General features: G+C 72.9%; 48 protein-coding genes (1 of these 48 cut by a window edge). 22 read left to right on the top strand and 26 right to left on the bottom strand.

The annotated features are described in order from the left end of the window. From ACIRFL_RS33040 to ACIRFL_RS33030, 3 genes are all read right to left on the bottom strand, one after another. On the bottom strand, positions 1-1,503 hold the 5' portion of the coding sequence (locus ACIRFL_RS33040; protein ID WP_404035802.1) for a DUF5719 family protein. The gene continues 6 nt to the left of window position 1, outside the view; only the first 1,503 of its 1,509 coding nucleotides appear in the window; it begins with the start codon at positions 1,501-1,503; the stop codon falls past the left edge of the window. Next, positions 1,500-5,282, bottom strand: a complete 3,783-nt coding sequence (locus ACIRFL_RS33035; protein ID WP_404035799.1) for a glycosyltransferase — start codon at positions 5,280-5,282, stop codon at positions 1,500-1,502. Before ACIRFL_RS33035 ends, ACIRFL_RS33040 begins: the two co-directional genes overlap by 4 nt. 192 nt (positions 5,283-5,474) lie before the next feature. Next, on the bottom strand, positions 5,475-5,738 hold the full coding sequence (locus ACIRFL_RS33030; protein WP_003975777.1) for a WhiB family transcriptional regulator: 264 nt from the start codon (positions 5,736-5,738) through the stop codon (positions 5,475-5,477). A 674-nt stretch (positions 5,739-6,412) separates the two neighbouring features. Between ACIRFL_RS33030 and ACIRFL_RS33025 the strand changes: the two genes are divergently transcribed. From ACIRFL_RS33025 to ACIRFL_RS33010, 4 genes are all read left to right on the top strand, one after another. Beyond that, positions 6,413-6,919 (top strand): cysteine dioxygenase, encoded by a 507-nt coding sequence (locus ACIRFL_RS33025; protein ID WP_404035794.1) that lies wholly within the window; start codon positions 6,413-6,415, stop codon positions 6,917-6,919. Between the two features lie 33 nt (positions 6,920-6,952). Continuing rightward, complete coding sequence (gene cofD, locus ACIRFL_RS33020; RefSeq protein WP_404035792.1) at positions 6,953-7,912, top strand: 2-phospho-L-lactate transferase; 960 nt, start codon at positions 6,953-6,955, stop codon at positions 7,910-7,912. Positions 7,913-7,989: 77 nt separating this feature from the next. Next, positions 7,990-9,312 carry a coenzyme F420-0:L-glutamate ligase gene (locus ACIRFL_RS33015; protein WP_404035849.1) on the top strand — a complete coding sequence of 441 codons (1,323 nt, stop codon included), beginning with the start codon at positions 7,990-7,992 and terminating at the stop codon, positions 9,310-9,312. Positions 9,313-9,379: 67 nt separating this feature from the next. Beyond that, positions 9,380-10,384, top strand: coding sequence for a DNA-3-methyladenine glycosylase family protein (locus tag ACIRFL_RS33010; protein ID WP_404035789.1), 1,005 nt, complete (start codon positions 9,380-9,382; stop codon positions 10,382-10,384). Positions 10,385-10,444: 60 nt separating this feature from the next. Here ACIRFL_RS33010 and ACIRFL_RS33005 read toward each other — a convergent pair whose 3' ends face one another. Together ACIRFL_RS33005 and ACIRFL_RS33000 are read right to left on the bottom strand one after the other, a co-directional pair. After that, positions 10,445-11,527 carry a sugar phosphate nucleotidyltransferase gene (locus ACIRFL_RS33005; RefSeq protein ID WP_404035786.1) on the bottom strand — a complete coding sequence of 361 codons (1,083 nt, stop codon included), beginning with the start codon at positions 11,525-11,527 and terminating at the stop codon, positions 10,445-10,447. A 162-nt stretch (positions 11,528-11,689) separates the two neighbouring features. Further along, positions 11,690-13,105 (bottom strand): peptidoglycan recognition protein, encoded by a 1,416-nt coding sequence (locus ACIRFL_RS33000; RefSeq protein WP_404035783.1) that lies wholly within the window; start codon positions 13,103-13,105, stop codon positions 11,690-11,692. Positions 13,106-13,234: 129 nt separating this feature from the next. Between ACIRFL_RS33000 and ACIRFL_RS32995 the strand changes: the two genes are divergently transcribed. From ACIRFL_RS32995 to ACIRFL_RS32980, 4 genes are all read left to right on the top strand, one after another. Further along, the gene (locus ACIRFL_RS32995) at positions 13,235-13,990 is read left to right on the top strand and encodes a TIGR03089 family protein (RefSeq protein ID WP_404035780.1); all 756 of its coding nucleotides are present in this window, start codon (positions 13,235-13,237) and stop codon (positions 13,988-13,990) included. Positions 13,991-15,096: 1,106 nt separating this feature from the next. After that, the gene (locus ACIRFL_RS32990) at positions 15,097-16,290 is read left to right on the top strand and encodes an LCP family protein (protein ID WP_404035778.1); all 1,194 of its coding nucleotides are present in this window, start codon (positions 15,097-15,099) and stop codon (positions 16,288-16,290) included. A gap of 231 nt (positions 16,291-16,521) precedes the next feature. After that, positions 16,522-18,282: an LCP family protein gene (locus ACIRFL_RS32985; protein WP_404035775.1), complete on the top strand. Its 1,761-nt coding sequence runs from the start codon at positions 16,522-16,524 to the stop codon at positions 18,280-18,282. A 128-nt stretch (positions 18,283-18,410) separates the two neighbouring features. After that, entirely contained in the window at positions 18,411-20,006 is a 1,596-nt protein-coding gene (locus ACIRFL_RS32980) for an LCP family protein (RefSeq protein WP_404035847.1), read from the top strand. A 91-nt stretch (positions 20,007-20,097) separates the two neighbouring features. Here the strand turns inward: ACIRFL_RS32980 and ACIRFL_RS32975 are convergent, their stop codons facing one another. Next, a complete protein-coding gene (locus tag ACIRFL_RS32975) occupies positions 20,098-21,126 on the bottom strand; it encodes a glycosyltransferase family 2 protein (protein WP_404035772.1) in 1,029 nt (342 codons plus the stop codon). 251 nt (positions 21,127-21,377) lie between these two features. Here ACIRFL_RS32975 and ACIRFL_RS32970 point away from each other — a divergent pair, with 251 nt between their 5' ends. After that, entirely contained in the window at positions 21,378-22,766 is a 1,389-nt protein-coding gene (locus ACIRFL_RS32970; RefSeq protein WP_404035844.1) for an LCP family protein, read from the top strand. 240 nt (positions 22,767-23,006) lie between these two features. Then, positions 23,007-23,369, top strand: a complete 363-nt coding sequence (locus ACIRFL_RS32965; RefSeq protein WP_404035770.1) for a four-helix bundle copper-binding protein — start codon at positions 23,007-23,009, stop codon at positions 23,367-23,369. 284 nt (positions 23,370-23,653) lie between these two features. Here the strand turns inward: ACIRFL_RS32965 and ACIRFL_RS32960 are convergent, their stop codons facing one another. Next, a complete protein-coding gene (locus tag ACIRFL_RS32960) occupies positions 23,654-24,970 on the bottom strand; it encodes an LCP family protein (protein WP_404035767.1) in 1,317 nt (438 codons plus the stop codon). A 119-nt stretch (positions 24,971-25,089) separates the two neighbouring features. Here ACIRFL_RS32960 and ACIRFL_RS32955 point away from each other — a divergent pair, with 119 nt between their 5' ends. Further along, entirely contained in the window at positions 25,090-25,638 is a 549-nt protein-coding gene (locus ACIRFL_RS32955) for an acyl-CoA thioesterase (RefSeq protein ID WP_404035765.1), read from the top strand. 121 nt (positions 25,639-25,759) lie between these two features. Continuing rightward, entirely contained in the window at positions 25,760-27,103 is a 1,344-nt protein-coding gene (locus tag ACIRFL_RS32950; RefSeq protein WP_404035762.1) for a UDP-glucose dehydrogenase family protein, read from the top strand. A 246-nt stretch (positions 27,104-27,349) separates the two neighbouring features. Here the strand turns inward: ACIRFL_RS32950 and ACIRFL_RS32945 are convergent, their stop codons facing one another. Continuing rightward, a complete protein-coding gene (locus ACIRFL_RS32945; RefSeq protein ID WP_404035759.1) occupies positions 27,350-27,862 on the bottom strand; it encodes a CGNR zinc finger domain-containing protein in 513 nt (170 codons plus the stop codon). Between the two features lie 90 nt (positions 27,863-27,952). Between ACIRFL_RS32945 and ACIRFL_RS32940 the strand changes: the two genes are divergently transcribed. Further along, a complete protein-coding gene (locus tag ACIRFL_RS32940) occupies positions 27,953-28,321 on the top strand; it encodes a VOC family protein (protein WP_404035756.1) in 369 nt (122 codons plus the stop codon). An 88-nt stretch (positions 28,322-28,409) separates the two neighbouring features. Here the strand turns inward: ACIRFL_RS32940 and ACIRFL_RS32935 are convergent, their stop codons facing one another. Genes ACIRFL_RS32935 through ACIRFL_RS32925 form a run of 3 tightly spaced genes read right to left on the bottom strand, consistent with a single transcriptional unit; the run spans position 28,410 to position 31,251 of the window. Next, entirely contained in the window at positions 28,410-29,588 is a 1,179-nt protein-coding gene (locus tag ACIRFL_RS32935) for a dipeptidase (protein ID WP_404035753.1), read from the bottom strand. Positions 29,589-29,593: 5 nt separating this feature from the next. Further along, complete coding sequence (purE, locus tag ACIRFL_RS32930) at positions 29,594-30,115, bottom strand: 5-(carboxyamino)imidazole ribonucleotide mutase (protein WP_404035750.1); 522 nt, start codon at positions 30,113-30,115, stop codon at positions 29,594-29,596. Further along, entirely contained in the window at positions 30,112-31,251 is a 1,140-nt protein-coding gene (locus ACIRFL_RS32925; RefSeq protein WP_404035747.1) for a 5-(carboxyamino)imidazole ribonucleotide synthase, read from the bottom strand. The genes purE and ACIRFL_RS32925 overlap by 4 nt, the downstream gene beginning before the upstream one ends. Before the next feature lie 187 nt (positions 31,252-31,438). Here ACIRFL_RS32925 and ACIRFL_RS32920 point away from each other — a divergent pair, with 187 nt between their 5' ends. Next, a complete protein-coding gene (locus ACIRFL_RS32920) occupies positions 31,439-31,942 on the top strand; it encodes a GtrA family protein (RefSeq protein ID WP_404035744.1) in 504 nt (167 codons plus the stop codon). A 93-nt stretch (positions 31,943-32,035) separates the two neighbouring features. Here ACIRFL_RS32920 and ACIRFL_RS32915 read toward each other — a convergent pair whose 3' ends face one another. Then, positions 32,036-33,307 (bottom strand): ATP-binding protein, encoded by a 1,272-nt coding sequence (locus ACIRFL_RS32915; RefSeq protein WP_404035741.1) that lies wholly within the window; start codon positions 33,305-33,307, stop codon positions 32,036-32,038. A 31-nt stretch (positions 33,308-33,338) separates the two neighbouring features. Further along, a complete protein-coding gene (locus ACIRFL_RS32910; protein WP_404035739.1) occupies positions 33,339-34,016 on the bottom strand; it encodes a response regulator transcription factor in 678 nt (225 codons plus the stop codon). Positions 34,017-34,508: 492 nt separating this feature from the next. Between ACIRFL_RS32910 and ACIRFL_RS32905 the strand changes: the two genes are divergently transcribed. After that, a complete protein-coding gene (locus tag ACIRFL_RS32905; RefSeq protein WP_404035736.1) occupies positions 34,509-36,005 on the top strand; it encodes an oligopeptide:H+ symporter in 1,497 nt (498 codons plus the stop codon). A gap of 83 nt (positions 36,006-36,088) precedes the next feature. On the opposite strand, the gene ACIRFL_RS32900 is transcribed toward ACIRFL_RS32905, so the two are convergent. The 7 genes from ACIRFL_RS32900 to ACIRFL_RS32870 form a co-directional block, all read right to left on the bottom strand. Beyond that, positions 36,089-37,387, bottom strand: coding sequence for a hypothetical protein (locus ACIRFL_RS32900; protein WP_404035733.1), 1,299 nt, complete (start codon positions 37,385-37,387; stop codon positions 36,089-36,091). Between the two features lie 2 nt (positions 37,388-37,389). Next, positions 37,390-38,490, bottom strand: a complete 1,101-nt coding sequence (locus tag ACIRFL_RS32895; RefSeq protein WP_404035730.1) for a hypothetical protein — start codon at positions 38,488-38,490, stop codon at positions 37,390-37,392. Continuing rightward, entirely contained in the window at positions 38,487-39,386 is a 900-nt protein-coding gene (locus ACIRFL_RS32890; RefSeq protein WP_404035727.1) for a hypothetical protein, read from the bottom strand. The genes ACIRFL_RS32895 and ACIRFL_RS32890 overlap by 4 nt, the downstream gene beginning before the upstream one ends. A 29-nt stretch (positions 39,387-39,415) precedes the next feature. Continuing rightward, complete coding sequence (locus ACIRFL_RS32885; protein WP_404035724.1) at positions 39,416-40,120, bottom strand: LPXTG cell wall anchor domain-containing protein; 705 nt, start codon at positions 40,118-40,120, stop codon at positions 39,416-39,418. Positions 40,121-41,564: 1,444 nt separating this feature from the next. Beyond that, positions 41,565-42,101 carry an ATP-binding protein gene (locus tag ACIRFL_RS32880; RefSeq protein ID WP_404035721.1) on the bottom strand — a complete coding sequence of 179 codons (537 nt, stop codon included), beginning with the start codon at positions 42,099-42,101 and terminating at the stop codon, positions 41,565-41,567. Between the two features lie 20 nt (positions 42,102-42,121). Continuing rightward, positions 42,122-42,265, bottom strand: a complete 144-nt coding sequence (locus tag ACIRFL_RS32875) for a hypothetical protein (RefSeq protein WP_404035719.1) — start codon at positions 42,263-42,265, stop codon at positions 42,122-42,124. 50 nt (positions 42,266-42,315) lie between these two features. Beyond that, positions 42,316-42,693, bottom strand: coding sequence for an STAS domain-containing protein (locus tag ACIRFL_RS32870; protein WP_404035717.1), 378 nt, complete (start codon positions 42,691-42,693; stop codon positions 42,316-42,318). Between the two features lie 317 nt (positions 42,694-43,010). Between ACIRFL_RS32870 and ACIRFL_RS32865 the strand changes: the two genes are divergently transcribed. Next, complete coding sequence (locus tag ACIRFL_RS32865; protein WP_404035714.1) at positions 43,011-43,886, top strand: RNA polymerase sigma factor SigF; 876 nt, start codon at positions 43,011-43,013, stop codon at positions 43,884-43,886. 172 nt (positions 43,887-44,058) lie between these two features. Here the strand turns inward: ACIRFL_RS32865 and hutI are convergent, their stop codons facing one another. The 4 genes from hutI to hutU all read right to left on the bottom strand — a co-directional run bounded on the left by hutI (position 44,059) and on the right by hutU (position 49,743). Beyond that, on the bottom strand, positions 44,059-45,231 hold the full coding sequence (gene hutI / locus ACIRFL_RS32860; protein ID WP_404035711.1) for an imidazolonepropionase: 1,173 nt from the start codon (positions 45,229-45,231) through the stop codon (positions 44,059-44,061). A 95-nt stretch (positions 45,232-45,326) separates the two neighbouring features. Beyond that, positions 45,327-46,643, bottom strand: coding sequence for a formimidoylglutamate deiminase (locus ACIRFL_RS32855; protein WP_404035841.1), 1,317 nt, complete (start codon positions 46,641-46,643; stop codon positions 45,327-45,329). Positions 46,644-46,660: 17 nt separating this feature from the next. Continuing rightward, the gene (locus tag ACIRFL_RS32850; RefSeq protein ID WP_404035838.1) at positions 46,661-47,857 is read right to left on the bottom strand and encodes an allantoate amidohydrolase; all 1,197 of its coding nucleotides are present in this window, start codon (positions 47,855-47,857) and stop codon (positions 46,661-46,663) included. A 221-nt stretch (positions 47,858-48,078) separates the two neighbouring features. Beyond that, positions 48,079-49,743, bottom strand: a complete 1,665-nt coding sequence (hutU, locus tag ACIRFL_RS32845; RefSeq protein WP_404035708.1) for a urocanate hydratase — start codon at positions 49,741-49,743, stop codon at positions 48,079-48,081. Positions 49,744-49,883: 140 nt separating this feature from the next. Here hutU and ACIRFL_RS32840 point away from each other — a divergent pair, with 140 nt between their 5' ends. The 5 genes from ACIRFL_RS32840 to ACIRFL_RS32820 all read left to right on the top strand — a co-directional run bounded on the left by ACIRFL_RS32840 (position 49,884) and on the right by ACIRFL_RS32820 (position 53,627). After that, the gene (locus ACIRFL_RS32840) at positions 49,884-51,344 is read left to right on the top strand and encodes a diaminopimelate decarboxylase (protein WP_404035705.1); all 1,461 of its coding nucleotides are present in this window, start codon (positions 49,884-49,886) and stop codon (positions 51,342-51,344) included. A 169-nt stretch (positions 51,345-51,513) separates the two neighbouring features. Then, positions 51,514-51,909: a hypothetical protein gene (locus ACIRFL_RS32835; protein WP_404035702.1), complete on the top strand. Its 396-nt coding sequence runs from the start codon at positions 51,514-51,516 to the stop codon at positions 51,907-51,909. Beyond that, complete coding sequence (locus ACIRFL_RS32830) at positions 51,906-52,712, top strand: transcriptional regulator (RefSeq protein ID WP_404035699.1); 807 nt, start codon at positions 51,906-51,908, stop codon at positions 52,710-52,712. The genes ACIRFL_RS32835 and ACIRFL_RS32830 overlap by 4 nt, the downstream gene beginning before the upstream one ends. 31 nt (positions 52,713-52,743) lie before the next feature. Further along, complete coding sequence (locus tag ACIRFL_RS32825) at positions 52,744-53,235, top strand: roadblock/LC7 domain-containing protein (RefSeq protein WP_404035696.1); 492 nt, start codon at positions 52,744-52,746, stop codon at positions 53,233-53,235. A 17-nt stretch (positions 53,236-53,252) separates the two neighbouring features. After that, positions 53,253-53,627 carry a hypothetical protein gene (locus ACIRFL_RS32820; RefSeq protein WP_404035693.1) on the top strand — a complete coding sequence of 125 codons (375 nt, stop codon included), beginning with the start codon at positions 53,253-53,255 and terminating at the stop codon, positions 53,625-53,627. 13 nt (positions 53,628-53,640) lie between these two features. Here the strand turns inward: ACIRFL_RS32820 and ACIRFL_RS32815 are convergent, their stop codons facing one another. Together ACIRFL_RS32815 and ACIRFL_RS32810 are read right to left on the bottom strand one after the other, a co-directional pair. Then, entirely contained in the window at positions 53,641-54,234 is a 594-nt protein-coding gene (locus ACIRFL_RS32815) for a hypothetical protein (protein WP_404035690.1), read from the bottom strand. Between the two features lie 87 nt (positions 54,235-54,321). Then, positions 54,322-55,164, bottom strand: coding sequence for a MurR/RpiR family transcriptional regulator (locus tag ACIRFL_RS32810; protein ID WP_404035688.1), 843 nt, complete (start codon positions 55,162-55,164; stop codon positions 54,322-54,324). 363 nt (positions 55,165-55,527) lie between these two features. Between ACIRFL_RS32810 and ACIRFL_RS32805 the strand changes: the two genes are divergently transcribed. Next, the gene (locus ACIRFL_RS32805; protein ID WP_404035685.1) at positions 55,528-56,202 is read left to right on the top strand and encodes a carbonic anhydrase; all 675 of its coding nucleotides are present in this window, start codon (positions 55,528-55,530) and stop codon (positions 56,200-56,202) included. Positions 56,203-56,353 lie beyond the last annotated feature (151 nt).

Raw genomic sequence — 56,353 nt, 5'->3', positions numbered from 1 at the left:
CTGCAGCACCGACAGATCCTGGTCCGCCTCCGGCACCGCGACCGTCCCCCGGTCGTCCGGGAGCGTCTGGACCGTGAAGCCGGCGACGCCCGACTCCGTGGCGGTCAGGGTGCGAGAGGCGTACACCGGGCCGCCGGAGACGGACTCCACGGTCAGGGCGTACGTCCCCTTCAGCCCGGCCGGGGCCGGGATGTCGAGGTCCTGGGTCGTGCCCGCCTTGATCGGATAGGTCTTCGTCACCGCGCTGCCGCCCTCGCTGCCCGCCGAGGCCGTCACCTTGACCTGGGCGGCGGCGGTGGGGGCGGTGACGGACAGGGTGGTGTCCTTGGCGCCGTTGCCGACGGCCGTCGCGCGCGGGCCGACGGGCGCGGTGGCGGGGATGAAGGCCGTCTCCTGCCTCTCGCCCTTGCCGCGTATCACACGCAGCGCGGCGACCACCGGCACCGACCGGTCCGTCGCCGACAGGACCAGGGAGCCCGCCTCGCCCCGGGTGACCTCACCCAGGTCGACGGCCGTGGTCATGCCCGACTTCACATGCAGCGTCTCGTTCCCCGCCAGGGTGATCAGACCGGCCGGGGAGGCCAGGCGGATCTTCAGGTCGGCGTCGGAGTCCGCGGGGGTGAAGGCGATCAGGCGGACGGAGGTGGCGTCCTTCGGGATGCCGGGCAGCACCAGCGTGCCGGCCGGGTCGGCGGACGCGGCCAGCCAGTCGCCGCCGTTCTTGGCGTGCAGGGCCTGGACGGCCGCGCCGACCCGCCCGCTGCGCACGTTGACGTGCAGGGTCAGATCGGCCTGCTGCTGGTCGGCCAGCGTGGACAGCAGGACGGGCTTGCTGGAGTGCGGCGGGACCGTGATGCCCTCCCCCGCCGTGGACTTGACCGCGCCGTCCTTGCCGTACAGCTCCAGGTCGACGACGGCCGCGCCGTCGTCGGGGTTGGTGAGGTGTACGTAGTCGGTGCGGTCGGCGTCCGTGCCGACGCCCGGGAACCAGAACTCGGTGTCCGGGGCGGTGCAGGTGACGCCCTGCAGGCCGCGGCCGGTGCCGGCGGCGACCGCGGTGGTCTCCTGGACGGTCCAGCCGGGCGCGAACTTCCCCTCGGCGGTGCCGACGAGCGCCGTACCGTCGGCACCGGAGGTGTCGCCGGTGGCCGGGGTGCCGGGCTTTTTGGGGGTGAGCACCGGCTCGGCGGTCTTCTTCTTGGTGTCCTTGCCCTTCTTGGTGTCGCCCGTGCCGTCCGCCGACTCCTCGGTCGCCGCCTGAAGCCGGGCCTTGCCGTCGCTCGCCGCGCCCTTGGTGACCGGCGTGAAGGACGTGTACGACGTCTCGGCGATGTCGGAGAGGCTGGGCGCGGGGCACAGCAGGCTGGTGCGCTCCACGGGCAGCTCGACGGCCGCCTCGGCGGTGGTCGTGCCGGCCGCGTCCGGGGTCTCCAGCGCGGCGAATCCGGTGACGGCGGCGAGCGCGGCCGTGCCGGCGATCAGAGACAGGGTCGTGCGCTTCACTGCTGGCTCCCGTCGGGGCGCTCACTGCCGGTGCCGTGGGGGTGCGACTGCTGGGGCGGGTGGGGCTGGGCCGCCGGGTCGTATCCGGGGTGGTATCCGGGGTCGTAGCCCTGCTGGTACGTCGGGTCGTACGCGCCCTGCTGGGACTGCCCGCCGTACCCGTACGGGTCGTACTGGCCGCTCTGGTACGGGTCGGCCTGGTACGCCTGCTGGTCGTAACCGCCCTGGTACGCCTCGGCGCCCTGGTACTGGCCGCCGTAGTACTCGGCGCCCGCGTAGGCCGCCGGGTCGCCTTCCCAGGCGGGCGTGTCCTCGGCCGGGGGCATCCCCGAGTCGTAGGACTGCTGGTGCGGTACGGCCGCGGGGGCCTGGGGTGCGGGCGGCGGTGTGCCGTCCGGGTCGGTCCCCTCCGGTGCGCCGGACGCCTCGGCCTCCGCCTGGGCCCGCAGACGGCGGGCGCGGCGGCCCTCACCGGTGGCGGCCTCGGCGACGGCGGCCTCCTCCTCGGGCAGGTCGTCGTCGACGTCGCGGCGGCGGCCGGGCAGGGCGAGCACGACCAGGACGACGGCGAGCGCGCCCTGGGCCCACAGCCAGGCGGTGTGGCCGAACGGGTCGTCGTAGGTGACGTCCAGTGTGCCGCCGCCGGCGGGGAGTTCGAAGCCCTGGGCCCAGCCGTCGACCGTGGTGCGGGTGAGCGGCTTGCCGTCCAGGGTGGCGCTCCAGCCGTCGGCGGCGGTGTCGGCCAGCCGCAGGACGCGGCCGTCGGAGCCGGACGGGATCGTGGTGTGGATCTCCACGGGCCCGGCGGCGACGGACTGCGGGCTGCCCGCGCCGTCGGCGGAGACGATGGCGGCGCGCGAGACCGGCCGGTCGACGCGCCACAGCGCGCTGCCGTGCTGCTGGCTGAGCCTGCTCAGGCCGGGTGTGGCGTCGAGGACGCGGCTGACCTCGCGGGGCGCGCCCCTGTGGACCAGGACGTAGCGCACGGCGAAGCCGCCGAGCTGGTCCACCTGGTCGGCGCCGGAACCGGCGACGAGGTTGGCGACGACCTTGTCGAGGGTCGCGTTCTCCCCGTCGGCGACGGCGAGTTCGGCGTCGCCCATGCGGACGCCGGACCCGCGGACGAGGGTGTAGCGCACGTGCGCCCCGGAGTCGCTGTCCAGGACCAGGGTGCGGGCCTGGTCACGGGTGCCGCTCTCCTCGGCGACGAAGGCGGGCACCTGCACCGGGTCGCGCCGCTGCACCGGCCCGTCGGCGCCGCGGATCATCCAGCCGGCCGCGACCAGCAGCGGTCCGGCCGCTGCGGCGAAGGCGATCAGCGCGGCGACCGGCTGGCGCCAGCCGAAGCTCTGCTCGGCCACGCGTGCGCGTGCCCCGTCGGCGCCGAGCGCGGCGGCGGCCAGGAGCGCGATGCCGTAGACGAGGGTGGCGGGCCCGGCCCAGGCGGAGCCGTTGGACAGGGCAGCGAAGAAGAGCGCGACCAGGGCCGCCACCCAGGCGGTGCGGATGCCCAGTTGGCGCTCGGAGCGCAGCAGCGCGGCCAGCGCGGCCAGGACCAGACCGATGAGCATCAGCCCGTGCACCGTGCCGGGGCCGCCCGGGCTGGCGCCGAGCAGGTCGAGCGCGGAGGCGGCCGAGGGGCCGTACTCCAGTCCGGCCTCCTGGAAGAAGCCGGACGGGAGCAGCGTCAGCGACCAGGGCGCGAGGATCAGCAGCGGGGTGCCCAACTGGGCGAGGAAGCGCAGGCCGCCTGCGACGAGGTCGGAGCGGCGCACGGCCAGCACGCCGACGCCGAGGATCAGGGCGATGGGCCACACGATCGGCGTGAAGGCGGTGGCCACGGTCAGGAGCAGGGCGTACGCCCAGGTGGCGCGCCAGCTGCCGCGCGCGTCCGGGCCGTGTGCCAGGCCGCTCGCGGCGATGCCCGCGCGGGCGATCAGCGGCAGCAGCACGGCCAGCACCGCGGTGCCGATCCGGCCGCCCGCGAGGGCGCCGGTGGCGGCGGGCAGGAACGCGTAGGCGACGGCCGCCCAGGCGCGCAGAAGGCGGGAGGTGACGAGCGGCCGGGAGGCGAAGTACGCGGTGAAGCCGGCCAGCGGCACCGAGCAGACGAGCAGGACGGTGACCGCGAGGCCCGTCGAGCCGAAGAGCAGGGAGGCGAGCAGCGCCACGATCGCGAGGTAGGGCGGCGCGGACGGGGTGCCGCCGGCGCCGACCGGGTGCCAGGCGTCCAGGTAGCGCGACCACAGCTCGCCGGCATCGGCCGGTGCGGGCAGCAGGGCGCCGCCGGACAGGGCGCCGCCGCCGAGCAGGGAGCGGCAGGCGGCCAGCGAGACGAGCAGCAGCACCAGGAAGAGCACCGGGCCGGGTTTGCGGGCGATGCGCTTGAGGCGGGCGAACTGCTCGATCTCCAGGAAGTCCGCGTCGTCGCCGCCGGGCCCGGACTCCACCGCGCCGCCGTGCCGTCCGGCCGAGGAGACCTCGGAGTCGGAGGCGCCGAAGAGGTTGCCCGCGACCTGCTCCACGGTGGCCCGCACGGTCGCGCCGGGCGGCGGGAACAGCGGGCGCAGTTCGGCCTTGTCGATCTGGGGACGGCCGCGGCTGCGCCGGCCCGCGGCGATCCGCTCGGGCCGCAGCAGCACGCCCAGCAGACCGCGGACCTCGTCCACGGCCTGCCCGGGGACCTTGCCGACGAGATAGGCCACGGTCCGCAGGAGGGTGCCGAGCAGCAGGCGCAGCAGGATCCAGGGCAGCACCGCCGTACGGGCGTTGACCAGGAGGGTGTAGACGGCGCCCGCCTTGTCGACCTTGTGCGGTGAGGCGGCGGTGCGGCCGACGCAGTCGACGGTGCGGCGCTCGCGGGAGGCGGCCTCGGCGTGCCGCACGACGGCCTCGGGGGCGATCAGGACGCGGTGGCCGGCGGCGTGGGCGCGCCAGCACAGGTCGACGTCGTCGCGCATGAGGGGCAGCCGGCGGTCGAAGCCGCCCAGCTCCTCGAAGACGTCGCGCCGGATCAGCATGCCGGCGCTGGAGACCGACAGGACGCGCTGCACGTGGTCGTGCTGGCCCTGGTCCTGTTCGCGGCGGTCGAGGCCGGTCCAGCGGCGGCCGGAGTTGGCGATGCTGACGCCGACCTCCAGGAGCTGCCGGCGGTCGTACCAGCCGCGGAGCTTGGGGCCGACGACGGCGACGTCGTCGCGGCCCAGCTCCATCTCGTTGTCGACCACGCGCAGCAGCTGGGCGAGGGCGTCGGGCTCGGGGGCGCAGTCGTCGTGCAGCAGCCACAGCCACTGGACCGGTTCCCCGTGCGGCAGTTCCGGCATGTCGTAGGCGTCGTCGCGCCAGGTGCGGGTGGCGGGGTCCCAGCCGCTGGGGCGCTTCAGGTACGGCAGGTCGTCCGGGGTGAGCGACGGTGCGGTGCGGTGGGCCTCCTCGACGGCCTGGCCGAAGCCGGTGCGGCGGGCGAGGTGCAGGACGCGGTCGGCGCCGAGCGCGTCGGTGACGAGCTGGGCGGAGTCGTCCGCGCTGCCCGTGTCGGCCGCCACCGCGTACTGGACGGGCCGCTCCTGGCCGAACAGCCCGGCAAGCGCGTCGGGCAGCCAGCGGGCGCCGTCATGGGAGACGAGCACCGCGGTCACCACGTGACGCGGAAACTCAGGAGGACGGGCGGGGTCGAACGCCGCCGAGGGGTCTGGTTCGAACGCTGCCGGACCGGCAGGGTCGAACGCTGCTGCGGCAGCGGCGTCTTGACGGGCTGCCGTATGGCTGTGCACGGACATCGAGGTACGGGCCCCGGTTCGGTGGACTGTGGTGGACGCCTGTGCCCCGAGGGGGCACGGGGGCGTCTCGGACGAGCGACCACACTATCGGCTGGGCATGCCGACGGCCCGCCGCCTGTGGATAACCCACCTGCTACGGGCCGTTCGTGACCTCAGTACGTGAAGGTTCCGCGCCGCTCGAAGCTGTTCGAATCAGACGGCCGCCTTCTTCAGACGGCGGCGTTCACGCTCGGACAGGCCGCCCCAGATGCCGAAGCGCTCGTCGTTGGCAAGGGCGTATTCCAGGCACTCGGAGCGGACCTCGCAGGCGAGGCAGACCTTCTTGGCCTCTCTGGTCGAGCCGCCCTTCTCGGGGAAGAAGGACTCGGGGTCGGTCTGGGCGCACAGCGCGCGCTCCTGCCAGCCGAGTTCCTCGTCCGCGTCGTCGACCAGCAGTTGCTGCACCAGCTCGGTCATGTGCGCCCCTCGTCTGTCTTTCACGTCCCCGTGTGGTGGCCGTTACCGATTTCGGCTGAACGACACGAGTGAAATTACAAGTGTGCTGCTCCGGGCGAGTCAAGCCGAGATCTGCTATTGGGCCCGTTATTCACTCTGCGGAACCAAGGCCGTGCGGAAAGTGTTCAAATCGCCATAAACCTTGACACGCCGAGGGGGCCCGGGCGGGCCGCCGACCTCGTACAGGCATCCGTACGGAGAAGGACGCCCAGGAGTTCGATCGCGTTCCGACGAGACTCGTGCTCCCGGATGTGCGCCATGTCTCCCGGACAACCGGCGAGCAAACCTTTCCCCTACAGATGAACCGGATGAGGTGAAGCATGTGCCACATTTCGGGCGTCGAGTTGACAGTGCGGGTGTGAACCGCTGTTCTTGGGGGCATGCTCGCGCATTCGGCACTCGTCCCGACCCGCTCCGCCGGGTCGCACGGGGCTGCCCGCGCTCGCTGTAGCTGTTGTCTGCACTGTCTGTGTTCCGGCTGTTGAGCCACCCGCGCTCCGGCCAGCCCCGCGCCTCCGCTTCGTAGGCACCGCTTTCTCGTACCGCCCTTCCTCCGCTTCACCGTTCCAGAAGCCGCCCCTTCCTTTTCCCGCAGATTTCCTGCCGCTTCTCTGCCGAGGACCCACAGCACCCCCATGAACAGCGAGAACGACCTCCAGATCGCCGGCGACCTCCTCGAAGTCCCGCACCTGCTGCAGCCACCGCGCGAGCACCCGGCCACCGTCGCCGAGTTCGCCGGCCTGGCCCGGGCGGTCGCGGCCGACCGCGCCCAGTGGGAACACCTCGTCCGGTACGACGCGACGACCCGCTGGTACCACCGGCTGCGCACCGGCCCCGGCTATGAGGTGTGGCTGCTGTCGTGGGTGCCGGGCCAGGGCAGCGGGCGGCACGACCACGGCCGCTCCTCCGGAGTGCTGACGGTCCTGGAGGGCGCGCTGACCGAGCGGACACGGCGGGGCACCCGCGTCCTGACGCCGGGCGTGCAACGGGTGTTCGCGCCGGGCTACGTGCACGAGGTGCTCAACGACGCGCTGGAGCCCGCGGTCAGCCTGCACGTCTACCACCCGGGCCTCACGGAGATGCCCATGCACACCGCGCCGCACTGCGAGGCGCGCGTCGAGCCGTGTCCGGTGACTGCCTGACGCGTTGTCGTACCCGGCTGACACACTGTTTCCATGCGCATTGTGGTTCTGGCAGGCGGCATCGGCGGTGCCCGGTTCCTGCGCGGCCTGAGGCAGGCCGCGCCGGACGCGGACGTCACGGTCATCGGCAACACCGGCGACGACATCCACCTCTTCGGGCTGAAGGTCTGCCCGGACCTCGACACGGTGATGTACACGCTCGGCGGCGGCATCAACGAGGAGCAGGGCTGGGGTCGGGCCGACGAGACCTTCCACCTCAAGGACGAACTCGCGGCGTACGGGGCCGGCCCCGGATGGTTCGGGCTCGGCGACCGGGACTTCGCCACGCACATAGTGCGGACGCAGATGCTGGGCGCCGGCTATCCGCTGAGCGCGGTGACCGAGGCGCTGTGCGACCGCTGGAAGCCGGGCGTACGGCTGATCCCGATGACCGACGACCGCGTCGAGACGCATGTGGCGGTGGAGATCGACGGCGAGCGCAAGGCCGTCCACTTCCAGGAGTACTGGGTGCGGCTGCGCGCCTCCGTTCCCGCCGAGGCCGTCGTGCCGGTCGGCGCCGAGCAGTCCAAGCCGGCGCCGGGTGTCCTGGAGGCGATCGCCGAGGCGGACGTGATCCTCTTCCCGCCGTCCAACCCGGTCGTCTCCGTCGGCACCATCCTGGCCGTGCCCGGCATCCGGGAGGCGATCGCCGACGCCGGGGTGCCGGTGGTGGGCCTGTCCCCCATCGTCGGGAACGCGCCGGTGCGCGGGATGGCCGACAAGGTGCTCGCGGCGGTGGGCGTGGAGTCCACGGCCGCGGCGGTCGCCGAGCACTACGGCTCGGGGCTGCTCGATGGCTGGCTGGTGGACACGGTCGACGCGGACGCGGTCGAGCGGGTGGAGACCGCCGGCATCCGCTGCCGGGCCGTGCCGCTGATGATGACCGATGTGGACGCGGCCGCGCAGATGGCGCGTGAGGCGCTGGCACTCGCGGAGGAGGTGCGGGGAGCGTGAGCGACGAGACGATCCCGCGGCGGGCCGGAACCGACGGCACCGCCGACACCGGCGCGGCTGACGGGACCGCCGCCGGCCTGGCTCACGGGACCGCGGACAGCGAGGTGGCTGGTTTCCGGGTCTGGGCGCCTGACGGGATTCCCGAGGTGCAGCGCGGTGACGACATCGGCAAGCTGATCGCCGCCGCCGAACCGGGGCTGCGCGACGGGGATGTGCTGCTCGTCACCTCCAAGATCGTGTCCAAGGCGGAGGGACGCGCCGTCGAGGCGGCCGACCGGGAGGCGGCGATCGACGCGGAGACGGTACGGGTCGTGGCCCGGCGCGGCCCGCTGCGGATCGTCGAGAACCGGCAGGGCCTGGTCATGGCCGCCGCCGGGGTCGACGCCTCCAACACCCCGGCGGGCACGGTGCTGTTGCTGCCCGAGGACCCGGACGCGTCCGCGCGCGCGATCCGCGACGGGCTGCGCGACGCCCTCGGCGTGGACGTCGGGGTCGTGGTCACCGACACGTTCGGACGGCCCTGGCGCGCGGGGCTCACGGACGTGGCGATCGGCGCCGCGGGCGTGCGGGTCCTGGACGATCTGCGCGGCGGCACGGACGCGTACGGCAACCCGCTCAGCGCCACCGTCGTCGCCACGGCGGACGAACTGGCCGCAGCGGGCGACCTGGTGAAGGGCAAGGCGGACGGGCGGCCCGTCGCCGTGCTGCGCGGGCTGCCCCACCTGGTGGCCGGGGAGCACGGGACGGGCGCGCGGGCCCTGGTGCGCGACGCCCGCGACGACATGTTCCGGCTCGGCACCTCCGAGGCGGTACGGGAGGCGGTGACCCTGCGGCGTACCGTGCGGGCCTTCACCGACGAGCCCGTCGATCCCGGGGCGGTACGGCGGGCGGTGGCCGCCGCGGTGACCGCGCCCGCCCCGCACCATACGACGCCGTGGCGGTTCGTGCTGCTGGAGTCGGCCGGTGCGCGCACCCGGCTGCTCGACGCCATGCGGGACGCCTGGATCGCGGACCTGCGGCGCGACGGCAAGAGCGAGGAGTCGATCGCGAAGCGGGTGCGCCGCGGGGAGGTGCTGCGCGGCGCGCCCCATCTCGTCGTGCCGTGCCTCGTCATGGACGGCTCGCACACCTACGGGGACGCGCGGCGCGACGGTGCCGAGCGGGAGATGTTCGTCGTCGCCATGGGCGCGGGCGTGCAGAACTTCCTCGTCGCGCTGGCCGGGGAGCGGCTGGGGTCGGCGTGGGTGTCGTCGACGATGTTCTGCCGGGACGTGGTGCGCGAGGTCCTGGGGCTGCCCGGCAACTGGGATCCGATGGGCGCGGTGGCGGTCGGGCATCCGGCGGAGCCGCCCCGGCCGCGCCCGGAGCGTGAGGCGTCGGCGTTCATGGAAGTACGCTGACGGTGCCGTACGAGCGCCTGGTCTCGTACGTGTCGTAGGACCACTCCGGCAACTCTGGGACCCCACCGTGGCAGGACGCTTCGCTCCGCGGCCCACGCGTACGACCGTGCGCGGCGGGCAGGTCGCCCTGCCTGCGGGCATACCGCGGCAGACCGGGCCGGCTCCGGGACGGGCACGGACCTGGGCGCCGGACGGGCCGCTGGATCTCGGGCTGGTGCTCGGGCCGCTCAGGCGCGGGCCGGCGGACCCCACGTTCCTGGCCACGCCGGACGGGTCCGTGTGGCGGGCCAGCAGGACGCCCGACGGGCCCGGGACGCTCCGGGTGTCCGCGTACGGCGGCGAGGTGCGCGGGGAGGCGTGGGGGCCCGGGGCGGACTGGCTGCTGGAGCGGTTGCCCGTGCTGTGCGGCGCGGCGGACGACCCCGACGCGTTCGCGCCGCGGCACCGGCTGGTGGCCGTGGCCCGGCGCCGGCGGCCGGGGCTCAGGCTCACCCGGACCGGGCTGGTGCTGGAGTCGCTGATCCCGTCGGTCCTTGAGCAGAAGGTCACGACCGGTGAGGCGTACCGGGCGTGGCGGCTGCTGGTGCGCACGCACGGGGAACCGGCGCCGGGACCCATGGCCGGGCGCCTGTGGGTGATGCCCGCGCCGCGGACATGGGCGCTGATCCCGTCCTGGGAGTGGCATCGGGCCGGGGTCGACGACAAGCGGGCGTCGACGATCCTGCGGGCGGTGCGGGTCGCCGCCCGCCTGGAGGAGGCGGCCGGCATGGAACCGGCGGACGCGCAGGCCCGGTTGGAACTCGTGCCGGGGATCGGGCCCTGGACGTCGGCGGAGACGGTGCAGCGCAGTCATGGGGCGCCGGACGCGGTGACCGTGGGGGATCTGCATCTGCCGGGGATCGTGGGCTGGGCTCTCGCCGGGGACCGGCACGCGGACGACGCGGTGATGCTGTCGCTGCTGGAACCGTACGCGGGCCAGCGGCACCGGGCCGCCCGCCTCATCCTCCTCAGCGGAAGGACACCGGCCCGCCGCGCCCCCCGCATGCCCCGCACGGACATCGGCCGACTGTAGCCCCGGCGCCCGTTGGTGCCAGACCGGTCCAGGGGCCGATGCGCCGCGGGGCTCGGGGCGTTACTGGTCCGGGGAGAAGCGGAGCGCGCCCGCTGGGATGCGGGCGTCGCACCATACGCGGGCGCCCTCGCGTAGTTCGTTGTCGGCGCCGATCACCGCGCCGTCGCCGATGACCGTGCCGGTCAGGACGGAGCGTTCGCCGACCCGGGCGCGGGTGCCGATCAGGGAGTCGGTGATGACGGCGCCGGGTTCGACGACCGCGCCGGGCAGGATCGTGCTGCCGAACACCCGGGCGCCGCCGGCCACGAGGGCGCCCTCGCCCACCACCGTGCCCCCCGTCAGCTTCGCGTCCGGCGCGACCCGCGCCGTCGGCAGCACCAGCCGGTCCCCGCAGCGGCCGGGGACGGCCGGCGAGGGGACCCGGCCCAGCACCAGGTCGGCCGAGCCGCGTACGAAGGCCGCCGGGGTGCCCAGGTCGAGCCAGTACGTCGAGTCCACCATCCCCTGCAGATGGGCCCCTGCCGACAGCAGGTCCGGGAAGGTCTCGCGCTCCACCGACACCGGGCGGCCCGCCGGGATCGTGTCGATCACCGAGCGCCGGAAGACATACGCCCCGGCGTTGATCTGGTCGGTGACGATCTCCTCGGGGGTCTGCGGCTTCTCCAGGAACGCGAGGACGCGGCCCGTGTCGTCGGTGGGCACCAGACCGTAGGCGCGCGGGTCGGTCACCTGGGTGAGGTGCAGGGAGACATCGGCGCCCGTCGACTCGTGCGTGTCCACCAGCGCCCCGATGTCGAGGCCGGTGAGGATGTCCCCGTTGAAGACCAGCACCGGGTCGTCGGGCCCCGAATGGAGACGCGCGGCCACGTTGCGGATCGCGCCGCCCGTGCCCAGCGGCTCCTCCTCGGTGACGTACTCGATGTGCAGACCGAGCGCCGCGCCGTCGCCGAAGTACGGCTCGAAGACCTCGGCCAGATAGCTCGTGGCGAGGACGATGTGGTCGACGCCGGCCGCCCGCGCCCGGGCCAGTTGGTGGCTGAGGAACGGAACCCCGGCGGCCGGGACCATGGGCTTGGGCGTGTGCACCGTGAGCGGACGCAGCCGGGTGCCCCTGCCGCCGACCAGGAGGATGGCTTCTGTCACCTGTCGTCTCCGCTTCCTGCCGGGACCGGCCGAACTGTCTTCCGGCCGGCCAGTGTATGCAGTCCGTCCGATGACGCCCTCGATGGCCGCGCGGTGTCACGCGACATCCGGGTGCGGATGTTCCCCCGGCCGTCCCCGACGGCGTACACGCGTTCTGTGACCTCAGCGCCCCTGGTAGCGGGCCGCGGCGGTACGGGCCGAGCCGAGCTTGGAGTACAGGTGCTTGCCCGGGCAGTCCGTGGCGTATCCGTCCCGATGGCCGGAGATCACGTTCAGTCGTACGTTCTTCCCTTTCGGGTACAGATTCCCACCACCGGACTTCAGGTATGTCTTGCCCTTCGGATTGGCGCCGAAGAGCCCGAGCTTCCACGCCGTCAGCTTGGCGACGGCGGTCACCGCGGAGGCGGTCGGCTTGCTGGAGCTGAACGTGCCGATGGCCGCGATTCCCATGCTGTCGCTGTTGAACCCGAGGGTGTGGGCGCCCAGGACGGCCTTGGTCACGCCCCCGGCGCGACCCTCGTAGATGGTGCCGCACTTGTCGACGAGGAAGTTGTAGCCGATGTCCCGCCAGCCCATGCTCTTGACGTGGTAGCGGTAGATACCGCGGATGACGGACGGGGCCTGCGCGCACTTGTAGTTGTTGCCCGAGGCGGTGTGGTGCACGAACGCCGCCTTGACCGACTTGGTGTAGCCGAAGCCCCGTTCGCGCAGCTTCTCGTCCGCGCCCCAGCCGTTCCGTGTGACGATGCGCGGGCGCGGACCGACGTACGGCTGGACGCGCGGTGTCCCGGCCCGTGGGGTACCGCGCAGCGCGAGCGCTTCCCGCTCGGTGTCCTTCTTGCTCAGCGACGGGATCTCGGCGGCGCCGAGCGGGACGAGGTCGGTGTTGGCGGCTGAGGCGCCGGCCGCGGCGTCGTCCAGGCCGAGACCGGTGCGGGAGGCGTCGGCCGGTGAGCCCTGACGCCTGGGTTCGGTGCCGGGGTCGACCAGGTCCAGACGCAGCCCCGAGGGCAGGGGTGCCGAGGAGCCGGTGCGGCCGTCGCCGGTGGCCGGTGCGGCGTCGGCCCTGACCCGTAGCTCCACGGCGTCCGAGTCGCCCACCCACAGCGGGGCCGTGGCACCCCGCACCCGGCCCGAGGTGCTTTCCGCGGTGTCCGGGTCGGCCCCGTGGTCGGCGTTGTGCGTCTCGATGTCCTGCCAGCCTGACCACTTGCCGGTGGCGACCGAGCGGGTGCGGACCTGGACCTTGCCGTGGAGTTCGGTGCCGGGGTTGTCCCAGACCACGCCGACGAGCGAGAAGCGGCGTACGTCCCGGCGGTGCACGACCTGCTCGGAAGCGGAGCCGAGGTCGCGGGCACGGGTGAGGGGAACGAGGGGCAGCGACTGGGTCCTGCCGGGCAGGGCGGCGTCGGCCGGCCGGGCGACGGTCGTGGCCCCGTCCGCGGTCGGCGCCGGTCTCTCGGGCGCGGCGGTCGCGGCGGTCGCGGGCGCGGGCAGGGTCAGCGGGAGGGCGAGTACGGCCGCGCAGGTGAGACCGACCGAGGGGGCGCCGATGGAAGAGGAGAAATATCCACGCATGCCCCTGATCTTGAACATAGTCATACATATCTGTCCATCGGTGAACTGACGGTCCGTCGGCTGTCGCTCGTCCGAACCGGTGGCGCCGCCGGCCGGTGCGCGCTCGCGCCGCCGCGTACCCTTGCGCGGGTGAACGCCACCGATCGCACCCCCGCCGACCTGCTGCGTTCCGCGCTCGCCGCGGATCCCGCACGCCCCCTGGTGACCTTCTACGACGACGCCACGGGCGAACGCGTCGAACTGTCCGTGGCCACCTTCGCCAATTGGGTGGCCAAGACCGCGAATCTGCTCCAGGGCGACCTGGCCGCCGGACCCGGGGACCGGGTCGCGCTCCTGCTGCCCGCGCACTGGCAGACCGCGGTGTGGCTGCTGGCGTGTTCGTCGGTGGGCGCGGTGGCGGACGTGGCCGGGAATCCCGCCGCGGCCGACGTCGTGGTGAGCGGGCCGGACTCGCTGGAGGCGGCGCGGGCCTGCTCCGGCGAGCGGGTCGCGCTGGCGCTGCGCCCGCTGGGCGGGCGGTTCCCGCAGCCGCCGGACGGGTTCGTCGACTACGCCGTGGAGGTGCCGGGTCAGGGGGACCGGTTCGCGCCCTTCGCGCCGGTGGATCCGGAGGAGCCGGCGCTGATCGTGGCCGGCGCGGAGATGACGGGGGCCGAGGTCGTGGAGCGGGCCCGCGCCGACGCGCCCGCGCTGGATCTGATCGGGCCCGGCTCCCGGCTGCTGTCGGGACTGCCGTACGACACCTGGGAAGGGCTCAGCGCGGGCCTGTACGCTCCGCTGGCCGTCGGCGGGTCCGTCGTGCTGTGCCGGCACCTGGCGCGGCTGGACGAGGCCGCCCTGGCCAAGCGAATGGAAACCGAACGGGTGACCGCGGCACGCCACTGAGCGGACGGCTCCGCCCGGGGCTCCGCCCGGGACCAACGACCCCACCGACCGAACCGAACGCCGCCCCCGGCGGCAACGAGCAGCGGATGCGCCCCGGGCCGGCAACAACTGCGGCCACACGAACGGGGCGGACGGCAGCCCCACCGACCGACAGCCTTCCGCCCCGACGCAACGGAAGGCGCCGGACAGCGGCAGCGGCCCGCCCCGGAACAAGCACCGCCCCACCCGGAAACCCGGGGACCGAGCACGGTGCCGCCAGGGGGCGAGCAAGGACCCATCCGGGAGCGAGCGCGGCCATGCCGACCGGAGCGGGTGGCGGTTCCGGCGGCATGCCCGACCGGGCGGGCTTATCGGAACAGGTGGCGGCTCCGGCGGGGAATGTGAGTGGTTCCGTGGGGAGCCGGGACGGTCCCAGGCGGCGCAGCCGCCCACGCCGACCCGAGCGGGAAGCGGCGAGCAGCGGCGGCGGCCCCGCCAGGGGCGAGCGCGGGCCCATCCCCGTCCGGGAACGAATGCGACTCCTCCTCGGGGCGAGCGCGGCGGGGGCCGGGGCCAGCGCGGTGATGGCGGCCGGAGCTGACGGTGGGCCCGGCGGTGCGCTGCGGCCGGTCGCGGGCAGCGGCCCGGGCGGAAACGAATGCGGCCCGCCCGGGGAACGAGCGCGAGTGCGGCCCCGCGCGCGGCGATGGTGGTCGGAGCAGGCCGTGGGCCCGGCGGTGTGCTGCGGCCGGTCGCGGGCGGCGGTTCAGGCCGGGAACGAATGCGGCCCCGCCCCCCGGAGGGGCGAGCGCGGCGATGGCGGCCGGAGCTGGCAGGGGGTCCGGCGGTGTGCTGCGGTCGGTTGTGGGCGGTGGGCCGGGCGGGAACGGATGCGGGCCGCCCGGGGAACGAGCGCGAGTCGGCGACCGGAGCGTGGCGGCCCCGGTGTTACCGGTGGTTGCGTGCATGTTTTGGGGTGGCTGTCGCGCTGGGGTGCCCCGGTGCCTCGGACGGCTCGTTGGATTTCACTCGACTGGAGTAACAGGGGGCCGCCTCTCGGACCGTCGCGGGCCATCGTCGTAGGAGCAGGGCGACACGCTCGTACGCCACGAGGGGGTGGTCCGGACGTGACCGACACCGCAGGTACGCCCCGCGGGAGCGAATCCGGTCCGGACGCGGGCGCCTCCGCCACCGCGTACGGGTTGATACGCCGGCGCCGGCGGCGCTGGACGCAGGGGGCGGTCCTGGGGCTGGCGGCGCTGGTCCTGCTGGGCGCGGGCGGCGGATGGGTCGCGTACACGAGGCTCGACGGCAACATCACGGCGGACGAGGCGGCCGCCGCCGAACTGGCCCGCTATGAGCGTGAGCGGCCCACGGCGCTGGTGCGCGGCGCGCAGAACATCCTGCTCATCGGCTCCGACACGCGTTCGGGGGACGGCAACGGGGCGTACGGGCGGGACACGGGGGCCGGGCGGTCCGACACCGCGATCCTGCTGCACCTGGGCGCCGACCGGCACCGCGCCACCGCGGTGTCCCTCCCCCGGGACCTGATGGTCGCCGTGCCGAGCTGTCTGCGGCCGGACGGCGGGCGCAGCGCGCCGGTGTTCGCGATGCTCAACAGCGCCTTCGAGACGGGCGGTTCGGCCTGTGCGGTGCGCACCGTCGAGAAGCTGACCGGCATCCGGATCGATCACTACGCCGTCGTCGACTTCAGCGGGTTCAAGGAGATGGTGGACGCCGTCGACGGGGTCGAGGTGTGTCTGCGGGAGCCCGTCGACGACAGGGCCGCCGGGCTGCGGCTGCCCGCGGGCCGGGTCACGCTCGACGGCGAGCAGGCGCTCGGCTATGTGCGGGCCCGCGAGTCGCTGGGCGACGGGAGCGACACCGCCCGCGTGGAGCGGCAGCAGCAGTTCCTGGGCGCGCTGGTCGCCAAGACACGGACCGATGACATCCTGCTGAGCCCGGTGAAGCTGTATCCGCTGCTGGAGGCGGCCACTTCGGCGCTCACCACCGACCCAGGACTGGCGAGTTTGCGCGGTTTGTACCAACTCGTGCGCGGACTGCGGAACATCCCCACCGAACATATGCAGTTCCTGACCGTTCCCCGGGAGTCGTACCTCTCCGACGCCAACCGCGACCAACTCGTCGAACCCGCGGCGGAAAAGCTGTTCGAGCAGTTGCGGTCCGATGCCCCGGTGACGATCACCCGGCGGAATCCAGCGGAATCGGCGACAAAAAGTGGCAATTCAGGTGGGCGGAACGGCCTCTCCCCGGCCCCGGCCTTCGAGGGGAACACCGCCACCGAGGACCCCTGCGGGTAAAGCGCGCGCCAAGGGAACAGACTTCCGCCCATGAATATGGGGCGGATTGCCCGGTTGTAGGGACGTGGAATTTGTCACCGCCGTCGCTTGACGCTGAACTGGGCGGATAGTGTGAGCGATCCGGTGCACCATGCCACGAGGTCCGTCCTGGGGCCGTGCACTGTTTGAACCGAGACCCGAGCGCCTGAGGGGGAAGGCGCCGCGTGGCCCCGACGGAGGATTCGGACAACCGTGGACGCGCAAGGCCGTGGGCGGGCGGACAACATCGATCCCGCAGACCAGTGGGTACTCAATCCGAACACCGGCGAATACGAACTGCGACTGACTCCTTCCGCACCGCAGTCGTCGGTGCCCGGGCCGCGCAGATCCGATTCCCGGGAATCCGACCGTGCCCCGCGGGAGAGAACGGCGACGCCGGGCCGGCAGCAGAGCAGGGCGCCGGGCCGGGAGACGGGCCGGGCGCCCGGCCGGGAGGTTCCGCCGCAGCGCAGACGGCGGGCGGAGCCCGAACCGCCGGCCGGCCGGCGCGGGCGCCGCCCGGTCAAGAAGAAGTCGAAGGCGAAGAAGGCCGTGATGTGGACCGGCGGCACCATGGCGTTCGTCCTGATCGCCACCGGCGCCGCCGCGTACGCCTACCTCAAGCACCTTGAGGGCAACGTCACCACCACGGACGTGGGCAGCGCGGGCAAGCAGGGCTTCAGCAAGAACGAGGCCTTCAACATCCTGATCATCGGCACCGACAAGCGCACCGGCAAGGGCAACGAGGGCTACGGCGACAACGGCAGCGTCGGGCACGCCGACACCAACGTCCTGCTGCATGTCTCCAAGGACCGGACGAACGCCACCGCGCTCAGCATCCCGCGCGACCTGATCGTGGACATCCCGGACTGCCCGACGAAGCAGGAGGACGGCAGCGAGAAGGTCGTCCCGGGCACGGACGGCGTCCGCTTCAACACCAGCCTGGGCCAGGACGGCCGTGACCCGGGCTGCACCATGCGCACGGTGGAGACGCTCACCGGCGTCCCCGTCGACCACTTCATGATGGCCGACTTCAACGCGGTGAAGACGCTGACGTCGGCCGTCGGCGGGGTCGACGTGTGTCTCGACCACGCGGTGAACGACTCGAAGTCGCATCTGAACCTGCCCGCGGGCGAGTCCAAGATCGAGGGCGAGCAGGCGCTGGCGTTCGTCCGCACCCGGCACGCCTGGGGCAACCAGGGCGACCTGGACCGCATCAAGGTGCAGCAGCAGTTCCTGGCGTCGCTGATGCGCAAGATGGCCTCCAGCGACACCCTGACCAGCCCGACCAAGCTGGTGTCGCTGGCCGAGGCCGCCACCAAGGCGCTGACCGTGGACACCGGCATCGGCAAGGTCAGCACGCTGAAGGACGTGGCGCTTGAGCTGAAGAAGGTGCCGACGAAGAACATCAGCTTCATGACGGTGCCGGTGCTGGACAACCCGGCGGAGACGGTCAAGGCGACCGTCGTCGTCAACAAGAGCACGGCGCCCGCGATCTTCGACGCGATCAAGAACGACGTCTCCTTCACCGAGGTGAAGAAGAAGCAGAAGGCGCAGAAGGACGCGCAGGCCGCCCGGCTCAAGGGCACCAAGTCCGACGCGTCCGAGGTCCGGGTGCGCATCCTCAACGGCGGCGCCGTGTCCGGCAGCGCGCAGGAGACCCTGCAGTGGCTGCAGACCGACGAGGGCGTGCTCAAGTCGGAGAACGCGGGCAACGCCCCGGCGGAGTTGGCCAAGACCACTCTGGAGTACGCGCCGGACCAGGCGCCGCAGGCCCGTAGGCTGGCCGCCATCATGGGGTTGTCCGGTTCCGCGATGAAACCGGGCGAGAGCGTGACCAACTCCCAGGGGCTGCCGACGATGACGCTGACCCTGGGGAAGGACTTCAAGGGTGCGGGCGTGTCCCTCACCGCTCCGACAAAGGCGCCGGAAGTGGACAAGTCCACGGCAGACAAGGTCAAGTGCGCCTCGTAGGTAACCCAGCGGGCCCGTCGCGCGTCTAACCCGACGCGGGACGGGCCCGTTGCAAGGCGCAGGGTGGGGAGGGCAGGGATTTGGCGCAGAGCGGTGTGCGGGGGGAGGCTCCCGCGGTCGACGACACGATGTCGCTCGCACCGCGGGGACCAGGCGCGTCCGACGGACGCGGCCGGCACGGCGGCGGGCGGCGCGGGGGCGGTCCGAGCGGTGACAGACGGGGCCGCGGACGGCGTGCGCTGCGCTGGTCGGCGACGGTGCTCGCGGTGCTGATACTCGGCACGGCGGGCGCCGGCTACCTCTACTACCAGCACCTCAACGGAAACATCCAGAAGGGCCAGCGCAGCAGCGGCGACTCCAAGGCGCACAGGACTCAGCCGAACGCGGCCGGACAGACGCCGATGAACATCCTGCTGCTCGGCTCCGACAGCCGTAACTCGGACGAGAACGTGAAGCTCGGCGGCAGCAGGGACAACCGGGGCAACCCGCCGCTCGCCGATGTGCAGATGCTCATCCACCTGTCCGCGGACCGCAAGAGCGCGGCCGTGGTGAGCATTCCGCGGGACACCCGGGTCGACATCCCGGCGTGCAAGGACCCCAAGACCGGCGAGACGTTCCAGGCGACCAACACGATCATCAACGCGTCGCTGGCCCGCGGCGGGGCCGGCTGCACGCTGGCCACCTGGGAGAACCTCACCGGGGTCTACATCGACCACTGGATGACGATCGACTTCGCCGGCGTGGTGAAGATGGCGGACGCCATCGGCGGGGTCGACGTGTGTGTGAACCAGAACGTGTGGGACCGCCCGCTGCCCGGTGTGCCCGGCGGCTCCGGCCTGAAGCTGACGGCCGGCACCAAGAAGGTGAAGGGCAAGCAGGCGCTGCAGTGGCTGCGCACCCGGCACGCCTGGGGCAGCGACATCCTGCGGGCGAGAGCCCAGCACATGTACATGAACTCGATGATCCGCACGCTGAAGCAGCAGAACGTCTTCACGGACACCGGCCGGCTGATGGGCCTCGCCGAGGCGGCCACCAAGTCCCTGAAGGTCTCGGAGGAGATCGGCACGGTCAGGAAGCTGTACGACCTGGGCATGCAGCTCAAGACGGTGCCGACGAACCGCATCACCATGACGACGATGCCGTGGGTCGAGGACTCGCAGGACGCCAACCACGTCGTACCGGACCCGGTCGACGCGGAGAAGATGTGGCGGATGCTCCGCGACGACGTGCCGTTCGACGACAAGGGCGCGGCGGACAAGGAGAAGAAGCCGACCGCCACGGCCGAGGCGACCAAGGCGCCATCGGTCGCCGCCGACCGGCTCGGGGTGCTGGTGCAGAACGCCACCCGGACCAGTACCGAGGCCCCGGTTTCCGGTCGGGCGCGCACGATCGGCCAGGTGCTGGTCCAGCACGGCTACAGCAGGGCGGTGGCGGACACATCGGCGCCGCTGTCCGAGGACGCGACGGTGGTGCGCTATCCGAGCGCGGACCTGGAGGGCGACGCCCAGGCGGTCGCCAAGTCGCTGGGGATCCCGATGAGTTCGGTGAAGCAGTCGACCGATGTGTCGGGGGTCACCGTCGTCGTGGGCGCCGACTGGCGCGACGGCACCGCCTATCCGAAGCAGTCCAAGCCGAAGGCCGGGGACCTGCCCGGCGGTTCCGACGCCATCAACGGCTCGGACAAGGACCAGTGCATGGACGTGTACCGGCCCTACCGGTGGTAGCGCGCCGAAGCGGGTTTCCGCCGCGGATGTGAAACGGGCCCCTCCCTGTCTCGGGAGGGGCCCGCCGGCGTTCGGGCGAAGTCCGGTCGGTTCAGCGGGAGTTCAGCACCGCCGGGCGGCGGGAGGCGATGACCCGCCGGGCCAGGGAGCGCGGGCTGGTCAAGAAGCCCCAGCCCCAGGACATGTGCATGGTGGCGAGGGCCACGGGGATGCGCAGCCGGGCCGCAGGCGGCAGGCCCTTGCCCGCGGGCACCGAGCCGGCGACGATCGCCGCCAGATAGCCGACGGGGATCACAAAGGCCCAGGGGGTGAGGACCGCGCCGACCACCAGGCCCGCCGCTATCGCGCACACCGCCGTCGGCGGGGCCAGATAGCGCACGTTGATGGAGCCCTCGTGGTAGCGGGCCACGACATGCCGCCAACGGCCGTAGTCCTTGTACTGCTTGGCCAGGGCGCGCACCGAAGGGCGGGGGCGGTAGGACACCTTCAGCTCGGGCGAGAACCAGATCTGCCCGCCGGCCTCGCGGATGCGGAAGTTCAGCTCCCAGTCCTGGGCGCGGATGAACTCCTCGTTGTAGCCGCCCTGTTGCTCCAGTGCCTCGCGGCGGAAGACACCCAGGTAGACGGTCTCCGCCGGGCCGGCCTCGCCGCCGGTGTGGAAGGCGGCGTTGCCGACGCCGATCTTCGAGGTCATCGCGGCGGCGACGGCCCGCTCCCAGTCGTTCTCGCCCTCGGCGTGCATGATGCCACCGACGTTCTGGGCGCCGGTCTCCTCCAGGAGCCGTACGGCGGTCGCGATGTAGTTCGGCGAGAGTATGCCGTGCCCGTCGACACGTACCACGATCGGATGGCGGGATGCCTTGATCGCGGCGTTGAGGGCGGCCGGCGTGCGACCGGTCGGGTTCGGGACGGTGTGCACGCGCGGGTCGTCGCGGACCAGCTCGGCGGCGATCTCGTCCGTGCGGTCCGTGGACGGACCGAGGGCGATCACGACCTCCATCTCGCCGGCGTACTCCTGCGCGAGGATCGCTTGGACGGCGCCGCGCAGATGCCGCTCCTCGTCGAGGACGGGCATGATCACAGAAACTGCGGGGAGCCGCACGTCGGGCTTGGCGTTCATAGGGGGCTCACGTTACCGCGAATGGGGGACACGGGTGCGCGCCGCCGGGGCGCTGACGCGGGCTGGAGATCGTATGGGCCTACGGTGCTCCCGGATCCCACGTACGGCCGTCGTCCGGAGGTGTCCCCTTGTCCCCCAGCCCGTCCCGGCCCGCTGCCCGGCCGCAGCGCCGACCGCAGCCGCCCCGTCGTGCGCAGCGGCCGCCCGCGCGGCCGGTGCGGCCCGTGCGCCAGAAGCGGCCCCGCTGGGCCATGCGGGCGGTGACGACGCTGTCCGTGGTGGTGCTCGCCTCGGCCGGGATCGGGCACGCGGTGGTCAGCAGCCTGGACGCGGACATCGCCCGGGTCGATCCGTTCCGGGACATGAAGAACCGGCCGAGCGGCGGGCACGGCACGAACGTCCTGCTGGTCGGCACCGACGGCCGGGACAAGATCAGTGAGGAGCAGCGGCGGCGGTTCCGGCTGGGCGGCGCGCCGTGCCACTGCACCGACACGATCATGATCGTGCACATCTCGGAGGACCGGGAGCGGGCCACCGTGGTGAGCCTGCCGCGCGACTCGTACGCCGAGGTGCCCGAGCACGTCGACGAGACCACCGGGGCACGCCACGGCCCGCATCCGCTGAAACTCAACGCGGCCTACGCGGAGGGCGGGCCGCAGCTGACCGTGCGCACGGTGGAGCACATGACCCATGTGAAGATCGACCACTATCTGGAGGTCGACTTCACCAGTTTCATGAAGACGGTCGACGTGGTCGGCGGGGTCCGGATCTGCACCACGACGCCTCTGAAGGACTCGTTCACCGGCCTCGACCTCGCGCCCGGCACCCACACGCTGATGGGCGGCGAGGCACTGCAGTACGTCCGTTCGCGGCACGTCGACGGGGCCAGCGACCTCGGCCGGATGCAGCGCCAGCAGCGGTTCCTGGCGGCGCTGATCGAGCGGGCGACCTCCTCCGGGGTGCTGCTGAACCCGATGCGGTTCCGGGACGTGACACGGGCGGTGCTGGGCTCGGTCCGGGCGGACACCGGCTTCGGCACGGACGAACTGCTCGACCTGGGCCGCGCGATGCGCACCTTCTCCCCCGCCTCCTCCGAGTTCACCACCGTGCCGATCGGGCAGATGGCGTTCCCGGTCAAGGGCATCGGGTCGACCCTGAAGTGGGACCCGGTCCGGGCGGAGCAGCTGTTCCGGTCGCTGCGCGAGGACAAGCCGCTCACCGTGGAGCGGCGGCCGACGCAGGCCCCTTCCGTGCCGGTGGACGTGGCGCCGCAGCAGATCCGGGTGCAGGTGGAGAACGGCACCGGAACGGCGGGGCTCGGCAAGCGGGTGGACGCGGCCCTCGCCGCGACCGGCTTCGCCACCACCGGGCGGCCCGTGACCTCGTCGGAGCGGGAGGTGCGGCACACGGTGGTCGTCTACGACCCGCGCTGGGACCGCTCGGCCCGGTCGGTGGCGGCGGCGCTGCCCGGCAGCGAGCTGCGGGCGGTGCCGGACCAGGGGCCGGTGCTCAGGGTGATCGCCGGCGCGGACTTCCACGAGGTGCACAAGGTGAAGGCACCGCCGCCCGCGCAGGGCCGACCGGGGGCGGTACGCGGCGACGAGGTGCTGTGCGCCGGCAAGGACAGGGCGTCCTTCTGAGCGGGCCCGGTGAAGTGCGCCGCGGTCCGACGGCGCCCCCAAAGGGGCGCGGGGCTGTGTCGACATGCGGCTCCGCCGCGTGGGGACGACCAGCCACGACGCTGCCGCACCCGAACAACGACGCACTACGGCCAGACCAGCGGAGCGCTTGGCGGTCGCCGGATGGCGGGATATGGCCGACCGGAGTAGGACGGAAGAACAGGGGCCCGTCGGGCCCCCTTCGTTCCCCGTGGAGGAGCCATGACCCAGCCCGGAACCATGCCGGCCATGACCCAGCAGATGCAGGACTGCATCCAGGCGTGCATGAGCTGCCACAGCGTGTGCGAGGAGACGATGAGCTCCTGCCTGTCGATGGGCGGCCAGGCCCAGATGCAGATCATGCGCGCGCTCATGGACTGCTCGGAGATGACCCGGATGTGCGCGGACATGATGATGCGGCGGTCGCCGATGTCCGCCGAGATGTGCCGGATGTGCGCGACGGCGTGCGAGATGTGTGCGGAGGCGTGTATGACCATGCCGGACGACGCCCAGATGCAACGCTGCGCCGAGGCATGCCGCCGCTGCGCGGAGACCTGCCGAGCCATGGCAACCGCCCGAACCTGACCCCACCCGAGGGCACCCCCCGGGGTGCCCTCACCAACACGCCCCGAAAGGGGCGCGGGGAACTGCGCGCCCAGCCACGACGGCGCCGCACCCGAACGACAACAGCAGCCCCGAAGGGGCGCGAGGAACTGCGCGCCCAGCCACAACGCAGCCGCACCCGAACGACAACCGGAGCCCCAAAGGGGCGCGGGGCTGTATCGACATGCGGCTCCGCCGCGTGGGCGCGACCAGCCACGACGCAGCCGCACCCAACAACGACGCGCCCCACGGCCAAACCAGCGGAGCTAACCCGTGACGGTGACCTTCTCGTCGTTGTTCAGTTCGTTCACCAGCGTCTTGACCTTGGCCTTGTCCCAGACCAGGTTGCCCCCGCTGGAACCGGAGATCGGCATGTTCATCGAGGTGCCGTCGCCACCGCTGACGCCCTTCATCGCCCAGAACATGGACGCCAGGTTCCACAGGCTCATGTCCTTGTCGACGGTCAGCGAGTCCAGGCCAGCGCCCAGCGTCGGGTACAGCTTGAACGGGTTCAGGACCGTCGACGGCGTGGCCACCTGGTGGGCGAGGGCCGACAGGAACTTCTGCTGGTTCTTGGTGCGTTGAAGGTCGGAGGCGGCGAAGGCGTGCCGGGTGCGCACGAAGGCCAGCGCCTGCTCGCCGTTCAGCGTCTGCTTGCCCGCCTTGAAGTCGGCGCCCGAGTACTTGTCCTTGAAGCCCTTGTCGATGGTGATGTCGACGCCGCCGACCGCGTCCACGATGTTCGCGAAGCCGGCGAAGCCTATCTCCACGTAGTGGTCGATGTGCAGACCGGTGTTGAACTCGACCGCGCGGACCAGCAGGGTCGGCCCGTCCTCCGCGTAGGCCGCGTTGAGCTTCGTGTGCCGCCCCGTGCTCTGGTAGACCTTGCCGGACGTCGACCCCTTGTAGCTCGGGATCTCCACGTCCGAGTCGCGGGGCAGCGAGATCAGCGTGTCGCCGTTGCCGCCGACGTGCAGGATCATCATCGAGTCGGTGCGCTGTCCCTCGGCGGAGCCGGTGTGCAGCTTTTTCTTCTCCTCGTCCGACATGCCCTTGCGGCTGTCGGAGCCGACGATCAGGTAGTTGGTGCCCTTGCCCGCCTCCGGCCGTTCGATGACCTTCGAGAGGTCGACGTCCCGGTTCAGCTTGGAGTCGGCCCAGAAGTAGGTCGCGACGGTGGTGACGACGAGGACGCCGACCACGGTGATCGCGGTCCACTTGATCCGGCGCCGCCAGTTCGGCGCGGGCCGCGGGCCGCGGGGGTCCGGTCCGGCCGGGCCGCCCGGACCGCCGCCGCCGGGCCTGCCGTAGACTTGCCCGGTGTTGTAGCCGCTGTCGTAGCCGTGCTGGTCGCCGTAGTCGTCGTAGCCCTGGCCGTCGGTGTACGTCGGCTGCTGCGGGACCTGGCCGTGCGGCGGCGCCGACGGGCCGGGGCCGCCGTATCCGCGCTGTCCTGGCGGGGTCGCCTGGCCGCGCCGTACCTGGCGCATCACGCGGGCGCCCTCAGGCTGCGCGCCGGCGCTGCCGCGTCCGAAGCGGCTGCCGCGGTTGTCGTCGGACCATCCCTCGGGCCAATCATTCATGCGCCCCAGTGTGCAGGGCAGGACTGTATGGCTTACAAGGGCCGTCGGAAAATAAGAGCGCCGCTGTTGCCAACCTGACACAAATTCCGCAGATGCCTGCTCGGCATATGGTGGAGGCCATGACAGACCAGGCCCGCACAGCGGAATCCGACATTCCGGGCAAGCCCACGTCGGCGTCCCGCACCACGCTCAGCCACATCATGACCCACAGCGACACCAACCTGCTGGGCACGGTGCACGGCGGAGTGATCATGAAGCTGGTCGACGACGCGGCGGGCGCGGTGGCCGGGCGGCACAGCGGGGGTCCCGCAGTGACCGCGTCCATGGACGAGATGGCGTTCCTCGAACCGGTCCGCGTCGGCGATCTGGTCCATGTCAAGGCACAGGTCAACTGGACCGGCCGGACCTCGATGGAGATCGGTGTGCGGGTCCTCGCGGAACGCTGGAACGAGTCGGCCCCTGCCACCCAGGTCGGCTCCGCCTACCTGGTGTTCGCCGCGGTGGACGCGGACGGCAGGCCACGCCGGGTCCCGCCGGTGCTCCCGGAGACCGACCGGGACCGCCGCCGCAACCGGGAGGCGCAGATCCGCCGCACCCACCGCCTCGCCCGCCGCCGGGCGATCCGGGAACTGCGCGAGAAGCGGGCGGCGGAGGGGTTCGACGACTGAACGCGCCCGCGGGCGGCGCCCACGGGGACTTGGCGACGGCCGGCCTGTTGCCCGCCGCAGGGCGCCGAAAGCCCCCGGCTATGCTCGGCCTCGCATCGCATCCGTTCCCCCTGGAGCACCCATGAGCCTGAAGATCACCGTGATCGGAACCGGCTATCTCGGCGCCACGCACGCCGCGGCCATGGCCGAACTGGGCTTCGAGGTGCTGGGGCTCGACGTCGTACCCGAGAAGATCGCGCTGCTCCAGCGGGGCGAGGTCCCGATGTACGAGCCGGGGCTCAGGGAGTTGCTGCGCAAACACGTGGCCGGCATCGAGGGCGCCACCGGGCGGCTGCGGTTCACCCTGGACTGGGCCGAGGTCGCCGCGTTCGGCGATGTGCACTTCGTCTGTGTGAACACCCCGCAGAAGCACGGCGAATACGCGGCGGACATGTCGTACGTCGACGCGGCGATCGCCTCCCTCGCGCCCCATCTGACCGCTCCCGCCCTCGTCGTCGGCAAGTCCACCGTGCCCGTCGGCTCCGCGGACCGCCTGGCCGCCTACCTGGCCGCGCACGCGCCCGCCGGCGCCGACGCCGAACTGGCCTGGAACCCGGAGTTCCTGCGGGAGGGCTTCGCCGTCGAGGACACCCTGCACCCGGACCGCATCGTGGTGGGCGTGCGCAGCGAGCGGGCGGAGAAGCTGCTGCGCGAGGTGTACGCGGCGCCGGTCGGCGAGGGCACGCCGTTCGTGGTGACCGACTTCCCGACCGCCGAGCTGGTGAAGACCTCCGCGAACTCCTTCCTGGCCACCAAGATCTCGTTCATCAACGCGATGGCGGAGGTGTGCGAGGCCGCCGGCGGCGATGTGGCCCGGCTCGCCGAGGCCATCGGCTACGACGACCGGATCGGCAAGAAGTTCCTGCGCGCCGGGATCGGCTTCGGCGGCGGCTGTCTGCCCAAGGACATCCGGGCGTTCATGGCGCGGGCCGGCGAACTGGGCGCGGACCAGGCGCTGACCTTCCTGCGCGAGATCGACTCCATCAACATGCGCCGCCGCGGCCAGATGGTCGAGATGGCCCGGGAGGCGCTGGGCGGCGGTCCCTTCCTGGGCAAGCGGGTCGCGGTGCTCGGGGCGGCCTTCAAGCCCGACTCGGACGACGTGCGGGACTCGCCCGCGCTCAACGTGGCGGGTCAGATCCATCTGCAGGGCGGTCAGGTGACGGTGTACGACCCGAAGGGCATGGACAACGCCCGCCGGGTCTTCCCGACGCTCGGCTACGCGGACTCCGCACTGGATGCCGTGCGCGGCGCGGACGTCGTCCTGCACCTGACCGAGTGGCGGGAGTTCCGCGAACTGGACCCGGCCGAGCTGGGCGCGGTGGCCGCGGCGAAGGTGATCCTCGACGGCCGCAACGCCCTGGACCCCGACCTGTGGCGCCGCTCCGGCTGGACCTACCGCGCCATGGGCCGCCCCACCGCATAACCCGTGGCCGCCCGGCGGGCGACGTCGGTTCGGCCGAGGCTCAGTCGGCCGAACCGGCGTCCTGGTGCATTCTGCCGCACCGGGCCGGCTGCTCCCCCAAGGGGCGCGAGGAACCGCGCGACCAACCACAACGACGCGACAGCCGACGACGGCGGCTGCTCCCCCAAGGGGCGCGGGAAACTGCGCGACCAGCCACGGTGGCGCCGCAGCCGACCGATGGGCGCGGCCGGGGAACGGGGCCTCGCCCTATCCCGTCTCCTTGGCCCGGTACCGCCGCATCTTCGCGCGCGCCCCGCACACCTGCATCGAGCACCAGCGGCCGCGGCCCGCGGGACTGCGGTCGTAGTACGCCCAGTGGCAGGTCACGGCCTCGCACGCCTTCAGCCGCAGCCATGTGCCGGCCACCAGCGCCTCGGCGACGGCGGCGGCGACCCGGGAGAGCAGCGGGGAGCCGTCGGCGGCGGGGGCGAGGGCCGCCGTGCCCTCCCGGTCGTCGACGGACAGGTACAGCGGCGCGTGCGCGAGCAGCCGGCCGAGCGGGGTCACCTCGCGGTGCGGCGGGTGGCCCGCGTGGGCGAGCAGGGTGGCGCGCAGCGACTCGCGCAGTTCGCGCGCCGCCGGCAGTTCCTCGGCGCCGATGGCGAAGCGCGCCCGACCGTCCGCCGTGTCGAGCGCGTCGGCGCCCGACTCGATGTCCAGGGTGTTGACCAGGCTCTCGATCAGCGCCAGTCCACCGGGTGCGGGCGATCGCTCACTCATGCTTGCGACGTTACCCCCCATGCGGGAGCATACAGTAACGGTTACCCGTATCCCCGATCTGGGGGTAACCAGCGATCGAGGAGGAAAGTCATGGCCTACGCCAAGCTGGGCGCCGTCGTTCTGGACTGTCCCGATCCGCGCGCGCTCGCCGGGTTCTACGCCGAGGTGATGGGCGGCACCGTCGAAACGCACCCCGAGGAGCCCGACTGGGTGGACCTGAAGGTGCCCGGCGGGCAGACGCTGGCCTTCCAGGCGGCGCCCGGGCATGTGCCGCCGAAGTGGCCGGAGCCCGGCCAGTCCCAGCAGTTCCACCTGGACCTCACGGTGGAGGACCTGGACGCGGCAGAGGAGAGCGTGCTCGCCCTGGGCGCGATCCCGCTCGACACGGAGGACCGCTCGCGCACCTGGCGGGTGTACGCGGACCCGGCGGGCCACCCGTTCTGCCTGTGCGCCTGCTGACCAGGACGAGAGGTACGGGGCCAGTGTCCTCGTGCCGCCTCGTCGGGCGGGGCGGGCGGCTGGCTGTGACGGCCGCCCGCCCGGGCGGTCAGCCGTCCAGTGACTCGATCGTGGCGTTGGACGGGCCGCGCGTCGCCTGGAGCGAGCGGGCCACGTCCTCCGCCGCGCCCAGCACGCGTACCGCGTTCTGCCAGGTCAGCTTGGCCAGGTCGGATGTGGACCAGCCGCGGTCGAGCAGTTCGGCGATCAGGTTCGGATAACCGGACACGTCGTTCAGGCCGTCCGGTGTGAAGGGCGTGCCGTCGTAGTCGCCGCCGATGCCGAGATGGTCGACGCCCGCGACCTCGCGCATGTGGTCCAGGTGGTCGGCGACGGTGGCCACCGTGGCGACGGGCCGCGGGTGCGCCTCCTCGAAGGCCCGGTGGACCTTCATCGCCTCCTCGGTCGTGTCGAGGTGGTGGAAGCCGTGCGCGCGCATGTTGTCGTCGGCCGCGGCCGTCCAGTCCACGGCGGCCTGGAGCACGAACTTCGGCACGAACGTCACCATCGCCATACCGCCGTTCGCGGGCAGCCGTTCGAGGACGTCGTCGGGGATGTTGCGCGGGTGGTCGCACACGGCGCGGGACGAGGAGTGCGAGAAGATCACCGGCGCGGACGTGGCGTCCAGCGCGTCCCGCATCGTCGTCGCCGCCACATGGGACAGATCGACGAGCATGCCCAGCCGGTTCATCTCCCGTACGACCTCCCGGCCGAAGGCCGACAGGCCGCCGACGCCCGGCTCGTCGGTCGCCGAGTCCGCCCACGGCACGTTGTCGTTGTGGGTGAGCGTCAGGTAGCGCACGCCCAGGCCGTACAGGCCGCGCAGGGTGCCCAGCGAGCAGCCGATGGAGTGGCCGCCCTCCGCGCCCATGAGCGAGGCGATACGGCCGTCCGCGCGCGCCGCCTCCATGTCGGCCGCGGTCAGCGCAGGCGCCAGGTCCTTCGGGTAGCGGGCCAGCAACTGCCGTACGCAGTCGATCTGTTCGAGGGTGGCCGGGACCGCGTCGGGCAGGTCCGAGCGGACGTACACCGACCAGTACTGCGCGCCCACGCCGCCCTCGCGCAGCCGCGGCAGGTCGGTGTGCAGATGCGCGTTCTGGTGGTCGGCGATGTCACGGGCGGCGAGGTCGTAACGGACCTGCTCGCGCAGCGCCCACGGCAGGTCGTTGTGGCCGTCGACCACGGGGTGTTCGCGCAGCAGCGCCCTGGCTTGGTCCAGTGAGGTCATACCTGTCACTTCCCGAAACCGAAGCCGTTCGACCCTTCGGCCTTGGCGCGCAGCCGTTTGCCCTTCTCGGTCGCCTGGTCGTTCAGCTCCTGCTGGAAGTCCCGCATGCGGGCGAGGAGTTCACCGTCGTGCGCGGCGAGGATGCGGGCCGCGAGGAGACCGGCGTTGCGGGCGCCGCCGACGGAGACGGTGGCCACGGGGACACCGGCCGGCATCTGCACGATCGACAGCAGGCTGTCCATGCCGTCGAGGTGCTTCAGCGGGACCGGGACGCCGACGACCGGCAGCGGCGTGACCGAGGCGAGCATGCCGGGCAGATGGGCGGCGCCGCCCGCGCCCGCGATGATCACCTTCAGCCCGCGCTCCGCCGCCCGCTCGCCGTACGCGATCATCTCGCGCGGCATACGGTGCGCGGAGACGACGTCGACCTCGTAGTCGATCTCGAACTCGGCGAGGGCCTTGGCGGCGGCCTCCATGACGGGCCAGTCGGAGTCCGACCCCATGACGATGCCAACAACGGGGCTCATTCGGTGATGGTGCCTCTCAGGTAGCCGGCTGCGTGACGGGCGCGCTCCAGCACGTCGTCCAGGTCGTCGCCGTAGGTGTTGACGTGCCCCACCTTGCGGCCGGGCTTCACGTCCTTGCCATACATGTGGATCTTGAGCTGGGGGTCACGGGCCATGCAGTGCAGATACGCCGAGTACATGTCGGGGTAGTCGCCGCCGAGCACGTTGACCATGACGGTCCACGTCGCGCGGGGGCGCGGGTCGCCGAGCGGGAGGTCGAGGACCGCGCGGACATGGTTGGCGAACTGCGACGTGATCGCGCCGTCCTGGCTCCAGTGGCCGGAATTGTGCGGGCGCATCGCCAGTTCGTTGACGAGGATGCGGCCGTCGCGGGTCTGGAACAGCTCGACGGCGAGGTGGCCGACGACGCCGAGTTCCTTGGCGATGCGCAGCGCCAGCTCCTCGGCCCGCAGCGCGAGCGCCTCGTCCAGGCCGGGGGCCGGGGCGATCACCGTGTCGCAGACCCCGCCGACCTGCCGGGACTCCACCACCGGGTAGGCGACGGCCTGGCCGTGCGGGGAGCGTACGACGTTCGCGGCCAGCTCGCGGACGTAGTCGACCTTCTCCTCGGCGAGCACGGGGACGCCGGCGCGGAACGGGTCGGCGGCCTCCTCGGCGGACCCGACGACCCACACGCCCTTGCCGTCGTAGCCGCCGCGCACGGTCTTCAGGACGACCGGGAACCCGTCGCCCTCGGCCGCGAAGCGGACCACGTCCTGCGGGTCGGCCACGATCCGGTGCCGTGGGCTCGGCACGCCGATGGCGTCGAGCCTCGCCCGCATCACCCCCTTGTCCTGGGCGTGCACCAGCGCGTCGGGGCCCGGGCGGACGGGGACGCCGTCCGCCTCCAGGGCGCGCAGGTGCTCGGTGGGCACATGCTCATGATCGAAGGTGATCACGTCGCAGCCCCGCGCGAACGCGCGCAGCGTGTCCAGGTCGCGGTAGTCGCCGATGACGACATCGCCGACGACCTGTGCCGCGGAGTCCTGAGGGGTGTCACTGAGGAGCTTGAATCTGATGCCCAGCGGGATGCCAGCCTCGTGTGTCATACGAGCGAGCTGGCCGCCGCCGATCATGCCGACTACCGGGAACGTCACGCCCCCAGGGTATCGGCCGCGCCACGACGACCGGATTCCGCTCCTCCCGGCCGTCCTCTTATCCGTATTTCACCCGATCTCTTTTCCTCTCTCTTGCCGACCCGTGGCCGGATGCGGAGGCGGGAGCGGTGGCCGCTGGTTAGCATGGCTGGGTCGGCGCACCCTACGGACAGGAGCCTGCACAACCATGGAACCGGGTTCCTCGGGGCTGCGAAGGCTTGTGCACGAGGTCGCCAAGTTCGGCGCCGTGGGCGGCGCGGGACTCCTCGTCAATCTGGGCGTGTTCAACCTCGTACGGCATGTCACGGAGCTGCCGGTCGTCCGGGCCAGCGTCATCGCCACCGTCGTCGCGATCGTCTTCAACTACATCGGCTTCCGCTACTTCACGTACCGGGACCGCGACAAGAGCGGCCGCACCCGGGAACTTACCCTGTTCCTGCTGTTCAGCGTGGTCGGCCTGGTGATCGAGAACGGCGTCCTGTACACGGCGACGTACGGGTTCGGCTGGGACAGCCCGCTGCAGAGCAACGTCTTCAAGTTCTTCGGCATCGCCGTCGCGACCCTGTTCCGCTTCTGGTCCTACCGCAGCTGGGTGTTCCGGGCCATGCCCGCCCGCGAGACGGTGGTCGGCGCTCAGTCGTACCTGACCACGGAGACCGGTAAGGACCGCCAGCGCCAGCGGATCTCCTAGACGGCGCCCCGGCAGGGGCGCGGGGAACCGCGCGACCGGCCACCCCACCGCCACGGCCGGCAGACAACGTGAACCGGCCGAAGAAGCGGAGCGTCAACGGACCGTCGGCTGCTCCCCGTCCGGCTTCTTCAGCGGCGGCGTGCGGGACAGGAACAGGCCGAACACCGGCGGCTGGGCCTGCAGCAGTTCCAGCCGTCCGCCGTCCGCCTCCGCGAGATCGCGGGCCACGGCCAGGCCGATCCCGGTCGAGTTCCGTCCGCTGATCGCCCGCTCGAAGATCCGGGCGCCGAGGTCGGCCGGCACCCCGGGCCCCTCGTCGGTGACCTCGACCACGGCCTGGTTGCCGGTGACGCGGGTGCGCAGCGCGACCGTGCCTCCCCCGTGCATCAGCGAGTTCTCGATCAGCGCGGCCAGCACCTGGGCCACCGCGCCCGGCGTGCCCACCGCCCGCAGATGCCGCTTGCCCGAGCTGACGATGGCCCGGCCCGCGCTGCGGTAGGCGGGACGCCACTCGGCGAGCTGCTGCTGGATGACCTCGTCCAGGTCGAAGCTGACCGCGGAGCCGGTACGCGGGTCACGGGCGTTCGTCAGCAGCCGCTCCACCACGTCGGTGAGCCGTTCCACCTGGGCGAGCGCCACGTTCGCCTCGTCCTTCACCGTGTCCGGGTCGTCGGTGAGGGTGATCTCCTCCAGCCGCATCGACAGCGCGGTCAGCGGGGTGCGCAGCTGGTGGGAGGCGTCGGCGGCCAGCCGCCGCTCGGCGGTGAGCATCCGGGCGATGCGCTCCGCGGAGGAGTCCAGCACATCGGCGACCCGGTCGAGCTCGGGCACCCCGTACCGCTTGTGCCGGGGGCGCGGGTCGCCGGAGCCGAGCCGTTCCGCGGTCTCCGCGAGGTCGGTCAGCGGGGAGGCGAGACGGTTGGCCTGGCGCACCGCGAGCAGCACCGCGGCGATCACCGCGAGCAGCGCCACCGCCCCGATGATCAGCAGCGTCCGGCCCACCTCGCGCGTGACCGAGGAACGCGGCTCCTGGACGGTGACCCGCTCGCCCTCCTCGCCGTCGGCGCTGGACCGGATGACCTCGCCCTCAGGCTTGGTGCCGACCGTGATCGGCGGCCGGTCGGGCATCCGGATGATCGCGTACTGGTCCGCGCCGACCTGGTTGCGCAGTATGTCCGCGGTGACATCCTCCGCGCCGAGGATGCGGCTGTCCACGATGCTGGCCAGCCGCAGCGCCTCGGAGTCCACCCGCTCCTGGGCGCTGTTGCTGATCGTCCGGGTCTCGACGATGACGAGGGACACACCGAAGACGGCGATCACCACGAGGACCACGGCGAGCGTGGACTGGATCAGTCGGCGGCGCATGTCCTCCTACCCGGTGGCTCCCCGAAGGGGCTCAGCTCTTCTCGAAGCGGAAGCCGACCCCGCGCACGGTCGCGATGTACCGGGGGTTCGCCGCGTCGTCGCCGAGCTTCTTGCGCAGCCAGGAGATGTGCATGTCGAGCGTCTTGGTCGACGACCACCAGGTCGTGTCCCAGACCTCACGCATCAACTGGTCACGGGTGACGACCCGGCCGGCGTCCCGTACCAGGACCCGCAGCAGGTCGAACTCCTTCGCGGTGAGCTGCAGTTCCTCGTCCCCCATCCACGCGCGGTGCGACTCGACGTCGATCCGCACGCCGTGCGTCGCCGGCGGCTGCTGCGGCTCCGCCGCGCCGCGGCGCAGCAGGGCCCGGACGCGGGCGAGGAGTTCGGCGAGACGGAAGGGCTTGGTGACATAGTCGTCGGCGCCGGCGTCCAGGCCGACGACGGTGTCCACCTCGTCGGCGCGCGCGGTCAGGATGAGGATGGGCACGGTCTGGCCCTCGGCACGCAGCCGGCGGGCGACCTCCAGGCCGTCCATGCCGGGCAGGCCCAGGTCCAGCACGACCAGGTCGACGCCGCCCTGGATTCCGGCGTCGAGCGCGGTGGGACCGTCCTCGCGCACCTCGACCTCGTAACCTTCCCGGCGCAGGGCGCGGGCCAGCGGCTCCGAGATGGACGCGTCGTCCTCGGCGAGCAGTACACGGGTCATGGAGTGATGGTAGTCCGCCCACGCGATGTGCTGGGGTGTGATCGGGTCCAGGGATTCTTACCTTGGGTCACAGCGGTACGAACCCGTGTACGGAAGGTGCGACGGTGGAGGGGCCTTCGGAACCGGGCGCCCGGTTCCGCCGACACCTGTGATCCATGTCTCAAGTCCTTCCATATCCGGCACTGTCCTGCCGTATGGTGATGTGAGAACGCCTGTGTGCACAGGGGACCTTTGGCGCGTACGAGGCGCCGGAGGTCTCTTTTGTGTGCCGGTCGGCCTGCGCCGGCCTCGAAGGAATGACCTCTGGCCGGGCCCCCGGACGCGTCGTCGCGCAAACGGGGCGTGGATCCCGGTGGTCGCCGTCCGCCGCCCCGCGATCCGGGACGGGACACCCCGTGGGCGTGGGGTGGACGGCCCACCCGCCGGTGCCGGCCGCCCCCCACCGGGCGCGCAACCCAGTTCCACGCGCGTCCCGACCAGCAAGGAACGACCATGGCGTCCAGCCTGACGAAGGACTCCGTCCACCCGGGCACCCCCGGCACCGGGAAGACCTTCTTCGGCCACCCCCGCGGACTGGCCACCCTCTTCATGACCGAGATGTGGGAGCGATTCTCCTACTACGGCATGCGGGCCCTGCTCCCGCTCTATCTGGTGGCCCCGGCCGGGCTGCACCTCGACGCGGCCACGGCGACCGCGATCTACTCGGTGTACCTGTCCCTCGTGTATCTGCTCACCCTGCCCGGCGGCTGGTTCGCGGACCGCGTCCTCGGCCCCCGCAGGACGGTCGCCGTCGCCGGCGCGGTCATCATGCTCGGCCACCTCACCCTGGCGCTGCCGAGCGCCGGCACCTTCTACGCCGGGCTCGGACTGGTCGCGATCGGTTCCGGCCTGCTGAAGGCCAACATCTCGACGATGGTCGGCCACCTCTACGACGGCCCGCAGGACCCGCGCCGCGACGGCGGCTTCACGCTCTTCTACATCGGCATCAACGTGGGGGCCTTCGCCGCGCCGCTGGTCATCGGCACCGTCGGGCAGAAGGTCAACTGGCACCTGGGCTTCGCGCTCGCCGCGCTCGGCATGGCGCTGGGCCTGGCCCAGTTCCTGCTCGGCACCCGGCATCTGAGCCCGCGCTCGAACGTGGTGCCGACGCCGCTGTCTCCGCGGGAGAAGGCCGGCACGCTGCGCAAGGCGGCCCTGTGCGCGGCCGTCGCCGCCGTCTTCTACGCCGTCGTCGGCTTCTCCGGCGTCTACACCCTGAACTGGGTGATGGTCCCGATCATCGTCGCCGGCCTGGTCATCCCGGTCATGGTGCTGGCGCGCATCAAGCGCGACAGGGAACTGGACCGCACCGAGCAGTCCCGGATGTCGGCGTACATCTGGTTCTTCGTCGCCGCGGCCGTCTTCTGGATGATCTACGACCAGGGCGGTTCGACGCTGTCGATCTTCGCCGACGGGCGGGCCGAGAACAGCGTCTTCGGCTGGCACTTCCCCGTCTCCTGGTACCAGTCGGTCAACCCGGTGATGATCATGGCGTTCGCGCCGGTCTTCGCCGCGCTGTGGCTGGCGCTGGCCCGGCGCGGCAAGGAGCCGAGCACGGCGACGAAGTTCGCCCTGGGCCTGATCCTGGTCGGCGCGTCCTTCTTCCTCTTCCTGGCCCCGCTGTCGATCGCCGGGGACGGTCACAAGGCCGCCGCGCTGTGGCTGGTCGCGATCTACTTCGTGCAGACCGTCGGTGAGCTGCTGCTCTCCCCGGTGGGTCTGTCGGTCACCACGAAGATGGCGCCCGCGAAGTACGCCTCCCAGATGATGGGCGTCTGGTTCCTTGCCGTCACCGCCGGCGACGCCACGACCGGTCTGCTCGGCGTGGCGGGCGTCAACCTGGACAAGATGGGCATCGTGGCCCTGGAGGCGACCCTCGCGGTCATCGCCGGCACGGCGGTGTGGATGTACCGCAACAAGGTGAAACACCTGATGGGCACGGTCAACTAACCGCTGCGACGCCCCTCGAAGTAGTCGTGCGGTGGGGACCCGGTCCTTGTGGGACCGGGTCCCCGGTGGTACCGGGCTCGGGGCTAGCGGGTTCTGCGGTGGGGCATGAAGGTGAAGATCGCCGTGCCCAGCAGGATCGCCGTGCCCGCCACCAGGCCGAGGGCCTTGACGGCGCCGTGGTCGTCGGAGCCCGTCGCGGCCAGGCCGCCGCCGGTGGCGCTGCCGCTGGTCGACGAGCCGCCCGAGGACGAGGAACCGCCCGCGGCCCCGCCCGGCTGGGCCGCCGTGTCGAGGGTGAGCGAGACCTCCGACTTGGTCGGCGTACAGGTCGTCGTGGTACCCAGGGCCTTGACCGTCAGGACGCCCGGCGAGAGCGTGGACGTACCGCTCGCACCCGGCTTGTACGTGCCGGTCAGGTCGGGGATCTCGATCGGGGCGCCGGACTTGATGGCGACGGAGTTCATCGGTCCCTCCACCTGCACGGTGCCCTTGTCGGCGCCGCCCAGGACCACCTCCATCGACGGCTTGACGGAGTCCTTCGGGATGTCGGCGGGGCTGTCCATCACCGACTTCTTGAACTGCACGGTGAGGTCATAACTCCCGCCGTTCTTCCTGGCGTTGATCTGCACCGGCGAGGTCGCGCTCTTGTCACCGATCGGTGTCTTGCAGGCGTAGGGGACCTGGACCTCCTTGCCGGTGAAGTCGGTCTGGCCGCCGGTGCCGTCGCTCTGGCTCGCCGAGGCGGACGGAGTGGGCGTGTGCGTGGGGGTGGCCGACGGCGTGGCCGAATCGGACGGCGTCGGCGACGGGCTCGGCGAACTCCCGTCGCCCGCCGTCACCTCGATGGTCGCCGCCTTCTGCACGGTCTCCGTCGGCGTGCACTTGGTGTCCGTCGACATCGCGTTGACGGTGTACGCATCGGGCGTCAGCGTCACCGCACCGGGCGCCGTCAGCTTCAGCGTGCCCTTCATGTCGGACAGCACCATGGCGCCGCCCTTGGGGATCGCCGGGTTCTCCCGCGGCCCCTGCATCGCGATGTCCGCGGTCTGCGCGCCCGCCGCCTTCAAAGTGCCGGACGGCTGCACCGAGTTCGCGGGCAGATCGATGATGTCGGGGTTCTTCGAGGCGGCCTGGACGAACTTCCACCCGATGTCGACCGTGTCGCCGACCTTCGCGGTGGCCGGCGCGGTGATCTCGACCTTCGTCGTGCCGTCCACCGGGTCGATGCCCGCGGGCGGTACGCAGTGGGTGGCGAACGACACCTCGGCGGCCTGCGCGGGCGTCGCGGCCACCCCCAGCAGGACACCCGCCCCGCCGAATATCAGCGCGGCCGCCGCCGCGCCCGCGCCGCGTCCGCCGACCGGTGTGACTCTCCTTCGCATGCTCACGTGGGTCCCTTCGTGGTGGGAGTCGTAGGACTCGTCGGGCTGTCGTCGTGCGGTGCGGAGAGCCGACCGGCCGTGCCCGGACCGGAGTGCGGGGTGAACCACGGCAACGTCGATGTGGCGGCGGTCGCGGCGGGCCCGTCGTCCGGCGCCCGCGGCCCGGGCGCCCGGAGCGCCGGCCGCGGCAGCCGGAACGCCGGCCGGGGCAGCCCCCGGTGGCGCACTCCGCCCGCCCGGCGCGGCCGTACCCGGTCCACCACGGCCAGGCCCGCCCGGAACAGGGCGGCCGGTACGACCAGGCAGAGCAGGATCCAGAACAGCGTCACGCCCCAGGGCCGGCCCACGCCCCACGGCTGCTCGGCGAGGACCTTGCCGCCGTACCGCAGCGAGACGGTGTAGTCGCCGTGCGCCCCGGCGGCGAGTTCGACGGGCAGCCTGATCTGCGTCTTCTTGCCGGGCCCGAGGGTGCCGCGCCACTGCTGCTCGTCCCACTGCGGGGCGAACACGCCGTGCGCGGTGCCCACGTGGAACAGCGGGTTGCGGACGGCCGTCGACCCGAGGTTGCCCACGGTGAAGACCAGCGTCCGGGAGGGCGGCGCGCCGAACCAGGTGAGCACCCCGCTCGACCCGTCGAGCCGGGTGTCGGACAGGACGGCGATACGCCCGGTGGCGGGCTCGGCGGGCAGCGGCTCGACGGCGTGCCCGGCGACCTGGAACACGGCGTCCGCGTCGGCGCGCGCGCCGGTCACGGTGGCCACGTGCACCACGCACGGGCAGGGCACCGGCGGCTCGGCGACCGGCAGTTTCCGGCTGAAACCGCCCCGGGCGTCGGTGGTGACGGCCCGGCCGTCGGCGTTGGCGCAGGAGTTGGTGCCGCCGATCACGCCCCGTGCGGGAGTGGAACGCCCGCAGATCAGCAGCATCAGCAGGGTGCGCGGGCGCCAGCCGGTGCCGCTGACGGTGATCGACCCTCCGGTGCCCGCCTGGGCCGCGGACAGTTCGACGGCGGGCCGCTGCGCCGCCTGCGCCGGGGCCGCGAGCGGCAGCAGGAGCAGCGCGAGCACCGCCGTCAGCACCGGAATCCGCAGCTTGCCGCTCACGTCACCGCTCCCGTCAACTCGACCTCCGTACGCGGGACTTCGCTCTCGCCTCCGGCCGGACGGCGGCCCCGGCGACGGCGTACGACGAGGGCCGCCGCCGCGCCGGCCCCCACCGCGGCGGCCCCGGCGCCGAGCGCGCCCCAGGGCACGAACCGCACCGATGTGTCCGCCGTGGCGCGCGCCCCGCCCGGCGCGGTCACCGTCAGCCGTACGTCGACCGCGTCCAGGGCGGGCCGGTCCGGCCACGGCTCGCTCAGCCGCAGCCGCCGGCCGGGGGCCAGCCGGACGGGCAGGGTGCGCGGTGCGCGGTCCAGGACCCGGCCGAAGACGCCGTCCGCGCGCACCGCGAGCCGCGGTTCGAGGACGGTCGTACCGCGATTGACCAGCTCGTACGTGATGCGGTCGGCGTGCACGGCCGGATTCTCGACGGTCAGCGCGGACAGCGCGGGTCCGCCGACGCGCAGCCGGATCCGCACGGTTGCGGTCCGGCCGTGGCCGTCCTGGGCGACGATCGTGCCGGGGCGGTCGCCGGGTGCGGCCCCGGCCGGCACGGCCAGCGTGAACGGGACGTCGGCGCGGGTGCGGGCGGGGACCCGCACGCCGGTCTCGGCGAAGCCGACGCGCAGACCGGTGCCCCGCAGCCGTACCGTGACCGGCCGGGTGCTCCGGTTGGTCACGGACACGGTGTCCCGCAAGGCCGCGCCGGGCGTGCCCTCGGCGTAGAACGAGGGTCGTCCGCCGCCGGCGGGCGCGAGGGACCAGCCGGCGGCCCCGCCGGGTCTCTTGGCCGGCCGGGGCGGGTCGGCCGCCGCGGTCGTCGGGGCGGCGCCGAGCAGGGGCAGCAAAGTGAGCAGGGTGAGCAGGGACGAGTACAGGGCACGGGCGGCGGACGGCATCGGCGGCTCCAGCGGTCGGGCCCGGGGGCTCAGCGGCGTACGGGCTGGTTCCGCCGCGTCACCCACAAGACGCCGGCCAGACCTGCGAGCAGGACCGTGCCGCCCAGCGTGCCGAGGGCGATCGCGGAGTCCTCGGGGCCGGTCTGCGGGAGCTGCCCGGCGGAGTCGCCGCCGCTCGGGGCGGAACCCCCGGACGAACCCGATGACGGGCCCGAGGCGCCGCCGGGCGCCGTGACGTCCAGGGTCAGCGAGGGTTTGGGGTCGTTGGACGGGGTGCAGGTCGTCGTGGTGCCGAGCGCCTTAATGGTGAGGACGCCCGCCGTGAAGGTGACCTTGCCCGACTTCTTCGGCGTGTACGTGCCGCTCAGATCGCTGATCTTGATGGGCGTGTTGGCGGGGATCGCGGCCTGGTTGGCCGGGCCCGACACGGTCAGCGTGCCGCTGTCGGCGCCGCCCAGCCTGATGGTGGCGCTCGGGTTCATGGCGCCCTTGCCGAGTTCGACCGGGCTGGAGGAGACGCCCTTCTGCCAGGACATGGTGAGCTTGTAGCCGGCGCCGCTCTTGACGCCCTTGATGTCGATGGGCGACACGGCGCTCTTGTCGCCGATGGGCGTCTTGCACTGGTAGTCGACGTCGACGACACCGGCCCGGGCCGCGGGTGCGGCCAGCAGCACCGCCGAGCCGGCCAGCACCGCGGCGGACGCGAGCGCGGCGGTTCGTTTCGGGTACGACACGGTCCACCCCATTCCTGACGGCACATCAGATCGGCCGTCAAGGTACGCCCGGGGCGGTAAGGAGGGAAGACACGAAGCAACCCGGAGTTGTGCCGATCACACGCGCAAGGAAGGGGACAGGAGTGAAGAGCCGCCCGCGAGAACGCCCCCTCGACCGACCAAGCCCACCACCCCACTCACCCGAACGGCCCCTTAGTGACCAGGCAAGCAGGGGGGCACGGGGGCAGGTGGGGTCGGGGTGCGGGTGTGGAGGCGGGCGGGGAGCGCGCGGGGCAGATGGGCACGAGGCTTGGGACGTCGGGCGAACGCAGGGCGTACGGGTCAGGCGGGCCCGAGGATCGGGGCGCGGGACGTGCGGGAGGTGGGCTCGGGGTGCGGGTGTCAGGCGGGCGCGGGATGCGGGGCGTGGACGTCAGGCGGACGGAAGCGCACGGGCCGGCGAGCGCAGGGCTGGGCCTCAGGCAGACGCGAGGCTCGGGGCGCGGATGTCAGGCCGGCGCGGGGCGCACGGGTCAGATGAGCACGGGGCTCGGGACGTCGGGCGAGCCCGGGACGCACGGGTCAGGCGGACGCGGGGCGCGGGGTGCCGGGCGTCAGGCGGACGCGGGGCTTGGGCGCGGGTGTCAGGCGGGCGCAGGGCGCACGGGTCAGGCGAGCGCGGGGCGCGGACGCCAGACGAGCACGGGACGCACGGGGCAGGCGAGCCCGGGGCTCGGCGTCAGGCGGACGCAAGGCTCGGGGCGCGGGTGTCAGGCGGACGCGGGACGCACGGGTCAGACGCGCGCGGGGCGCGGACGCCAGGCGAACGCAGGGCGTGCGGGGCAGGCGAGCGCGGGGCGCGGACGCCAGGCGAACGCAGGGCGTGCGGGGCAGGCGAGCGCGGAGCGTGGGCGTCAGGTCGAACGGAGCGCATCCGCGCAGGTCAGGCCGGCGCAGGCTGTACTAGCCAGGCGGGCGCGGGACAGGGGCGTGAGGCCGGACGTACCGCATCTGAACAGGTCAGACCAACGCAGGCCGTACAAGTCTGGCAAGCGCAACGTAGGGCTCGGGCCGAGCAGACCGCATCCCGCACAGGCCGGACCGGCGCGCGCCGCACAAGCCAGGCGCTCGCGGGACCTGGGCGCCAGCCCCAACGCGCCGCATCCTACCCAGGCCAGACCACCGAACGCCGCACGAGGCAGACCAACCCGCGCCCCACGAACCCAGCCCACGCACCCCATACACGCCGGACCTGCACAGACGTACACCCCACCGCGACTCGCGACGCTGGGCGCCAGCCCGAAGACGCTCAACCACCCAGACCAGACCACCGCGCGTCCCACAAACCCAGCGGCGCACTCCGTACACGCCGGACCTGCACAGACGTACGCCCCATCCCGGTCAGGCCGATACGCGACGTGGGCGTCAGCCGGGCTCGCTGCGTAAGCCGATCGCACGCGGGGTGTCAGGCCGGTGCGCTCAGTTCGGCCCAGACTCGTTTGCCGGGTGTGCCCGGGGTCCGTACCACGCCCCAGTCCAGGCAGAGCCGCTGCACGATAAACATGCCGTGGCCACCAGGGCGCCCCGCGCGGTGCGGGGTACGGGGGGCCGGCTGCCCGGTACCCCGGTCGGAGACCTCGACGCGGATCACCTTGTTGTCGAGGGCGAGGAACAGTTCCTCGGGCCCCTCGGCGTGCAGACACGCGTTGGTGACCAGTTCGGAGACGACGAGCAGTACGTCCTCGGCGGCGGCCCGCTGGTCGGCGGAGGCCGCGGGCAGCCAGCCCCACGCGTACAACGCCTGGCGGGTGAAGTCACGGGCGAGCGGCACGACACCGCTCTCGCCGACCAGACGGAGCCTGCGGGCCTGTGGACCCTCCGGCGGTACGGCCGCTGCCCCCGCGGACGCGCCGTCGTCCGGCGCTTCCCCCTCGGACGCCCCGGAAGCGCCGCTCGGCTCCGGGCCGCGGTCGCCCGGCGGGTAAGGCCGGGTGGTGCTCATCAGCGCTTCACCTCACCGATTCACCAGTTCACGATCGAGCAGTTCACGTTCAGCATGCAGTCGCGGTCGGCACCCGTCGGCCCATACGCCGCCCACAGGCCGTCCATCGGTTCCTCGGCACTCCCGGAGGCCGACCGGTCCAGGATGTCTCCTGCCCGGCGCACCGGACGAAACACCCCCCGATTCGGGGGGTACGGGAAGATCCACGGCGGGCTCAGCCGGTCTCGTCGACCAGGGCCGCCTCGACGGTGTCATGGACGGTGAAGACCGCCTCCGCCCCGGTGATCTCGAACACCCTGGCCACCACCGGCTGCATGGCGGCCAGATGCACCCCGCCCCCGGCGGCCTCCGCCTTCAGACGGGCGCCGAGCAGCACGTTGAGGCCCGTGGAGTCGCAGAACTCCAGCCGTGAACAGTCCACGACGAGTCGCGAGAAGCCCTTGTCCAGGAGGTCGTCGAGCGGCTCGCGCAGCAGATCGGCGGTATGGTGATCCAGCTCACCCGCCGGTGCCACCACGGCGCTGGAGCCCGCTTCCCGCACCTCCACCAGAAGCCGGCCCGACTGTGCGCTGCCGACCGTCCCGCGGTCCATGCCGTCTGTCTCCCGAGGTCGTGGCTGCTGACTGATGTCCCGCCGATGCCCTGCTCGTGTTCCTGTGCCGTTGTCGCGCAGGCGCTGTCAGGGCTCCGCGGTCGCCCTCGAACACTACGCCTTCCGTACGCACTCCGACACCCGAACAACCGCACACAAATGGACATATCCTCACAAAAGCCACTTGCACCGGTCTCGGTGAAGCAGGTAGGGCTAGTAAGGACACACAAACCGACACGGCCGGCTTTGGAGGCGCCGCACACCGCAGTGCACGCATGGCTTCGGCAGCCCAATTGCCGAGAACGATGGAGGACACCATGTCACCCCGGCTCGACGCATCGCATACCCAGACCGCGACGTCGACACCCCCACCGGAACAGCTGGATCCCATCGCGGGGCTTCCCGAGATCCCCCCGTACGACGAGGTAGGACCCGTCGACGCACGGGCGTTGTCCAAGACCCTCTTCGAGCGGCTGGAATCGCTGGAGGAAGGCACCCACGAATTCGCCTACGTCCGCAACACTCTCGTCGAACTCAACCTCGCGCTGGTCAAGTTCGCCGCCTCCCGCTTCCGCTCCCGCAGCGAGCCGATGGAGGACATCATCCAGGTGGGCACGATCGGCCTGATCAAGGCGATCGACCGCTTCGAACTCTCCCGCGGTGTCGAGTTCCCGACCTTCGCGATGCCGACCATCATCGGCGAGATCAAGCGGTTCTTCCGGGACACCTCGTGGTCCGTGCGGGTGCCGCGCCGGCTTCAGGAACTGCGTCTCGACCTGGCCAAGGCGGGCGACGAACTGGCCCAGCAGCTGGACCGCGCCCCGACGGTGTCCGAACTCGCCCAGCGGCTCGGCATCTCCAACGAGGAGGTCGTCGAGGGCATGGCGGCCTCGAACGCGTACACCGCCTCCTCGCTGGACGCCCAGCCCGAGGAGGACGACGCCGAGGGCGCGCTCGCGGCCCGTATCGGCTACGAGGACCACGGGCTCGAAGGCATCGAGTACGTCGAGTCGTTGAAGCCGCTGATCGCCGAACTCCCGCCGCGGGACCGGAAGATCCTGTCCCTGCGGTTCGTGGCCGGCCTGACCCAGTCGGAGATCGGCGAGGAACTGGGCATCTCGCAGATGCACGTGTCCCGGCTGCTGTCACGGACGTTGGTACGGCTGCGCAAGGGGCTGACGCTGGAGGAGTGACCCTCCCTCCGGGCCAGCCGCGCCTCCCGGGCGCCCCTTGGGTTAAGCAGGTCCAGTGAAGTCCACTGCGGTTCGACAGCGCCCCGCAGGGGCGCGGGGAACTGCGCGACCAGCCACAACGGCGGCGCAGACGACCGACGGCATAGCGCGGCAAGTCCAGCGGAGCGCTTGGTCACAGGACCCGGGTGCCCCGGCGCCAGACACCGGTCACCAGGGGCACGCCCGGCCGGTAGGCCAGATGTACGTGGCTCGGGGCGTCCAGGAGGGTCAGGTCCGCGTACGCACCGGGGGTGAGGCGGCCGATGTCGGTGCGGCGCAGGGCCGCGGCGCCGCCCGCGGTGGCCGACCAGACCGCCTCGTCCGGCGTCATGCCCATGTCCCGCACGGCCAGCGCGACGCAGAAGGGCACGGACGACGTGAAGGACGAACCGGGGTTGCAGTCCGTCGACAGCGCGACCGTGACGCCCGCGTCGAGCAGCCGGCGGGCGTCGGGCCACTCGGCACGCGTGGAGAACTCGGCGCCGGGCAGCAGCGTCGCGACGGTGTTGCCGCTCGCGAGGGCGTCGACGTCCGCGTCCGTGAGGTGGGTGCAGTGGTCGGCGCTCGCCGCGTCCAGTTCGACCGCCAGGCGCACGCCGGGGCCGTGGGAGAGTTGGTTGGCGTGTACTCGGGGGTGCAGGCCCTTGGCCTTGCCTGCGGTGAGGATCGCCCGGGCCTGGTCGCCGTCGAAGGCGCCCCGCTCGCAGAAGACGTCGATCCAACGGGCGTACGGTGCGCAGGCGTCCAGCATCTCGCCGGTGACCAGGGCGACGTACGCGGCCGGGTCGTCGGCGTAGTCCGGTGACACGATGTGCGCGCCGAGGTAGGTGACCTCGTCGGTGTGGGCGGCGGCGATGCGCAGCGAGCGCGCCTCGTCGGCGACCGTCAGGCCGTATCCGGACTTCGTCTCGAACGTCGTCGTGCCCTGGCGCAGCGCCTCGGACAGATAACGGGTGAGGTTCGCCTCCAGTTCCCCGTCCGTGGCGGCGCGGGTGGCCGCCACCGTCGTCCGGATGCCGCCCGCCCGGTAGGGGCGGCCGGACATGCGGGCGTTGAACTCGGCGGTGCGGTCGCCCGCGAAGACCAGGTGCGAGTGGGAGTCGACGAAGCCCGGCAGCACCGTCCGGCCGCCGGCGTCGAGCCGATTGTCAGTGGCGGGTGCTTTGCTGGATTCACCGGTCCAGACGACCCGGTCGCCGTCGATGACGACGGCCGCGTCCTGGATCAGACCGAGGGGAGAACCGTCGCCGGAGGAGGGATCGTTGGTGACCAGCGTGGCGATGTGGGTGATGGCGGTGCTGCTCATGGCGTCCTTGTCCGTGGGCGGGCTGATCGTGGGCGAACTGATCGGGGGCGGCCTGGTCAGAGGCCGGCTGGTCGGGGGCGGGCCGGCCGGGGGCGTCAGGCGCGCAGGGCTTCGACCGCTGCCGCCAGCGCCTGCGGCACGTCGGGGACGAGGGTGTGCGCCCCGTCGCGCACGACGTGCCGGCCCGCGACCACCGTGTGCCGCACGTCCGCCGCGCTCGCGGCGAATACGGCGGTCTCGGCGCCGAGCCTGGGCAGCGGCCCGGCCGTCCTGACCGAGTCGAGCGCGATCGTCGTGAGGTCGGCGAGCGCGCCCGCCTCGATGGTGCCCGCCTCGTCCCAGCCGAGGGCGGCGTGGCCGTCGGCGGTGGCGGCCCGCAGCAGGGCGGCGGCCGTCCAGTGGCCCCGGGTGCGGGTGCGCAGGCGCTCGTTCAGCTCCATGGCGCGCGCCTCTTCGAGCAGGTCGATGACGGCGTGGCTGTCGGAGCCGAGGCTGAGCGGGGAGCCCGCGCGTTGCAGGGCCGCCGCGGGGCCGATGCCGTCGGCCAGGTCCCGCTCGGTCGTCGGGCACATGCAGGTGCCGGTGCCGGAGCCGCCGAGCAGGGCGATGTCGTCGCCGGTGACATGGGTGTTGTGCACGCCGGTGGTGCGCGGGCCGAGGACGCCGTGGTCGGCGAGGAGCCGGGTGGGCGTGCGGCCGTGCGCCGCCAGGCATGCCTCGTTCTCGGCGGTCTGCTCGGACAGGTGCACATGGAGCGGGGCCCGCCGCTCCTGCGCCCATCGCGCCACCGTCGCCAACTGCCCGGCGGGCACGGCCCGTACGGAGTGGACGGCCGCCCCGATCCGTGCGTGATCCCGCTCCTTGAGAAGTGAACAGCGTGTCGCCCAGGACTCGGCGGTGCCGTCGGAGAAGCGGCGCTGATGGGTGGTGGGCGGGCTGCCGAAGCCGGCGGAGAGATAACAGGTGTCGAGGAGGGTGATGCGGATGCCGGCTTCGGCCGCGGCGTCGATGAGCGCCTCGCCCATGGCGTTCGGGTCGGCGTAGGGGGTGCCGCCGGGCGCGTGGTGCACGTAGTGGAACTCGCCGACCGCCGTGACGCCCGCCAGCGCCATCTCCGCGTACACGGCGCGGGCCAGCGCGTGGTAGGTGTCCGGGGTCAGTTTGTCGGCGAAGGAGTACATGACCTCGCGCCAGGTCCAGAAGGTGCCAGAGCCGACCTGGACGGTGCCGCGCAGGGCGCGGTGGAAGGCGTGGCTGTGCGCGTTGGCCAGCCCGGGGAGCGTGAGACCGCGCAGCACCTCGGCCCCGGGCGGCGGGGCGGGCGTCTCCTCGCGGACAGCCGTGATGCGCCCGGCCGCCACCTCGACGGCCACACCCGGCTCGACCCGGTCGCCGAGCCAGGCGTGTTCCATCCAGTAGGTCCTCTTGGTCACGCGCGGGCCAGCCCTTCCAGTACGTCGGCGAGCGCGGTCACCCCGGCCGCGCAGTCGTCCTCGGCGGCGAACTCGGCCGGCGAGTGCGAGACGCCGGTGGGGTTGCGCACGAACAGCATGGCGGTCGGGACGCTCCCGGAGAGGATTCCCGCGTCGTGTCCGGCACCGGTTCCCAGGACGGGCACCTTCATGCGCGGCCCCAGGATGCGGGCGAGTTCGTCGCGCAGGGCGTGGTCGAACTCGACGACGGGCGTGAAGGACTCGCGGACGACGTCGACGTCGACGCCGTGGGCGGCGGCGTACTCGCGCGCGGCCTGCTCCACGCCCGTGACGACCGTGTCGAGGGCCGTCTGGTCGGCGGCGCGGGCGTCGAGCCAGCCGCGCACCAGGGAGGGGATGGCGTTGACCCCGTTCGGCTCGACGGCGATCTTGCCGAAGGTGGCGACGGCGGCGGCCAGCCGGGCCTCGCGGCGGGCGGCGAGCACGGTCTCGGCGTACGGCAGCATCGGGTCGCGCCGGTCGGCGAGCCGGGTGGTGCCCGCGTGGTTGGCCTCACCGCGGAAGTCGAGCCGCCAGCGCCCGTGCGGCCAGATGGCGTCGGCGAGGCCGACCGGGTCGCCGGACAGGTCGAGCGCCCGGCCCTGCTCGACGTGGAGTTCGACGAAAGCGCCGATGCGGGCCAGCCGCTCCGGGTCCGGCCCGATGGTGTCGGGGTCATGTCCGGCGGCGGCCATGGCCCGGGGCAGCGTGACGCCGTCGGCGTCGGTCAGCCGGTGCGCCTGCTCCACGGTGAGCTGTCCTGCGGTCAGCCGGGAGCCGACACAGGCGAGCCCGAACCGGGCGCCCTCCTCATCGCCGAAGTTCACGACGGCGAAGGGCCGGCCGAACCGCACACCCCGTGCGCGCAGTTCGTCGAGGGCGGCGAAGGCGGACACCACGCCGAGGGGCCCGTCGAAGGCGCCGCCGTCGGGCACGGAGTCGAGGTGCGACCCGGTGACCACCGCGTCTCCGGCGGCCGGGTCCCCCAGCCAGGCCCACTGGTTGCCGTTGCGGTCGGCCTCGTAGGCGAGCCCGCGCCGCTCCGCCTGCTCCCGGAACCAGGCGCGGCACTCGGCGTCGGCCCCGGTCCAGGCGTAGCGCCGGTAGCCGCCCGAGTCGGGGTGCCGGCCGATGGGCAGCAGTTCGGCCCACATCTCCTGGAAGGAGGGCGCGTGGTGGCCCGCGGCTCCGCCGGGCTCCTCGTGACCGGCGGCGCCGCGTGGCCGTGGGCCGTCGCTTCGCGGGGTGGCCGGGGTTTCGCCCGTGCCCGTGCTTGTCGCGGTTTCCTGGGGGAGGGTGGGCACGGCCGCACCCGTGGACGGCGCCGAGTCCTCGGCGCCCGCCGGAGGGCCGCCCTGCCCGCCCGGGTCGCGGCTCACGCGTCGTCACCCTCGCGCATCGGGACCCGCACGCCGCGCTCGGCGGCCACCGACTCGGCGCTGTCGTACCCCGCGTCCACGTGCCGGATGACGCCCATGCCGGGGTCGTTGGTGAGCACGCGGCGGATCTTCTCGCCGCCGAGCTTCGTGCCGTCGGCCACCGTCACCTGGCCGGCGTGGATGGAGCGGCCCATGCCGACGCCGCCGCCGTGGTGGATGGAGACCCAGGAGGCGCCGGAGGCCACGTTGACCATGGCGTTCAGCAGCGGCCAGTCGGCGATCGCGTCGGAGCCGTCGAGCATGGCCTCGGTCTCCCGGTACGGGGAGGCGACGGAGCCGCAGTCGAGGTGGTCGCGGCCGATGGCGAGGGGGGCCGCCAGTTCGCCGGACGCCACCATGTCATTGAAGCGTTCGCCGGCCTTGTCGCGCTCGCCGTAGCCGAGCCAGCAGATGCGGGCGGGCAGGCCCTGGAAGTGGACGCGTTCGCCGGCCATCCTGATCCAGCGGGCCAGGGACTCGTTCTCCGGGAACAGCTCCAGGATCGCCTTGTCGGTCTTGGCGATGTCGGCCGCCTCGCCGGACAGGGCCGCCCACCGGAAGGGGCCCTTGCCTTCGCAGAACAGCGGTCGGATATAGGCGGGGACGAAGCCGGGGAAGGCGAACGCCCGCTCGTATCCGGCGAGTTGGGCCTCGCCTCGGATCGAGTTGCCGTAGTCGAAGACCTCGGCGCCGGCGTCCAGGAAGCCGACCATGGCCTCGACGTGCCGGGCCATGGACTCGCGGGCGCGGGTGGTGAAGCCGGCCGGGTCCTTGGCCGCGGCGGAGGCCATGTCGTCGAAGGCGATGCCGGCCGGCAGGTACGCCAGCGGGTCGTGAGCGGAGGTCTGGTCGGTGACGATGTCGATCGGGGCGTTCATCGCGAGCAGCTGCGGGAGCACTTCGGCAGCGTTGCCGAGGACGCCGATGGACAGCGGACGGCGGGCGTCGCGCGCCTCGGTGGCCAGTTGCAGGGCGTGGTCCAGGCTGTCGGCCCTCACGTCGAGGTAGCGGTGCTCGATGCGCCGCTCGATGGCGCGCGGGTCGCAGTCGACGCAGATGGCGACGCCGTCGTTCATGGTGACGGCGAGCGGCTGGGCGCCGCCCATGCCGCCGAGCCCCGCGGTCAGGGTGATCGTCCCGGCGAGGGTGCCGCCGAACTTCTTCGCGGCGACCGCGGCGAAGGTCTCGTAGGTGCCCTGGAGGATGCCCTGGGTGCCGATGTAGATCCAGGAGCCGGCGGTCATCTGGCCGTACATGGTCAGGCCGAGGGCCTCCAGACGGCGGAACTCCTCCCAGTTGGCCCAGTCGCCGACGAGGTTGGAGTTGGCGAGCAGGACGCGCGGGGCCCACTCGTGGGTCTGCATCACGCCGACCGGGCGGCCGGACTGGACCAGCATGGTCTCGTCCTGCTTGAGGGTCCGCAGGGTGCGGACCATGGCGTCGAAGGAGCGCCAGTCGCGGGCGGCCTTGCCGGTGCCGCCGTAGACGACGAGCTTGTCGGGGTGCTCGGCGACCTCGGGGTCCAGGTTGTTCTGCAGCATCCGCAGGGCGGCCTCCTGCTGCCATCCCAGGGCGCTCAGTTCCGTACCGCGGGGCGCTCGTACGGCGCGGGGTCCTGACATGGTGTGCCTCCTAGCGGATCGCTCCCGGCGGGTCACTGCAGCGTGTTGCTGTGGTTATTCACATCCTGGCGCCATGAATAGGGCTAGTCAATACGGGGGTGAGCCGCCACGGGACGCGGCACGGATGTTTGGCTGGACGCATGGGCTCAGGCAACGACGGGACGGGGGGCGCCGTGGACACCGGTGACCACACGCACACGGACGGGACCTACGACGGGACGCGCGAGGGCGCGCGGGAAGACGCGGCGGACGGGGACGGGCGGGCCGCCCGGCGGGACCAGGCGGTGCGGGCGGCCGTGGCACAGGGGCTGCTCGGGCCCGCGGCACCCGTCGTCGGGCTGCTGGACGTCACCGGCATCCGGGACTCGGCGGCGGCGCTGCGGGCGGCGTTCGACGCGGTGGTGGCGCCGGGCACACCGGTGCTGCACGCCTTCGCCGTGAAGGCGACCCCGCTGGTGGCCGTCCTGCGGCTGCTGGACGGCGAGGGCATCGGCGCGGAGGTGGCCAGCCCGGGCGAGCTGGCGCTGGCGCGGGCGGCCGGGGTTCCGCCGCTGCGCACCGTGCTCGACTCGCCCGCCAAGACCCCGGCCGAACTGCGCGAGGCGCTGGCGCTGGGCATCGCGGTCAACGCGGACAACGCGCAGGAACTGGACCGCATCGACGCCCTGGTGCGGTCGGCGCCCACCCGCTCCCGGCTGGGCATCCGGGTCAATCCGCAGATCGGCGGGGGTTCCATCGGGGCCACCTCGACGGCGACGGCGACCTCCAAGTTCGGGGTGGCGCTGCGCGACGAGGGCGCCCGCGAGTGGGTCGTACGGGCGTTCCTCGACCGGCCGTGGCTGACCCGGCTGCATGCGCATACCGGCTCGCAGGGCATCCCGCTGGCGCTGCTGGCACAGGGCGTGGCGGAGACGTACGCGCTCGCCGAGGAGATCAACGAGCGCGCCGGGCGGCGGCAGATCGACACGCTCGACATCGGCGGCGGACTGCCGGTGAACTTCGAGTCGGACGCGACGGCGCCGACGTACGCGCGGTACGCACGCGTGCTGCGGGAGGCCGTACCGGGGCTGTTCGACGGGCGGTACGGGCTGGTGACCGAGTTCGGGCGGTCGCTGCTGGCCAAGCACGGCACCGTCGTGGCGCGGGTGGAGTACGCCAAGAGCGCCGGCGGGCGACGGGTCGCGGTGACCCACGCGGGCGTGCAGGTGGCGACGCGGACGGTGTACGCGCCGGGGGCGTGGCCGCTCAGGATCGCCGCATACGACGCGAAGGGCCGGCCCAAGGCCGGGCCCGAGGTGGTGCAGGACGTGGCCGGTCCTGCCTGCTTCTCCGGCGACCTGCTGGCCGAGGGCCGGGCGCTGCCCCCGCTCGACCAGGGGGACTACGCGGCGGCGCTGGACACGGGCGCGTACTACTTCGCCCACCACTACGCGTACAACTCCCTGGCCCGGCCCGGGGTGTACGGCTTCGTGGCGGACGGCACGGGCGAGGTGGCCTTCGCGACGGTGCGGGCGCCGCAGACGATCGAGGAGATCGTGGCCGAGTCGGGAGGGGCGCACGCCACCGCGCTCACCGGCCTCCGGCCGCCCGAGCACCCCTGACATGCCCCCGGGCGCCATGGCCAAGGACCTTGCGGCGCACCACAGTTGAGCCACCTTAGTTCATCGGCCGCATGTTCCTGTGGAAAATGCCAGAAGCCTCACCCCTCCCGCACACCTTGCGTAGTGTCGTCGTCACTCAGCCGGAGTCCCAGGCGGGAGGGGAGCCACGGTGCCCGGAATCGACGAGTGCTTACTGGAAGCCATGCGACTGCCCGGTGCCCGGGGCGCCGCGCTGGTCGACTGGACGAGCGGACTGGCCCTGGGCACCGTCGGGGAGGCCCCCGGCGAGGACCATGAGACATCCGCGGCGGAGGCCGCCGAGCTGGCCAGGCTGGCCGCCGAGCACGGGGCGTTCGCCGCCGCCGACGACCCCGGTGGCGGCGAACGCCCCCCGGTCGAGGATCTGATCGTCAGCAACCGGCACAGCTACCACCTGCTGCGGTTCGTGGACACGCCCTTCGACAGCACCGTCTTCCTGCACCTGTGGCTGGCCCGCGAGGACGGCAACCTCGCGCTCGCCCGCATCCGGCTCGGCGAGATGGCCGCCCGGCTGGTGCTGGAATGACCATGGTCGCCACACCGCCGCCGCTGCCCGTGCGGAACGGGGCGACCGCCTGGGAACGTACCCACGGCGCCCTCTCCCCGATGCTCACCCGGCTCGCCGACGAGCGGGCCACCGGGGTGCTCGTGCGCGAGCACGGCACGCTGCTGCTGCACGAGGGCCGGGTGATCCACGCGGAGAGCCCCCTCGCCCCCGGCCTCGATGTGCTCCTCACCGCCCGGGGCACGCTCGACGAGGCCGTATGGCGGCAGGCCGCGGAACGGGCCGCCGACCCGCCCGGCGCCGTCCGGCTGCTGCTCGACGCCGGCCGGCTCACCACGGGCGCCCTGGAGCTGTGCCACCTGGGCGCGCTGTACGACGCCGGGTACTTCGCGCTGGCGCCCAGCAGCGCCCCCGGCCGCTTCCGCTACGAGGCCGTGGCCCGGCCAGGACCGCTGCGTCCGGTCCCCGTGACGGCGCTGGAGCGCGAGACGCTGCGCCGCCGCCGGCTGCTGCACCGCATCTGGCCCGACCCGGCCGTCGACCAGGCGCCGCTGATCCGGGCCGACCCGGTCGCGGCCCCGCCCCCCACGCCGCGCGGGCGGGCGGTGCTGGACCGCGCCGACGGCGTCCGCACGGCCCCCGAGATCGCCCGTGAGCTGGGCAGACACGGGTTCCACACCCTGGTGGACGTACGACGGCTCGCGGCGGCCGGGCTGCTGTCGCCGGGCCGCTCGACGGCCGCCGCTCCCCCACCCGCCCCCGAGGTCACCGACCCGGACATCGCGCTGCTGAAGAGGCTCAGGGATGCGCTGGAGGCCCTTTGAACGGCACCGTCCCACCGAGAGGAGACACCTGATGGCGGCCGAGTCGGACATCCTCGACGAGCTGCGCCGGCTGCGCACCCGCGTCCCCCAGCTCACCGGCGCCCTCGCGGCCGGCGTCGACGGGCTCGTCGTCGCCCAGGACACCCCCGGTGTCGATCCCGAGGGCCTGGCCGCGCTCACCGCCGCCGCGCTCGGCGTCGCCGTGCGGCTCGCCGACGCGACCGGCCAGGGCGAGCTGCGGGAACTGCTCGTCCGCGGCTCCGGCGGCTATGTCGCCACCTACGCGGCGGGCCGCACCGCGGTCCTCACCCTGCTCACCCAGGACCGGGTCAACGTCGGCCGGCTGCACCTGGAGGGCCGCCGGGCCGCCGCCCGGATCGGCGAGCTGGTCGACGCCGCGGAGAGCGCCGCGGCCGAACGGGCCGGGAAACCGGCGGCGGGCCGTGCCGCCGCCGCACGTACCAGAACCGCGCGCGCCCAGGGCGCCGCCATGACCGACGCGCGCACCGCAACCGACAGTTGACGAAAGGAATCACCGCCATGGCCAACACCGAGACGGCGTTGAAAGAGGCCCTCACCTCCATCGAGGGCGCCACCGGCGTCGCGCTGGTCGACTACACCAGTGGGATGGCGCTGGGCACGATGGGCGGCAGCAAGACCTTCGACCTGAACGTGGCCGCCGCCGGCAACACCGACGTCATCCGGGCCAAGATGCGCACCATGGAGCACCTGGGCCTGAAGAGCGAGATCGAGGACATCCTGATCACGCTGAGCAACCAGTACCACCTGATCCGGCTGCTCAAGGGCCGGGGCGGCAACGGCCTGTTCCTGTATCTGGTGCTGGACTCCGGCCGGGCCAACCTCGCGATGGCCCGGCACCAGCTGAAGCGGATAGAGCAGGACCTGGAGGTCTGAGGCGGGGCCACGGTCAGACGAGTGCCGCGGTGCGGCGGCGCGCCCCGCCCGGGGCCGCGTCGCCCGCCGCGATGCCCGTGCCCCGGTACGCCCTGACCGCCTTGCCGGCCGGGCGTCCGCCGCGCCCGTCGAGCCAGTCGACCCGCACCCACAGCAGCGCGTCCCCGGCCCGCTCGCGCCGCCCGAGCCAGGCGGCCTTGAGCCGCAGCCCGGCACCGGTCCCGGCCAGCAGCATGCCGCCGGCCGCCGGCGCGGCGAACGAGCTGCCGAGCGCGGCGAGGAAGGCGAGCAGCAGCCACCAGCGGTGGCCGCGGCGCCAGACGCGGACCGTCACCGCCCGGTCCTGGAGCACATCGTGCCGTCCGGCGCGGGCCGCGCCGGCGGCGAGAGCCGTGTAGCGGCGGCGCCGGGTGCACGCCACGACGGCGGCGCCGAGGACGAACAGCGCGGCCCCGCCGAGCACGCCGATCCGGCGCCCGGTCACGCCCGGCACGAGCACGCCGATGCCGGCCGCGCACACCCCGAGCCACCACAGCGGTGCCGCCCCGGCCCGCACCACGACGGCCACCCGGGCCAGGCCGTGTCCCCCACGTCCTCCACGTGCCACGTCCGGCCTCCCGTCTTCCGGCTCCTTCGAGTGCCTGCGGGCAGGCACGGTAGCGGGACAACGTGAGACAAGTCTGAGAGCGGCGGGTCACTCCACGAACAGCCCGCGGGCGGCCGCCTTCGTGTCGAACTCCTCCAGCCGCGCCTGGGCGTCCGGCAGGTCGTCGCACATCGCCTCCAGCAGCACCCGCCCGAGCAGCATCGGCGCGCACGCGGTGTCGAAGGCGAGGCCCGTGCCGACGGCGGCGGGCAGCAGCAGGTCGCTGTGGCGGGCGACGGGCGCGAACGCCGAGTCGGCGACGGTGACCACGGTCAGCCCGGCGCCCTTGGCGTAGGCCAGGGTGTCCACGACCTCGCGCGGGTGCCGTGGCAGGGCGAAGCACAGCAGCGCGCTCGCGCCCGCGCGGACGGCCGCGTCGACCCGGTCCTGGATCATGGTGCCGCCCTCGTCGAGCAGCCGGACGTCCGGGTGCACCTTGGCGGCGAAGTACGCGAAGCCGTAGGCCTGCGCGGCGGCGGCGCGCAGCCCGAGCACCGGCAGCGGCCGGGAGGCGGCCAGGACGCGGCCCGCCCTGTGCACCGGCCGCGGGTCGGCAAGGACCTCCGCCAGGTGCCGCAGGTTCTCGATCTCGGCCTCGACGGCCTGCTGGTACTCGTTGTGGGACGCCGTGTGCGGGGCCGGTTCGGCGGGCACGACGTCGCGCAGGTGCCTGCGCAGGGCCGGGTAGCCGTCGAAGCCGAGGGCGACCGCGAACCGGGTCACCGACGGCTGGCTGACCCCGGCCAGTTCGGCCAGCTCCACGCTGGACAGGAACGGCACGTCGGCGGCCCGCCGCACCATGCTGTGCGCGATGCGCCGCTGGGTCGGCGTGAGCCGGTGCCCCTCGAAGAGCGCCTGCAGGCGGGTCGCAGGGCTGTCGGTCACGCTCATCACGTGCTCCCCCTCCAGATGACCATTAGGTCCGGACTCCCTCGGACCCGGACCGCCGATGGACGCCGGAGCACCGGGCGCCCTATTCACACACCAAGAACTCTGCATGACCGTATACAGCCGGGCAAGGGACATCCGCTGATCCAGGCCGTGATCCGGCGCTGTGTCCCGGCCGGTGGCGCGGCGCCGCGCGCCCCGTGCGCCGGCGCGGAGGACGCCCGCGCCGGTGACCGGGCAGACGCCGGTGCCCCGCTGGCTCCGATGCACCCGGGAATCGGCCACAGATCCCCCATGGCCACACCGCGTGGCCGTCCTTGTGCATACCGTGAAAGGTGCCGTACGCACGACTCCTGAGGAAGCGTCATGGTCCCGAACCGCAGGGCCTTCCTGACGGCCACCGCCGTCGGCGCGCTGGCCGCCGCCCCCGCCACACCGGTGGCGGCCAGACCCGGCCCCCCGTCCCGTCCCCCGCGCACCGCGCCCGCCGCCCTGGACGCGCTCCTCGCCGGCAACCGTCGCTACGCCGCCGGCCGCCCCCGCCACCCGCACGAAGACCGCGGACGGCACCGCGTGCCCGCCGCCGGGCAGCGCCCCTTCGCGGCGGTCGTGGGCTGCGTCGACTCCCGGGTGCCGCCGGAACTCGTCTTCGACCAGGGCCTCGGCGACCTGCTGTGCACCCGGACCGCCGGCCAGGTGCTCGACGAGGCGGTGCTCGCCTGCGTGCAGTACGGCGTGGAGGAGCTGCGCATCCCCCTGGTGCTCGTCCTCGGGCACGAGCGCTGCGGTGCCGTCGCCGCCACCCTGGAGCACCTGCGGACGGGCGCGCCGGTGCCGGGGCATCTGCGGCTGCTCGTCGGCGAGATCATCCCCGCGGCACGCCGGACCCGGGCGGTCCCCGGCGACTGGGCCGAGCACACCATGCGCGCCCACACCGCCTGGGTCCGGGACGCGATCCGCGCGGACCCGGCGTTCACACCGGCGTACGTCGCGGCGGCCCGCTGCGACCTGGCCACCGGTCTCGTCTCCCTGCTGCCCTGACACCCGCTCTGGGGCAGCCGTGGTGCCGCCGTCCTGACGCCAAGAGGGGGGCTAGCCCCAATGCCGGTGACTTAGGTGGTGTTCGGTCTGGAGATCGTGAGGACTGCCGTGGTTGGTGGTGGCGCATCGCGGTGCTCGGCTCGCTTGAGGG

Source organism: Streptomyces sp. NPDC102462 (assembly GCF_044765425.1).
Taxonomy (GTDB): Bacteria; Actinomycetota; Actinomycetes; order Streptomycetales; family Streptomycetaceae; genus Streptomyces.
This window is presented reverse-complemented; position numbering and strand designations above follow the sequence as displayed.

What these genes read in the sequence shown, in the direction of transcription:
- ACIRFL_RS32965 (WP_404035770.1), top strand. Translation starts at nt 23,007, where the DNA reads ATGACCCAGCCCGGAACCATGCCGGCCATGACCCAGCAGATGCAGGAC.
- ACIRFL_RS32910 (WP_404035739.1), bottom strand. Translation starts at nt 34,016, where the DNA reads ATGACCCGTGTACTGCTCGCCGAGGACGACGCGTCCATCTCGGAGCCG.
- ACIRFL_RS32915 (WP_404035741.1), bottom strand. Translation starts at nt 33,307, where the DNA reads ATGCGCCGCCGACTGATCCAGTCCACGCTCGCCGTGGTCCTCGTGGTG.
- ACIRFL_RS32905 (WP_404035736.1), top strand. Translation starts at nt 34,509, where the DNA reads ATGGCGTCCAGCCTGACGAAGGACTCCGTCCACCCGGGCACCCCCGGC.
- ACIRFL_RS32980 (WP_404035847.1), top strand. Translation starts at nt 18,411, where the DNA reads ATGTCGCTCGCACCGCGGGGACCAGGCGCGTCCGACGGACGCGGCCGG.
- hutI (WP_404035711.1), bottom strand. Translation starts at nt 45,231, where the DNA reads ATGAGCAGCACCGCCATCACCCACATCGCCACGCTGGTCACCAACGAT.
- ACIRFL_RS32820 (WP_404035693.1), top strand. Translation starts at nt 53,253, where the DNA reads ATGGCCAACACCGAGACGGCGTTGAAAGAGGCCCTCACCTCCATCGAG.
- ACIRFL_RS32825 (WP_404035696.1), top strand. Translation starts at nt 52,744, where the DNA reads ATGGCGGCCGAGTCGGACATCCTCGACGAGCTGCGCCGGCTGCGCACC.
- ACIRFL_RS33030 (WP_003975777.1), bottom strand. Translation starts at nt 5,738, where the DNA reads ATGACCGAGCTGGTGCAGCAACTGCTGGTCGACGACGCGGACGAGGAA.
- cofD (WP_404035792.1), top strand. Translation starts at nt 6,953, where the DNA reads ATGCGCATTGTGGTTCTGGCAGGCGGCATCGGCGGTGCCCGGTTCCTG.
- ACIRFL_RS32950 (WP_404035762.1), top strand. Translation starts at nt 25,760, where the DNA reads ATGAGCCTGAAGATCACCGTGATCGGAACCGGCTATCTCGGCGCCACG.
- ACIRFL_RS32920 (WP_404035744.1), top strand. Translation starts at nt 31,439, where the DNA reads ATGGAACCGGGTTCCTCGGGGCTGCGAAGGCTTGTGCACGAGGTCGCC.
- ACIRFL_RS32805 (WP_404035685.1), top strand. Translation starts at nt 55,528, where the DNA reads ATGGTCCCGAACCGCAGGGCCTTCCTGACGGCCACCGCCGTCGGCGCG.
- ACIRFL_RS32830 (WP_404035699.1), top strand. Translation starts at nt 51,906, where the DNA reads ATGACCATGGTCGCCACACCGCCGCCGCTGCCCGTGCGGAACGGGGCG.
- purE (WP_404035750.1), bottom strand. Translation starts at nt 30,115, where the DNA reads ATGAGCCCCGTTGTTGGCATCGTCATGGGGTCGGACTCCGACTGGCCC.
- ACIRFL_RS32935 (WP_404035753.1), bottom strand. Translation starts at nt 29,588, where the DNA reads ATGACCTCACTGGACCAAGCCAGGGCGCTGCTGCGCGAACACCCCGTG.
- ACIRFL_RS32900 (WP_404035733.1), bottom strand. Translation starts at nt 37,387, where the DNA reads ATGCGAAGGAGAGTCACACCGGTCGGCGGACGCGGCGCGGGCGCGGCG.
- ACIRFL_RS32870 (WP_404035717.1), bottom strand. Translation starts at nt 42,693, where the DNA reads ATGGACCGCGGGACGGTCGGCAGCGCACAGTCGGGCCGGCTTCTGGTG.
- ACIRFL_RS33035 (WP_404035799.1), bottom strand. Translation starts at nt 5,282, where the DNA reads ATGTCCGTGCACAGCCATACGGCAGCCCGTCAAGACGCCGCTGCCGCA.
- ACIRFL_RS32810 (WP_404035688.1), bottom strand. Translation starts at nt 55,164, where the DNA reads ATGAGCGTGACCGACAGCCCTGCGACCCGCCTGCAGGCGCTCTTCGAG.
- ACIRFL_RS32960 (WP_404035767.1), bottom strand. Translation starts at nt 24,970, where the DNA reads ATGAATGATTGGCCCGAGGGATGGTCCGACGACAACCGCGGCAGCCGC.
- ACIRFL_RS32975 (WP_404035772.1), bottom strand. Translation starts at nt 21,126, where the DNA reads ATGAACGCCAAGCCCGACGTGCGGCTCCCCGCAGTTTCTGTGATCATG.
- ACIRFL_RS32855 (WP_404035841.1), bottom strand. Translation starts at nt 46,643, where the DNA reads ATGGAACACGCCTGGCTCGGCGACCGGGTCGAGCCGGGTGTGGCCGTC.
- ACIRFL_RS33025 (WP_404035794.1), top strand. Translation starts at nt 6,413, where the DNA reads ATGAACAGCGAGAACGACCTCCAGATCGCCGGCGACCTCCTCGAAGTC.
- hutU (WP_404035708.1), bottom strand. Translation starts at nt 49,743, where the DNA reads ATGTCAGGACCCCGCGCCGTACGAGCGCCCCGCGGTACGGAACTGAGC.
- ACIRFL_RS32945 (WP_404035759.1), bottom strand. Translation starts at nt 27,862, where the DNA reads ATGAGTGAGCGATCGCCCGCACCCGGTGGACTGGCGCTGATCGAGAGC.
- ACIRFL_RS32955 (WP_404035765.1), top strand. Translation starts at nt 25,090, where the DNA reads ATGACAGACCAGGCCCGCACAGCGGAATCCGACATTCCGGGCAAGCCC.
- ACIRFL_RS33000 (WP_404035783.1), bottom strand. Translation starts at nt 13,105, where the DNA reads ATGCGTGGATATTTCTCCTCTTCCATCGGCGCCCCCTCGGTCGGTCTC.
- ACIRFL_RS32940 (WP_404035756.1), top strand. Translation starts at nt 27,953, where the DNA reads ATGGCCTACGCCAAGCTGGGCGCCGTCGTTCTGGACTGTCCCGATCCG.
- ACIRFL_RS32880 (WP_404035721.1), bottom strand. Translation starts at nt 42,101, where the DNA reads ATGAGCACCACCCGGCCTTACCCGCCGGGCGACCGCGGCCCGGAGCCG.
- ACIRFL_RS32850 (WP_404035838.1), bottom strand. Translation starts at nt 47,857, where the DNA reads ATGTGGGCCGAACTGCTGCCCATCGGCCGGCACCCCGACTCGGGCGGC.
- ACIRFL_RS32970 (WP_404035844.1), top strand. Translation starts at nt 21,378, where the DNA reads ATGCGGGCGGTGACGACGCTGTCCGTGGTGGTGCTCGCCTCGGCCGGG.
- ACIRFL_RS32865 (WP_404035714.1), top strand. Translation starts at nt 43,011, where the DNA reads ATGTCACCCCGGCTCGACGCATCGCATACCCAGACCGCGACGTCGACA.
- ACIRFL_RS32840 (WP_404035705.1), top strand. Translation starts at nt 49,884, where the DNA reads ATGGGCTCAGGCAACGACGGGACGGGGGGCGCCGTGGACACCGGTGAC.
- ACIRFL_RS32890 (WP_404035727.1), bottom strand. Translation starts at nt 39,386, where the DNA reads ATGCCGTCCGCCGCCCGTGCCCTGTACTCGTCCCTGCTCACCCTGCTC.